Genomic DNA, 56,286 nt, shown 5'->3' with positions numbered 1-56,286 from the left:
AGCCAAGGATATCAGAATGTCTTTCTGATGGCCCCGAACTATCAGGCGGGCCAGGACAGTCTGGCGGGCTTCAAGCATTCCTACACCGGTGCCACTGCCGGCGAGGTGTTTACCGAACTGGGACAGCTCGACTTCTCGTCCGAACTGGCGCAGATTGCGGCGTTCCAGCCTGATGCGGTCTTTACCTTCATGCCGGGTGGCATGGGCGTGAACCTCGTCAAACAGTACAGCCAGGCAGGCCTCACCAGCATTCCGTTCCTGTCGGCCTTTACCGTCGACGAAACCACCTTGCCGGCGACCCAGGACGCGGCGGTTGGCATGCTGGGCGGCGCAAACTGGGCTCCCGACCTGGAAACCGAGGCAAACAAGGCCTTTGTCGACGGCTATATCGCCAAGTACAATGCCGTCCCCGGCACCTATGCGATGCAGGCCTATGACGCGGCACAGCTTATTGACAGCGCCGTGAAGAAACTGGGCGGTGACCTGACCGACCGCGACGCCCTGCGCGCGGCGATCCATGAGGCCGATTTCGACAGCCCGCGCGGCGACTTCAGCTTTGGCACCAACAACTTCCCCGTTCAGGATTTTTATCTGGTCGAGGCGGTAAAACGGGAGGACGGCATGTACGGCACCTCGGTCAAGGAGAAGATCTTTGACGACTACGTCGATAACTACGCAGCCCAGTGCAAGATGTGATCTGCTGACGGGCCAGGAGGGTCACGAACATGATGAACCTGTTTGTGCTGCAACTCTTGAACGGATTGCAGCTCGGCGTTCTGCTTTTTCTGATCGCGGCGGGTCTGACGCTGGTGTTCGGGATCATGGACGTGATCAACCTGGCCCACGGTGTCCTGTACATGGTGGGTGCCTATCTGATCGCAACATTTGCGGCCGCAACCGGAAGCTTTTGGTGGGGGCTGCTGTTGATGCTTCCGGCCGCCGTCATTGTCGGGCTGGTGGTGGAATTCGTGGTGATACGGCGATTATACGCCCGGTCCCATCTGGATCAGGTGCTGGCCACTTTCGGGCTGGTGATGATCGCCAACGAGGCGGTCAAGATGATCTGGGGCGCTTCACCGCTATCCGTGCCGATGCCAGATATCCTGTCCGGGTCGGTGCCGCTGATGGGGCCGCTGAAATACCCTGTATATCGTATTGCAATCATCGTGGCGGGCCTCGCCGTGGCGGCGGGACTCTTCGTTATGGTCAACTACACGCGCGTCGGCATGTTGCTGCGGGCGGGAGCGACAAACCGGTCTATCGTTTCGGCATTGGGGGTCGATATCAACCGGCTGTTTGCCATTGTCTTCACTCTGGGTGCGGTGCTGGCCTGTCTGGCCGGAGCCTTGGTCGCGCCGATCCTGTCGGTCGATACCGGCATGGGGGAAAGCGTGCTGATCCTGACGTTTGTTGTCGTGGTAATCGGCGGCATCGGTTCGATCAAGGGGGCGTTTCTGGGTGCCCTTCTGGTCGCCGTCGTCGATACCCTTGGCGGTGTCTTCGGGCCGATCCTGTTGCGCGAGGTGCTCGACCCGGCCGCCGCGGGCCAGATGGGGCGCGTGCTGGCACCGATGCTGGTCTACATCCTGATGGCGGTGATCCTCTTTGCCAAACCCGCCGGGTTGTTCGGGAGACCCGCATGACCGACGCGACTGCCGCCATCACACCCGTGCGCCGTCCGCTGGCAGGCCGCCTGAAGGCCGCGCTGGTCCTGTTTGCCGTCTTTGCGCTGATGCCGCCACTGGCATCCGCCCTGAATGATCCGTTCTATGTGCTGATCGGCACCCGCATCCTTGCCTATGCCATTGCCGCCATGGCACTGGATCTGATCCTTGGGTACGGTGCCATGGTCAGTTTCGGCCATGCCGCCTATCTGGGGTTCGGGGCCTATGCGGTTGCGATCCTGTCGCGCCACGGGGTGAACGATCTGATGCTGCAGATTCTGTTTGCGGCCGGCATCTCGGCGGTTTTTGCCTTTATCACGGGTGCGATTTCACTGCGCACAAAAGGTGTCTATTTTATCATGATTACCCTTGCCTTCGGGCAGATGGCCTTTTTCTTCTTCATCTCGCTTTCGGCGTATGGGGGCGATGACGGGGTGGGGCTTGCGCAGCGGTCGACTGTTTTTGGTATGGATCTGCTGAAATCGGATTTCGGACAATATTATGTCACGCTTGCGCTGCTGATCGCGCTGTTCTTCTTCTGCCACCGCGTTGTCGGATCGCGCTTTGGTCGGGTGTTGAGCGGCATTCGCGAAAACTCCACGCGGATGGAGGCCATCGGCTATTCGCCTTTTCGCTATCAACTGACGGCCTTCATCATCTCGGGCTGCATCACTTCTGTTGCCGGGGTGATCCTGGCAAACCAGGCGCAATTCGTGTCGCCCGCCTTTATGTCCTGGCACCGCTCGGGTGAGTTGATCGTGATGGTCGTCCTGGGCGGAGTCGGAACGCTGGCCGGCCCAATCGCCGGGGCCGTCGCTGCTCTGATGCTCGAGGAATGGCTCGGGGCCTTGTCCAAACACTGGAAACTGTTCTTTGGAATTTTCCTAGTGCTGATGGTCCTGTTTTCACCCCGCGGGATCACCGGCCTTCTGCAACAGCTCGGCATCGCGAGGAAGCAGGAATGACCTCTCTCACTGTCCGCAACCTGACCAAGTCTTTCGGGGCGCTGAAGGTCACGGATGATGTCTCGCTCGATTTCGCATCGGGTGAAATTCATGCCATTATCGGTCCCAACGGTGCGGGCAAGACCACGCTGATTTCACAGCTTTCCGGGCAACTCCGATCCGACAGCGGGGCGGTGGCGATCGGAGGGCGCGACGTGACCCGGCTGTCGATGCCGGACCGGGTGAAACTGGGTTTGGCGCGGTCGTTTCAGATCACATCGGTCCTGCCCGGTTTCACCACGCTGGAGAACGTGGCGCTGGCCGTTCAGGCGCGGCATGGATCATCGTTCCGGTTCTTCCGGACCGTCGCGAATGAGACTGCATTGAATGAGGCGGCGCTTGCGGCGTTGCGCGAGGCGGGGCTGGATCATCGCGCCGAAATCCGGGCCAAATCGCTGAGCCACGGAGAGCATCGACGGCTGGAGCTGGCCATCGCGCTGGCCACCGAACCCAAGATTCTATTGCTGGACGAGCCTCTGGCCGGGGTCGGTGGCGAAGATGCCGACACCTTTGTCGCGAACCTGCAAAAGCTCAAGGGTAAGTTCACCATCGTTCTGATCGAGCATGACATGGATGCAGTGTTTGCGCTCGCCGACCAGGTTTCGGTTCTGGTCTACGGCCGGATCATCGCAACTGGCAGTCCCGAGGCGGTCCGCTCGGACCCCGAAGTGCGGACGGCGTACCTCGGCGACGAAGTCGGAGAGGTTGCCTGATGCTGGACGTCAGCGGACTCGAGGCGGGTTACGGAGAGAGCCAGATCCTGTTCGGTATCGACCTGCATGTGCAAGCCGGCGAGGTCGTGACGCTTTTGGGGCGCAACGGCATGGGCAAGACGACGACGATCAAGTCGATCTTCGGCCTCGTCAAACCCCGGGCCGGACGCATCATGATCGGCGGCAAGGATCTGACCGGGGTCGAACCGCACCGAATTGCGATGGCCGGTCTGGGGTATGTCCCCGAAGGCCGCCAGATCTTTCCCACCCTGAATGTCGAAGAAAACCTGCGCGCCACCGCGCGGCCGGGCAAATGGACGATCGCGCGGATATATGACCTATTCCCGCGCCTTGAAGAGCGTCGCCGCAACATGGGCGATCAGTTGTCGGGTGGAGAACAGCAGATGCTCGCCATTGGTCGCGCCCTGATGATCAACCCGCAGCTTGTTGTGCTCGACGAAGCGACCGAAGGGCTGGCACCGCTGATCCGGGCCGACATCTGGGCCTGTCTAAAGCGGCTCAAGGACGAAGGGGAGGCAATCCTTGTCATCGACAAGAATGTCGATGCCCTGACAAGAATTGCCGATCATCACGTTGTCATCGAAAAGGGCTGCGTTGTCTGGTCGGGCACAACCAGGGAAATCCTCGCCACCCCCGAGGTCAAGGACCGTTTCCTGCATGTCTGAAGTCCAAGGAGAAAATCGATCATGATACCCGGCGTCACCAAATCCAATACCGGCATCGACGAAATCAGCTGGAACATCCTGGGCCAGACCTATGTGCCCAAGCAGAAATCCGAAGCGTCTATGGCCTGGCATGCGACCCTGCCCAAAGGCACCTTTGTTCCACCGCACATCCATCCGACTCAGGATGAATTTATCTATGTGCTCGAAGGGCGGTTCGACGTGCTGCTGAACGGCGTGGAAGCTTATGCAGAGCCGAGCGACCTGATCCGCCTGCCCAAGGGCATCCCGCATGGCATCTTCAACAAGACCGACCAGACCATCAAATGCCTGTTCTGGGTTGCGCCGACGCGAAAGCTCTATGATCTGTTCTGGGCCCTGCACAATCTCGGACCGGAGCCGAACCCGGCGGATGTGGTTGCGATCTCGGCCAAGCACGAAGTCGATTTCCTGCCGCCCGAGGTAGAATAGCCCATGACCGTCATCATCGCAGGCGCAGGCATCGGCGGGCTGACCACGGCCCTGATGCTGCAGGCGCGGGGCATTCCGGTTCAGCTCTACGAGGCGGCCCGCGAGGTGCGCGAGGTCGGCGTCGGCATCAACGTGCTGCCCCATGCCATCCGGGAACTGGCCAATCTCGGGCTGCTTGATGCGCTCGACAAGGTGGGTGTCCGAACACGCAAATTGACTTATCTGACGAAACAGGGGCAGGAAGTCTGGTCCGAACTGCGCGGCCTCCATGCAGGTCACGAGGTGCCCCAGTTTTCAATTCATCGCGGGCGGCTGCAAAAGGTGATCCACGACGCGGTGATCGAGCGGCTAGGCCCGGATGCGATCCGCACGGGTCGCCGTTTGGCGGGGTTCATCCAGGACGAGGCCGGGGTGACCGCACATTTCACCGACAGTGTTCAGGGCGATGCGGCCATGTCGCAGCGGGCAGAGGTGTTGATCTGTGCAGACGGAATCCATTCGGCCGGACGTCGCCATTTCTATCCGAACGAAGGCGCGCCATCATGGCAGGGTGTCGTGATGTGGCGGGGCGCCGCCGAGTGGCCCGTCTGGGAAGACGGCGAGAGCATGGCCATCGGTGGCGGTTTGGGCGGCAAGTTTGTACTCTACCCGATTGCTCCGGCGGTGAAGGGCAAACAGTTGATGAACTGGGTGGTCAACGTGCGGATAAAGGATCCGGCTGTTTCGACCCCACCTCCCGACAATTGGTCACGCCAGGCCCCATTGGCCGAGGTGCTGCCCCATGCGGTGCGATTCCACGTGCCGGGGATGGATATCGGCGGGCTGGTCAAGGCGTCACCTTCGATTTTCGAGTATCCGATGGCCGACCGGGACCCTCTGACTCGATGGACCTTTGGCTGGGTAACGCTGTTGGGCGATGCGGCACATCCGATGTACCCTGTCGGCTCCAACGGCGCGTCACAGGCGATCCTCGATGCGCGAAGCCTGGCCGATGCGCTTCAGTCGGCAGAACATCCCCGTGCCGCACTGTGGCAATATGAAAAGGATCGTCTGCCCAAGACCGCCGAAGTCGTGCGCACCAATCGCGTCGGGGGCCCGGAACGTGTGATCGACGAAGTAGAGAAGCTTGCGCCTGCGGGATTCAAGTCGGTCGACGAGGTACTGAGCTACGAGGATCGCAAGGCAATCGTCGGCGGATATGCCAATTTGGCTGGATTTTCTCGTGTGAGGGCATCGCGTAGCGTTTCCTGAGATTTCAAAGGGGGGTACTGCCCATCGATCTACCTCTGTCCGATGACAGCCATGAGGCCCTAAATCACTATCCCGGAGGCACAAACGCGTTGCCGAAAAACCGGGAAAGCTCCGAAAAATTGTCCAGCGGCAAGATTTGGGCCACATATTGATCCGGTCTGACGATGATCATGCCGCCATGGGTCCGATCGATCCCGCGCATATCGTAGATATCTGCGCCGAGCTTGTGGTCCACGCAGAACACCTTTTCAAAGTCCCGCAGACCAAATCGACCTTTGGCGGGTCGCAACAATGCAGGCATGTCTTCGAACTTCAACACTCTGAAATCCTGTTGGAAAATGGCGCGAACGTCGATCAACCTGTCGATGTCTTCATCTGCACGTGTGTATCGCCGGATTGCCGAAGCTGGATCGCATTCAAGGTGCGCGCATAGCCCTTGGATCGCGCCGCCCGTTGTACCCACGTCATCCTGCCCGGCAAACGCGTAGATCCGCCAACGTCCGTTAGCTTCTGCCACATGTCCCAACTGCATCGGTTTGGCATCCGCAATCCGCAGAACTGGCGCTGAATGAAACCGCTTTCCAATACTCAAACCCTTTGCCAGATGTTGGTGGGTGGCATTTGCGATCAGTACAGAGGGTTCGTATTGGACAGCAAGCCCGCCCGTAAATTCCAGATTCTCGATGAATTGCTTCTGAAATCGTGGCATCTCCGTACCGTCGAGCTCGGACTTGCCTGGAGGTGCGCTCATTATGCGCGCCCATTTGTGGTCCGTCTCGACGAGTCGCTTTGCTTCTTTCAGACGTTCTTCAGAGTAGGTGTGAAGGAGGCTCGGATCGGAGCGACCGGTCAAGACATGCGCGAGTTTCCAGCCCAGATTGAACGTATCACCCATCGACACGTTCATGCCCTGCCCTGCCTTGGGGCTGTGGGTGTGGCACGCATCGCCGGCGGTAAAGACACGCGGGTTTCGCGTCGAGTTTTCGCCCTGCGGCACATCATCGAACTTGTCGGTCAAACGGTGGCCGATTTCATATATCGACCACCAGACCACCTCTTTGACGTCGATCGAATACGGGCGCATGATCCGGTTCGCGGCGGCAATGATGTGGTCGGCGGTCAGGTTGCGGTTTGAGACACGCTCGTCCGCATTGAGCTTGTCGAGTTCCACGTACATCCGAAAGAGATAGCCGCCCTCACGCGGGATGATCAGGACATTGCCCTCTTTCGCGGATTGGATCAGGCATTTGCGCCGCAGATCGGGGAAATCCGAATTGGCGAGAATATCCATGACGCCCCAGGCCTGATGCGCGGCGTCGCCATGCAGCTTGCCTCCGATGGCCTTGCGGACGTTGCTCCGCGCGCCGTCGCATCCGACGACATAGTTGGCCCGAACCGTGACGATGTCTCCGGCACGTCCATCTTCGAGCACGCGTTCAAGCGTGACAGTGACGGGGTGCTCGTCCGTGCAAGTGTCGATGGACAGGTTGCTGACGCGAAACCCGTAGTGCGGCTCAAGTCTGTTCGGGGCGTTCTTCATCACGTCCAGAAAGAGCTGATGGATCCTTGCCTGATTGACGATGGTGTGCGGCATCTCGGACTGGTCGTCGGCAACATCCTGGGCGATTCCGACACGATGAATATCGTCGGGGTTTCGAGGATCAGGTTTCCAGAATGTGGTCTGGTTCACCCAATAGGCTTCCCGCTTCACCTTGTCGGCAAATCCGAAAGCCTGAAACATCTCCATGGAACGGACATTGATGCCGTCTGCCTGTCCTTTCTCCATCGGGCCCTGTTTCTGCTCCACGATCATCGTGGAGATGTCCGGACAACCCGCCAACTGCGCCGCGAGACAAAGCCCCGCCGGCCCGCACCCTGCGATCAGCACATCCACCTTCGTTGGGACATCAGAGTCCTGAACATGCGACCGACCGTGTGCCTCAGATTTGACATCGGGATCGCCCGGCCTGAATCCGTCAAGGTAGTACTGCATGGGGGCTCCCTAGATAATCAACTTCAAGGCAAGGTAATATCTATACTTACTATATTGCCTGAAAAATGATATGTATACAAATCGTTTCGCGAGACATAGTCTTTTGATAACGGGCACAACGAACAAGGAAGGTATGGACAGGTGGACGTGCAGGGAATGGCAGGGCACTTGATCCGTCGCCTCAACCAGATTTCGACGCATGTCTTCCTCAGACGCACTCAAGAGGCCGGCTTTGATCTGACCCCGGTGCAGTTTGCCGCCCTTGCCGCCATTCGGGCTCAACCCGGATTGGATCAGGCCGGCATTGCCGCAAAAATCGCCTTTGATCGAGCCACGATAGGCGGAGTTGTCGAGCGGCTGCTGAAAAAGGGTTATGTCAAACGAACGATCAGCAGGCACGATCGACGCGCCCGCGAAATCCGACTCACGAGCGAGGGGCGCTCTGTATATGATCAGATTCTGCCAATCGCAGCATCCTTGCAGGCAGAGATTCTTGCAGGTCTTGATCCAGACGAACGCAGAGAGTTCTTGCGCTTGGCCAGAAAGGCCATGCAGTCAACGGCCACGGCCGACGGAAAGATCGGCTGAGAGTGCCTCCAACGCTCGATGAAGTCTGTTCTGTGTCGCCTTCCTCTGACACTCGCCCAAGCACGGACCTTTGGAAGGCCAAAGAGCAGGCGATGGCCATACCATGCCGCGAGCCTCGAATTTGGCGGACGCCTTGCCGCCCCTGCCGTGCAGAGCAATTGCGTCGAGGAGGTGGTGGTGTCGTTCCCTGAAGGCTTGCTGCCAAACCGGCCCGAGATGAACGCGCCCCTCAAAAATGACGGGTGCGCTGCCAGTTACTTCTGATATTTGAAACACATGGATATCGTTCTGGTCACCACCATCATCGCTTCGCTTTTCCTCGTTATCGGCGCGGCAGAACCGCTCGCGGCCCGGCTGCGCCTGCCCTATAGCGTGATCCTCGCCGTGATAGGCGTCTTGATTGGCGCGGGTGCGATCTTTTTCCTGCGGACGGATCTGACCGATGCGCTGAACCCGGTGGCCGAGGCAATTCTCGGACTTCCTATTCGATCTAATGTCTTTCTCTATGTCTTTCTGCCGACGCTGCTCTTTCAGGCGACGCTGGGCATGAACCTCCGACGAATGCTCGACGACTGGGTTCCGATCCTGGTGCTGGCCGTGGTGGCGGTCGTGGTAGCCACGCTCAGTGTCGGATACGCCCTGTCCTGGGCAAGCACGCTCCCACTGGCAGCCTGCCTGCTGATCGGCGCCATCGTATCAACGACCGATCCTTCGGCAGTGGTCTCGATCTTCCGCTCCATATCCGCACCGCGTCGGCTCGCGCGGATCATTGAGGGCGAGAGCCTGTTGAATGACGCCGCCGCCATCGCGCTGTTCGGCCTGTTCATGGGATTCGTGATGCTGGGCGTACCGGATCCGAGCCTCGGCGACGCGTTGGGCCGCTTTCCGATGTTGATCGTGGGCGGTGCCTTCACGGGTTGGCTCGGGGCGAGGATCGCAGTCTGGATCATGGCCCTGTTCAGCCGACATGAGCTGGCGCAGACCTCCATCTCGGTCGCCTTGCCTTATCTCGTCTATATCGGGGCAGAGCAGAGCGTCGGGGCATCCGGCGTGATTGCCGTGGTCGCCGCCGGGCTGACGATGAACCTGACTGCGCCTGGCCGTCTGCCACCGCAGGCCTGGACAAACCTACGCGAACTCTGGGATGTGCTCGCGCATTGGGCTGGTGCGTTGATCTTTATCCTCGCCGCGCTGCTGATCCCACGACTTCTCGAAGAGGTGGTGATCGCGGATTTTCTCCTCGTCGGTGTGGTCATCATTGCGGCAATCGCCGCGCGGGCTTTGATCCTGTTCGGGCTGTTGCCGCTTCTGACGCGACTCAAACTGTCGCCGCCGGTTGATCGGCCGTATCGTGTCGCGATCCTATGGGGCGGGCTAAGGGGGGCGGTGACACTTGCTCTGGCGCTTGCCGTGACCGAGAGTTTCCGTGTGCCTGACGGTATCCAGCGCGTGGTCGGCATCCTCGCCACGGGCTTCACGCTGTTCACGCTCCTTGCACAGGGGACGACGCTTCGCTGGGTCATTGGTCGACTTGGCCTCGACCGGCTGTCGGCGATTGACGAAGCGCTGTCGCGACAGGTCGTCGCCGTGGCGCTTCAGACCGTGCGCGAAGATGTGGCAAGCACGACCGAAAACTACGAGCTGAACCACGACACCGTGCGATCCGAGGCCAAGAGCTTTGGGGAACGGCTGGAAACGGCCGTAAAGATGGCAGAGGAAAGCGCGGATATCCTCGACCGGGACCGGATCACGCTGGGTCTGATCGCGCTTGCCGGTCGTGAGCGCGACACCATCCTCTTTCGCGTCCGGGAACGGACGATTTCGGCGCGAATGGCCGAACGGGTGTTGTCGGATGCCGACCGAATGATCGAGGGCGCACGCACCCAGGGCCGCAGCGGATACCAGCGCGCGGCACGTCGAAGCACCGCCTATGGCAGGGCATTCCGCATCGCTGTCGTTCTGCACCGCAGGCTTGGGCTGTCTGCGCCCCTCGCCCGGATGACCGCCGACCGGTTCGAACTCTTGCTTTCGCAACATCTGATCCTGCGCGATCTCGGCGCCTTCATCGACGGTCGTATCCGCCGCATTCACGGGCGACGCGTGGCAGAGCTGTTGCACGAACTGCTGTCGCGCCGGATCGAGGCCGGTGAAACAGCGCTGGAGGGGTTGCGGCTGCAGTATCCCGGTTACGCCGAAAAACTGGAACGCCGCTTCATCCGGCGCACGGCGCTGAGGATTGAGGAGCGGGAATACACGGTGATGCGAGAGGACGGATTGATCGGCGCGGAGGTCTACATGTCACTGATGCAGGACCTCAACGCGCGCCGCGCTGCCGCAGAGACCAGACCGCGGCTTGATATCGCGCTTCAAAGGGTGGCTCTTGTCCGGCAATTTCCATTGTTTGCCGATATCGAGGGGCGCGCATTGAAGCGCCTCGGGCGGGTGCTCGAGACCCGATATGTCAATGTCGGTGAAATTGTTCTCCGCAAGGACGCCCCTGCCAAGAGCGTGTTCTTCATTGCTTCGGGCGCTGTCGAACTGGAGACCGCTGGTCAGACCTGGCGCTTGGGGCGGGGCGAGATGTTCGGACAGATGGCTGTGCTGATGCAAAAGTCACCCCGCGTCGAGGTCCGGGCCATCGCACCCACGACGCTATTGGTGTTGGGTGAAGACCGTTTCCGGCGTTTACTTGGGCGCAGCAAGGCTCTCCGCAAGGCGGTCCAAGCCAGCGCTGAAAAACGTGGCATCGAACCGTCGGGGCTCTTTCCCGTAGCCAAAGAACGCGGGTAGTTGCCCGAGGGCTCGCCGCTACCCGAATCGTGGCTCAACCAAGGCATCCGGATCGAGAAACCAGCGCCTGGAGCCGCCGTTTCGACTTTGCGACGGATGCCGCCGTGATTGGATCGACTGGCCTTATTATCGCTTTGGGCGGATCAAGGGGTCCGCCAACGAACTGCGCGGCAGCCCGCAGAACACGACTGTCGGGGTGACGATGCCTGGGTGTATGATCCCTCGGTTTGATGGTGCGATCCTTTCTCAGGAATGGAAAGGAAACCTTGAGCTATGCCACCTCTGGACCAATGGCCAGGTCGAACGACTGAAGCGAACGATCAACGAGGCGACTGCCGAACGCCTTCACTACGACAACCAGTTGCGAACACACGTCGCCGACTTCAAGGCAGCCTACAACCTCGCCCGCAGACTCAAGACCCCAAGAAGGGCTCAAGACGGGCTATCTGCTCGTCAGTCAACCAGAAAGGACCGTTCATATCACCGCTCCGTTTTGGGAGGCGTGAATCAGAGCCGAAATAAGTCAGTGGGACCTGACCCAGGGTCCGGTCAAATCCATTGACCGAAGCCTATTCCGATCTGAATTTGCTCGAGTACTGGATCGAAGACTACAATCACCAGCGTCCGCACTTCGCACTTGGCAGCAGGACGCCCGCCCCAGAAACCATCGTTCACATGGACCAGCTGCCGGTCATGCGCTAACACTCAAACTGGACCGCTCAGGCGGCGTTGATCAGTTGGATTACCCTGCTGCAAATTCAATTCGAAAGCCTCGCCTATGCGTGTTTTGATATTCTGTCTCATGACTCTGTTTCCCGCCACTTCGATGGCACAGACTGATCAGCCGACCGGAACCATCGAGATTGAAGACAGCGCCTCACAGGATGCGGCCATCGCGAATCGTATCCGCGACATTCTATCAGAGTTGGATGGTTTCGAAGACGTTACGGTGACCGTCACTTCGGGTATCGTCACCCTGCGCGGGCATACGATCGACAGCGACACGGCGCGTCGCCTCACCGCACTGATCAACAGGATCGAAGGTGTGGTGGCAATCGAGAACGAGGTCACGGAAACAACCGATGTTGTCGAGCGCCTGAATCCTGCAATTCTGCGCTTTCAAGAGCGGATGAAACAGGCGATCGCCTTCCTTCCCTTGCTGACAATTGCCGTCGCGGCTTTCGGGTTGGTGGTCTTGATTGGCCTATTCATCGCGCGTCTGCGTCAACCTTGGGACCGGCTTGCACCGAATGCCTTCATCGCCGATATCTATCGGCAGATTCTGCGGCTGGTCTTCGTCGTTGCAGGGATCGTTGTCGCATTGGATATCCTCGGCGCGACGGCCCTCTTGTCGACGATCATGGGGGCTGCAGGGATCGTCGGCCTCGCCATTGGTTTCGCAGTACGCGATACGGTTGAGAATTTTATCGCATCGATTCTTCTGTCTATCCGCCAGCCATTTCGCCCGAATGATACGATTGAGATAGGAGGCGACACAGGCAAGGTGATCCGCCTCACTAGCCGCGCCACGATCTTGCTGAGCTTTGATGGCAACCACATCCGAATTCCGAATTCCACGGTGTTCAAGAGTCGAATTGTGAACTTTACGCGCAACGACGAACGGCGGTTTCTCTTTGAGTTGGGGGTGGCACCGGACACTGACTTGGCTCATGCCCGTCAAATTGCGTTGGAGACCGTGCAGGCGCTGCCATTTGTTCTTGAGAGCCCTGTTGCATCGGTGTGGATTGAAGCCGTGGGTGACAGTACGATCACTCTGCAGATGGCCGCGTGGATCGCCCAACACGAAACGTCTGTGGTGCTCGCCCGGGGCGAAGCCATCCGCAACACCATATTGGCCTTTGAGGCCGCTGGAATAATGATGCCGGAACCGGGCCTGCGCGTGCTCCTGCCCGGAGCCAGCGGCGATTCGCGCAATGATGAAACACGCAATGTCGTTCCCCCTCCGCCCACCCATCCGCCACAGGATGTCGCGGCCACTGCAGACGACGAACTCGAGCAAATCGTTGCCGAGGAACGCCTTGCACAGCAAGGAGACGACCTGCTGACCCACGAAGCACCCGAAGAATAGGGCGCATTTTGGCAAATCGGGTCTTGCACCGCCTGCCATGGCGGCTTAATTAGCCGCTCACTGTTGGGGTGTAGCCAAGCGGTAAGGCATCGGTTTTTGGTACCGTGTATCGTAGGTTCGAATCCTACCACCCCAGCCAGTGAGCTTTCAGTCAACTAACCAAGAGTCCGGTGCCGTAAGGGTCCCGAAAATGCCCCTGTTTATGCCCCAGTCGAAGTCTCGCCACCCGTGGCACCCGGACACACCTATGACGGGTGCTTCGGGGGTGCCCCTCCCGAGTTGCGGGAGAGGCGGGTTAGTGACCCTGAAGCCGCGAAGTGAGCATGGCCACAGGTCGCTAGAGCAGGTTGAAGTCTACCCCGTTCGCTTGCCGGTCCCACTCATCGCGCAAGTTATCGGCCCGCGTTCCGATGACCAGATGCTCCGGGTTGACGCACCGCCGGTTATGGCAGCGATGACGGACGACTTGGTGGGGAGCGGTTGCAATTTCGGATAAACGATGACACAAGGGGCTTCCGAAGTGGCAGTTTATGAAAGCGAAACACAACTGATGCGATGATTTCTACGATTAGATTCTAGAGCAACGCACCCACTTCCCCACACTGATTCCATGTTTTTTTTGCTCGCAGCGCAACTGCGGGCGTTTTGGCGTTGGTGTGTTCTCCCCTTCTTGAAACCAAATCAGCACCCCCGTTTCGCGGGGGGCGATAACTCACTTGTAGAGAGAATATATGACAGAACAGATCCCTGACGTGCAGGTTTCGCAACCGCAAAACCCACAGCCAACGGAGAATTCAAACCTCCCGATAGTATTGGAGGATTATGACGTTGAGGCCCCAAAACCGAGCGGACTGTCTTCATTTCAAAGGTCCAAAATGCAAAACCAACCAACGGAAAGACAAGTAAGAAAAGCCCCAAGAAAGCTTGGCTTGCGACGCAATGGGCGCTCGATTGCCCATCACGAGAACCCGACACAGAAAACCGAAGTCAGCAATATGACTTCCACCGATCTTACGACCTTTCTTTCCAAGCAGGTCTCCACTTGGTTCGTCCGGTCCCAGAACCACTTTTTTGACGTGGATCGCATAAACTCGGGCTTGCCTCAACCGCACCTGCAAAAGATCTGTGTTCAGCGTATGGCTCGGAAATTTCCTGAACTGGAGGTCACGAATGAGGTTCTGAAAGCGGTGTTCCAACGCGTCATCATCGAAACCCATAACGATCCGGAACAGTCCATTCCTATCTGGGACGGAACCACCCGCTGCTGTCCAGGCCGCGAAGCCCGCGTCATTCGAGACGGTGAAATGGTATCGATCAACACTTGGCGGGTGCCGGAGTATCGCAAGTTAGGTCTTCGGGACGCCGACAGCACTTGGTTTGATGCCTTTATTGAGCGGGTATTCCCGCAAGCAATAGATCGCGCCGTGTTCAAGGACTGGCTGTCTTGGTGCCTTCAGAACGAGAACGACAAGCCGGGCTGGGCCCCGTTCCTGTACTCTCGCAAGAAGGGAACCGGCAAGAGCACACTGTGCCGGTTGGCCGAGGTGCTATTCGGTGCAGAAAACACAATAACGCAGAACAGCGTCTCCAAGCTGACAGGCCGCTTCAACAAGCCCTTGCTGGATAGCAAGCTGATCATATCGGAGGAACTGCAGTTGAAGCCGGACTCCAGTCAGGGCAACACGCTGAAGACCTACATTACCGAGAAGGTGACGACGTCGGAAGTGAAAGGCCGGGAAGTGGAGAAGGTGAAGCAGTTCTGCTGTTTCCTGTTCACCACCAATCACCTGCCGCTTTGGATCGAGGCGGACGAGCGGCGCTATTACGTGATAGAGGTTGATCACTCCGGGCACGCATCCGGGCCAGATGCTGAAGACTTTGGTGACGCCGTTGCAGAGTTCTGTACGATCATGGACGACCCGCAAGCGATCGCCCGGCTGTATAATGCTCTCATGCAGCACAAGCAGTCGAACAGCTTCAATTCTCGGTCGCTGAATCTGTCCGCAATTAATACCCCCGTCATGAAGCAGATCATGGGTGCATCCAAGGAGGTTCAATTGCAGCAGCTTGATGAACTGTTGGCCGAGAAAGGTGTCTTCGCAATTGGTCAGGGCGAACTGGCGCAGGTGTTCACAGAAGACCTGAAGATGAACGCCAATCGCATCAAGTATATGATGCCTGACTTGGGGTGGCGTTCCGAAACCGTAAAGTGGGGAGGCGTCGACTACGCGAGAGCGATCTGGGTGCATCGTGACTATCAAGTCGCTGGTGGCCGTGTGCATGGTCCCGATGGATATGATGTTGCGGTCAATCACGACTCCGGTGGCGTAGAAATCATTGAGCCCGTTACGACTGCGTTGACCCCGGACGAGACTGAGGCCGTGGATCAAGCAATACTGGAGGGCGACTATTGAGGGCCCCGAGATTGATCCGTTTCGTTGACCCGTCGACGGCATGGTACGAAGACATCCTCGCCAATCACGCGGAGGCTGCTCAGGCTTTGGTTGATGATGTCTTGGCGGACACTGAGCGGGACGGGAATGGCTGTCTTGTTACTGCTACTGTTGAACCCCGCAAGGTTCGGTTTCGCGGCAGCCAGGATCGTGCATATCGGTTCGTTCACTGTGTCACTGAGGGCCTCGCCGCAACTCCCCACCAAGTCGTCCGTCATCGCTGCCATAACCGGCGGTGCGTCAACCCGGAGCATCTGGTCATCGGAACGCGGGCCGATAACTTGCGCGATGAGTGGGACCGGCAAGCGAACGGGGTAGACTTCAACCTGCTCTAGCGACCTGTGGCCATGCTCACTTCGCGGCTTCAGGGTCACTAACCCGCCTCTCCCGCAACTCGGGAGGGGCACCCCCGAAGCACCCGCCTCGGGTGTGGGGCATTTCTAGGGGCATTTCCCGGGCCCCTTACGGCACCGGTCGCTTAGTTGAATCACTGAAAGTCGGCTGGCTGGGGTGGTAGGAGACCTTGTCGTTCCTTACAGACCATCGGCTTACCGTCGGCCAGTGACCAACTGGGGCATCCTTGGGGGCAGTTTGGGGCGTCGGGCAGGACGAGTGGCTCCTAAAGAGGGGTGATTGTTGGTGATGGGCCGGGGGCGATCAGATGTCGATGCCTTGTATCATAGCAGCCCCTGCGCCGGGGTCCGCCACCCAGCCCAACCAGAGCGCGAGGCTCTCCACCACCCACAGAACCGCTAGCCCGGCAGGTTCAAGGTAAGCCGTTATAAAAACCCACATTAGCCATAGTCCGCAGGCCACAAATGCGGCCCAGAGCGCGCCGAGCGTGGCGGCGGCCGCGCTACCGCCCAGTGTGGCCAGGTCGCCGGTATCTTGGTCTTCAATTCCGCGCGCGATCCAGATCTTGAAACGCTGCGGCACCCAGGTAAAGGCCGACAAAAAGACCAGCACCAGATGCACCAAAGTGGGCACCAGCGTGGAGAGCAAGGTCAGTGTGAGCCAAGTGTAGCCCACGCGCCCCTCTGGTGTCTTGAGGTCGTCAAAGATCGAGCGCAAGGCGACAAATTCCTGCCCGGCCAGAAGGTTGATCAGCGCGATGGTCCCGCTCAGGACAAGCCCCAGCCCGATCAACAACAGCACCGCGACCACCCCGTCAAAGACCCAGACCAGCCCGGTCAGCAGATTGCGCTGACCCCGTCCATAGCGGATCAGTCCCAGCGTGATGCCATAGGAGAGATAGTCGAATACCGCGTTGAGCAGAGGGAGCAATCCGAGGGCGAAGACGAAAGCCCGGCGGTCTGTTTCCAGAGCGTTGGCAGAAAGGCCGAAGGCAACGACAAGACTGGCCCACACCGCGACAACAAAGACTAAATAGGCCCGCCCGCCTTTTCCTTGGGAGCAGCCATAGCCGACTGCGACTGCGAGTGCGCCTGCGACTGCGACTGCGAGTGCGCCTGCGACTGCGAGTGCGACTGCGACTGCGAGTGCGCCTGCGCCTGCGAGTGCGCCTGCGAGTGCGCCTGCGCCTGCGACTGCGCCTGCGACTGCGCCTGCGACTGCGACTGCGACTGCGACTGCGCCTGCGAATGCGATTACGAATGCGCCTGCGAGTGCGAGTGCGCCTGCGACTGCGACTGCGCCTGCGACTGCGACTGCGCCTGCGAATGCGATTACGAATGCGCCTGCGAGTGCGAGTGCGAGTGCGAGTGCGACTGCGCCTGCGACTGCGAGATAAAACAGCCAGTCAGAAGCCTTTTCAAAGACACGCTTCTGACTGGCTGACGCCAGAATACTCGTGGCCATCAGCGCGACAACAGGGCATACCAGCGCGGCCCTCAGCCATGCACGCTCTTCCGCGACAAGGATCGCGACTGCGCCAATGCCCGTATCCTTCCCTTTAATCCCCCATTGGCAGAGGAGAAGCAGCAACGGATAGATCGCCGCGATCTTGAGCGCGGCATCCATCACCGGCCAAGAAAAGGTGCTGGCCTGCAGATGTTTCAAGTCATCCGGGTCTCGTGCCCGCGGACTCAATAACCAAACAAACTGCGCAATCCGACCTTTGACAGGTTTCGGGTCGTTTTCCGCATCTTTGGGCGACAGCATTCGTCGCAGACCGCCCAGCATCACGTCGACCAGCTTGGTATAGACCAGCGCATTGTCGCGCCGTTTCAAACCGTTCAGGATCGACACCCGGTCGCGGCGATGGTCGTAGTTCAACAGACCAAACAGGAAAACCCACAGCAGGCTCAACGCCCAAACCCATCCGGGAGGCTGGAGCACCCCGAGAACCGCAACCACGGACGCGATGATCGCGCCGACAAAACCCAGATGCACCGCTCTGCCTCTCTTACACCCGAAGCAGCATGAACAATGCGCCACAATCGTTCAAGCGAAAATCCGTCTTTCTCCGCCGCAGGATACAATCAAACGGATACTTCATCACGTTCTCACGGGTACGCCACAACGTCCCAACTCAACGATTTTGCAGCAAAGGTGAGCTGATGTAATTTCGGGTTAAGGGCTGCGTGGCCACTTTGGTCTGCTAGCGGTCGTAAGCATCATAGACCATGATAAGCCCGTCGGGCTTGTACAACCTGTACTTACTACGCCGAAGTCTTTCAGACTCTGAGCATGTAGCACCCTGACTGCCCCCCCGGAAACTGAGGAACCTCCTGTATCTAAATAAAGAAAAACACAGGAGTTAGACCAATGCGTTATCTTTCAGCCCTCGGCGTTATCGCCGGGGGTTTTCTTTTGACCCCACCTCCCAAGGCCGTCCTGACCACCGTGATCTGGGTCGTCGTCCGCTCTCACCCCCTCGTCTCGGCGCTGGTGGTCGTCGCCGTCGTGTCAGCGTGGAGGGTCGACCATGATTGAACCGGACCTTCAACCCGGTGTCACCGTCGTGATCCGGGCCTTTGACGATGTCCCTCAACATTGTTTTCGGGTCGATGAGGTCCATGAAGACTGCGTCACCGGGACTGCGACTACCGGACCACTGGCGGGTCACTACGGCGAACCGTCAATCGGGTTGATCCTCCGGGTCGTCGACCCTGCCTGACGGCTCCCTTCCAAACAACAAATCAAGAAAGGAGACAACAGCATGTCTGCTCAAATTCAGTACGCCTATCGCAAAGGCAACACGTGGCTGTTTCGCCGCAACTATCCCAAGGACATCGCGGCTGTCCTCGGCTCCGCCGCCCTGAAACAGTCGCTGAAGACCAGTGATGTCAGGACTGCGCGGGTTCGGGCTGCGGCAGTCAACGCCCGGTACGAGGCGCAGGTCCAACAGGTCGTCTCTGGTGCAGAGGCAATCGCTCTGGCGGCCTCTGAGCCAACTGCATGGGAGGGGGCATCCAGTCATGCTCTCGCTCGTCTCCGGGCCACTCTGGAGCACTCTCAACATGTGCCCTTCGAGCGGGTCGCACCGAAGCCGCCGGTTCGGGTTGCCGAAGTTGGCCGTCGCTACCTGCTGCGGCGTCAGTGCGAGTTACGTCCCGGTGGGTTCAAGAGCGTCCGGTACTCGGTCGAACTGTTCCTCAGCCGCTACGGTGACCGGGCAGTCACGGAGGTCAACCGGGAGGACGGGCGGGAGTTCCTTGGCCTGATCGCCCAACTGTCGCCTGTGATCGGAAAGTCAGAGGCGTCCAGGGGTCTTGGCTTGGACCAACTGGTTGCCTTCTCATCGACCAAGACCACCCGGATCACGGTCAGAACCCAGAAGCGTATCTGGTCTCAGGTGAACCATTTTCTCGATTGGGTGGTCTACGAGGGTCAACTGCCGACCAACCCGTTCAAGACGGTGCTGTTCGATCAGAAGGTCCGGCCTCAGCCGTATGCCGTCCCGACTGACGAGGAGGTCGCCCGGTTACTGGGGGCCAGAGATCGCCAGTTGCATCCTGTGCTTCTGACTTGTTTGCTGACGGGTATGCGAGCCGGAGAGGCGGTTGGCTTGCTGCGGGAAGACCTCGTCGCCAAGGGCAATCTTGGTTGCTTCGTTCATGTCCGACCTAATGACCTGCGGTTACTAAAGACCGATGCGGCGGAGCGGCTGGTTCCGGTTCATCGACGGCTATCGGACCTGTTCTCTGAGCTACCTGCGTCCGGCCCGCTGTTTCCTGATCTGACGGTCAACGAGGTCACCAAGGGGTTTGCTCGGTTGCGGTCGCGGCTGTCACTTGAGCGACCGGGGTTGGTGTTTCACTCAACACGGAAGTGGTTCATCACCCAGTGCGAACGAACCGGCGTCCCTGAGCACTGGACCGCGTCTCTGGTTGGCCATAAGTCCGCCCGGTCAGAGAACGGGATTACCTACGGGATATACTCGGCGGGTATCAGTGATCAACAGAAGCGGTCGATCGTTGATCAGATTCAACTGCCATGCTGATCCCTGATATCGATTGGTTCGAGGAACGGGCCGCGATCGCTGAGTTCGATGGCGGGTTGTCTCGTCAGGGGGCTGAAGACCTTGCTGCCCGTCAACAGGGCTTCGTCAACGCTGACGCCTACTGGCAGTGGCTGGCGGACTACGTCGTCCATCGCAGACCACCATAAAGCTACCCTCGGTGAACCCTTAGCGGGTTTGCCGGGGGTGTTCCGCTTTGTTTTTTTCATTGTGTTTCGTGTCGCGCAGACCTTCGCTGCAGAGCGTGCGGACGTCCGGGCAGCGGAGTTCTATTGCCGATGCCTAGATATTCTCGTTTTCCCGACCAATTTGCGCCTTTTTACCTGACTATTGGTTAACAATATAAGGTGTATCTAGGGAAACAGAACGGTGCTTGATTGGACTAAAACGAACGCTTCAAGGGATCGCAATTCCTACGCTCATCGCAACCACAACTTGAAGAAACAGTAACCGAACTGCGCTGTCCCGCGCCGAAGCACCCCCACAATAACAAGAAAAGAGGGCAATGTGTCATGCTAAATCAACCTGAGGACCAAAAATGAAGATAATACTGGTTGCAACTTTGGTGTTCGGGACCGCGACGGCAGTTCGCGCGGGTGAAGTCGAAAACACTGTGTCCGGTGAGGAGTGGAGCCCGAATCTTGACGCATGTGTCACTTCTGTGGACGACAGGCTATTCGAGTTATCTTACAATCCAGATGATGACGAGACCTTTCAAAACTCTTCACTACGGGAGATTCTAATCGCCGGGTGGGGTGCAATTACTTGCCCGGGCGAGATGACGCTTCGCTCCCTTGCTCCCGATCTTCTCCCCAATGAACGTGAGAACTACTGCTTGGTATATAGCAAGGAACGAAAGACTTATCTGGGTTATGCTCAGGGCCGGAAAGACACCTATTGGCGGTGCAAAGATTCTGTCGATTTTCAGAAAGCCGACATCGCACCACTTGCTTCCTTTGTATTTCCAGACAGCCAAACTGCTAGCAGCAACTCGATAGCCCGCTGTACGACGCTTGTTAGCGGTAAGAGCTACCGCCTAACTTATGATCTTGATGATGAGGAACTATTCAGCAACATGACGTTCCGCGACGCTCTGATCGGCGGAGATTGCCCTGGTCAAGCGGTTCTTTCTGCTTTGCTGCCGGAGTTGTCACCTTCGGAACGATCTGCGTTCTGTCTCGTGTACGACGACGAGGCGGAAGAATATGTGGGGTATGCTGAAGGTGAGAGAGACGCATATCTGAGGTGCAAAGAACCTTCCGTTCCTATCTGTGAACGCGTCAATGCAACCAAGGAAGAAGCACTGGCAATCGTCGGATTGGGGGCAGGAGCAACTGCCGGCGCCTCTGCTGCAGCAAGCGCGGCCGGCGTCGCGGCCGTGGGACACAGTTCCGGAGCAGTAATTCTCACGGGCAGTTCTGGTTACATTGCGGGGACTATTGGCACAGTTGGCACAAGCCTCTTAGCGATACTAACAGCACCCGCGACACTTACCGCTGCTGCTGTATCTGTGGTCGCCGTTGGTGGCGCAGTGTATGTCTGCCAATCTGACAGCGACGACCAAAAATGATCCCCCCCGCTTGGGCATCCTTCTTGGGTGTCTGGGCGGCGACTATTCCCCACTTCTTTTTTCTCAGCATCACCAACAATCACCCCTCTTTAGGAGCCACCCGCCCCGCCCGTCCTGCCCAACGCCCCCAACTGCCCCCAAGGATGCCCCAGTTCGTCACCCGCCGACGGTAAGCCGATGGACTGCAACGGTCGACAAGGTCTCCTACCACCCCAGCCAGTGAGCTTTCAGTCATTCAACTAAGCGACCGGTGCCGTAAGGGTCCCGAAAATGCCCCTGTTTATGCCCCAGTCGAAGTCTCGCCACCCGTGGCACCCGGACACACCTATGACGGGTGCTTCGGGGGTGCCCCTCCCGAGTTGCGGGAGAGGCGGGTTGGTGGCCCTGTAGCCGCGAAGTGAGCATGGCCACAGGTCGTCAGAGCAGGTTGAAGTCTACCCCGTTCGCTTGCCGGTCCCACTCATCGCGCAAGTTATCCTGCCGCGTTCCGATGACCAGATGCTCCGGGTTGACGCACCGCCGGTTATGGCAGCGATGACGGACGACTTGGTGGGGAGTCGCGGCGAGGCCCTCAGTGACACAGTGAACGAACCGATATGCACGATCCTGACCGCCGCGAAACCGAACCTTGCGGGGTTGGGTACCCTATCATGCCACATCTCAGGCAGTTGCTCTTTCTCGAGTTGACGCAGACGCGGTCCTGAAGCTAGACACAACACCGGCAACGTTGCCTGAATTGGATTCCCTAGCGAACGCAAAACTACTCGATCAGGCATTGGTGGCGGGAAGCCCGACGACTGGACCCAAGCCTAGTTCATGGACAAGGGAAGCAAGCCGGGATGTGGAGAGGGAGGCCTTCACGTACGCCTTCCGGTTCGGTTCATCCGACATTTGGAAGATTGGGCACACAGTTGATGTCAGCAAACGGCTCAAGCAGGTGAACTGCCACATTCCCACCGAGGTAATCCTTGAAGCTTGGAACGCTGAGTATCGGCAACGGTGGGAAAGCGAAACCGATGCCTACGCGATGGAACAAAGAGTTCTCAAGGCCCTTGATCACCTTCGAACAGAGGGCGAGAGGGTCAGGTGCTCCGAGGAGCAGCTATGGTCAGCTTGGCTGAATGGAATAGGGGCCTGATCTTCGAAACGATGGAGGGACCCTGCAAGCGGGCAATGACGATGACGCCAAATGACAACAGACCGAAATATCGACCTTTCAGGCACTGATTTCTGTACTTATTCGGTGTTTGAGACAAGCACTGTGCGATCTCACATCGCCTAAGTGCTTGATTTCAGTGGTGAGCCGTGCAGGATTCGAACCTGCGACCCACTGATTAAAAGTCAGTTGCTCTACCAACTGAGCTAACGGCCCACACTATTTTGGATCGAGTCCCGATCCGTGATGCTCTCTATGCCAATCCAGCCGACAGGATCAACCGCATATTTCGCAATTTTGCGCCCGGAACTGCGATTCCAGCGTTCGGGCACGGCGGCCTACCTAGAAAAACCGCAGTCTGCGGTCAAGCCCTGATAGGCAGTTTCGTATCGGTGCACTGGATTCTCTGTCATCGGGTGGATATATGCGGCCCATGCACGACTATCTGGACACCGGTTTTCCTTTCATGAAAATGCACGGGCTTGGCAACGACTTTGTCGTTGTGGATGCGCGTGCGCAGGATTGGCGGATCACCCCTGGCCTGGCAAAGGCCATTGCCGATCGCCATTTCGGCGTGGGATTTGACCAGCTTGCGCTGATTGGCAACGGAGACGGCGATGCGCACCTGACATTTTACAATGCGGATGGATCGACATCTGCGGCATGTGGCAACGCGACACGATGTATCGCCCGCTACCTGATGGAGGAAACCGGCAAGACAGGGCTTTGCCTCTCGACGGAACGGGGCGTGTTGCTGGCGCAGGATCTTGGCGCGGGACAAACCTCGGTCAACATGGGACAACCCCAGCTCGATTGGCAGGAAATACCGCTGGCCGAAGCGATGGATACGCTGGAGCTTCCGATCGAGGGAGGGCCGACTGCAACCGGAATGGGCAACCCGCACTGCACGTTCTTCGTAGCCGATGCGGCCGCGATTCCGTTGACCGAATTTGGCGCGCGCTATGAACATCATCCGCTTTATCCCGAGCGTACCAATGTTCAGGTTGCCCAGATCATTGGGACCGATCACATTCGGATGCGGGTTTGGGAACGTGGCGTGGGCGTGACGCTTGCGTCCGGGTCATCCTCTTGCGCAACGGCGGTCGCGGCGGCGCGGCGTGGTCTGACAGGCCGGTCGGTGCGGATTGATCTGGATGGCGGGAGCCTGTTGGTCGACTGGCGTGACGATGGTGTCTGGATGACCGGGACGACCATGCAAGTATTTTCGGGTAGGCTCACAACCGAGTTTCTGGACAGCATCCGATGAACGGCCCGAAATTTACCACATTGGGATGCCGTCTGAACGCCTATGAGACCGAGGCGATGAAGGACCTGTCCGCGCAAGCGGGGCTCGACAATGCGGTGGTCGTCAACACCTGTGCCGTGACCGCAGAGGCAGTGCGCAAGGCTCGCCAGGAGATCCGAAAACTAAGGCGTGAAAATCCGACTGCTCGGGTGATCGTGACGGGGTGCGCCGCGCAGATTGATCCCGAATCTTTTGCCAAGATGAACGAGGTCGACGCGGTCATCGGCAACAGCGAAAAGATGCAGGCCGACACCTGGGCCGGTCTTGCCGGGGATTTTGGCACCGAACCCGTGCAGGTCGACGATATCATGTCAGTGACCGAAACTGCGGGCCACCTGATCGACGGATTTGGGACCCGCTCGCGTGCTTATGTGCAGGTTCAGAATGGCTGCGATCATCGTTGTACGTTTTGCATCATCCCATATGGCCGGGGCAATTCGCGCAGCGTTCCGGCTGGCGTGGTTGTGGATCAGATCAAGCGGCTGGTGGATCGGGGTTACAACGAGGTCGTTCTGACCGGTGTCGATCTGACCAGTTGGGGTGCCGATCTGCCATCACAACCGCGGCTGGGTGATCTGGTGATGCGCATTCTGAAACTGGTGCCGGACTTGCCCCGGCTGCGGATCAGTTCCATCGACAGTATTGAAGTAGATGAAAACCTGATGTCTGCCATCGCGACCGAGACCCGTCTCATGCCGCACCTGCACCTGTCGCTGCAACATGGTGACGACCTGATCCTCAAGCGGATGAAACGCAGGCACCTGCGCGATGACGCTATCCGTTTTGCACAAGAGGCACGCGCATTGCGCCCCGACATGACGTTCGGAGCAGATATCATCGCCGGCTTCCCGACCGAAACCGAGGCGCATTTCGAGAACTCGCTGACGCTGGTGCAGGAGTGTGACCTGACGTGGCTTCATGTGTTCCCCTATTCCCGGCGCGAAGGCACCCCTGCCGCACGCATTCCGACCCAGGTGAATGGCAAGATCATCCGGGATCGTGCCGCGCGTCTGCGCGCCGCGGGGGATGGTCAGATCAGGCGTCACCTCGCGGCGCAGATCGGCAGGACACATCAGGTTCTGATGGAAAACGCCCAAATGGGACGCACGGAACAATTCACAGAGGTCCGCTTTGCCACGCCACAGTCCGAAGGGCAGATCGTAGTGGCGACGATCACCGGAAGCGAAAAGGGCCAGCTTGTGGCGTGATCAGCCGTCAGGGCCTGGTGCTGGCCGTTACGTAATTCACGCTGAGATCGCGTGCCGACAGGCTCCAGCCCCAGGTGACCGGATTGAAGACAAAACCCTTGCGATCCACCGGGGTCAGGCCCGCCCGACGCAGCAAGTCAAACAGCTCGTCCGGGGTGATGAATTTTGACCATTCGTGGGTGCCGCGCGGCAACCAGCGCATCACGACCTCGGCCCCGACGATCGCCACCATGTAGGACTTGGAATTCCGGTTGATTGTCGAGCAGATGTGCAGCCCGCCCGGTTTCAACAGCGACTTGCAGGCCGACAGATAGGCCAGCGGGTCGGCGACATGCTCGACCACTTCCATGTTCAGAACCGCGTCAAATTGCTCGCCCGCATCGGCGAGCGCTTCTGCCGTGGTGTGGCGGTAATCAATGTCCAACCCCGATTGGGACGCGTGCACCCGGGCCACTGGAATGTTGCCTTCCGCCGCATCCGCCCCGACGACATCCGCGCCAAGGCGGGCCATCGGCTCAGACAGCAAACCGCCGCCACATCCGATATCCAGTATGCGAAGCCCTTCAAATGGTCTGTCAGCGGTCAGATCACGGTCGAACTCCCCGGCGATCTGTGCGGTGATATAGTCAAGCCGGCAGGGATTCAGCATATGAAGCGGCTTGAATTTCCCTGCGGGATCCCACCATTCGGCCGCCATGGCCTCGAACTTGGCGACTTCCGCCGGGTCAACAGTATTTGGCGACGCTTGCATTCCTGTCTCCATGTGCTCTTTTATCTTCCACGCATTATATAGGGCATGCATGGACAAATACCCGGACCAAAAGCGCGCAGTGCAGTATCTCTATCCGCCGATAGACGCGTATGACCAGCGGATGCTGGAGACCGGCGATGGTCACACGATTTATGTCGAGCAATGTGGCAATCCCGCAGGAACGCCCGTGATCATTATGCATGGCGGGCCCGGAGGCGGCTGCAGCCCGGCCATGAGACGGTATTTCGACCCGAGTTTCTATCGCATTATCTTGTTTGATCAGCGGGGATGTGGGCGGTCGCGACCCCATGCGTCGGTCGTGAACAACACGACCTGGCATCTCGTGGCCGACGCGGAACTGATTCGCCAAACGCTCGACATTGAGTCGTGGCTGGTCTTTGGTGGCAGTTGGGGCGCGACATTGTCGCTGATCTATGCACAAACACACCCGGATCGGGTGCGCCATCTGATCCTGCGCGGCGTCTTTCTGATGACACAGGCCGAGCTTGACTGGTTCTATGGAGGCGGCGCGGGCAAGTTCTGGCCCGAAGCCTGGGCGCGCTTTTCTGCCCTGATCCCCGAAGACGAACGCGACGACATGATCGGCGCCTATCACCGGCGCCTCTTCTCCGGCGAACTGCCGATGGAAATCCGCTACGGACGCGCTTGGTCGGCATGGGAAAACTCTCTCGCCTCGATACACTCAAACGGTACGTCGGGTGAAGGACCGGGAGACTACGCGCGTGCCTTTGCGCGGCTCGAAAACCACTATTTCATCAACCACGGGTTCCTCGAAAGTGATGGACAGATCCTTGCCCAGGTTGATCGGATCGCCCATATTCCGGGTGTAATTGTGCAGGGGAGATATGACATGATCTGTCCACCGACATCCGCTTGGAACCTGGCCGAGGCCTGGCCGGCGGCAGAATTGAAACTGATCCGAAACGCGGGCCACGCCTTGTCAGAACCGGGTATCAGCGCTGAACTGGTGCGGGTGATGGACCGGATAGCCGAGGCAATGGCGTGACATGACGAGACTTGATCGCCGCGCCCTTTTCTCCTCCGGTGCTGCCGCAGCACTGCTCGCGGCAACGGGCGTCTCGCTTGAAGCTTCACCGCGCCAGGGTGGGCGCTTGCGAATTGCACTCCCGCGCAGCGACGACAATCTGGCGCGACTGGCCCACGGCGCTGCGTTCGATACTCTAACCGAGATTGCACCAAACGGAGGGCTCAAGGGTGAGCTTGCGACCGGATGGCGCGCCGAGGCGCTGGGCCGTATCTGGGTCATTGACCTGCGCGAGGGCGTCACGTTTCACGACGGAACGACGATGCGGGCCACAGATGTGGTCGAGTCCCTGACCGGGACACTTGATCTGGCGAGACGCATAGAGGCGACGGGCGAAATGCAGGTGCAAATCGAACTGGCAGAAGCGCGGCCCGACCTGCCCTTTGTCCTTGCTGCCCCCGATCTTGCGATTGCGCGCTCCGGGCAAGTCGGAACCGGCTGCTACCGGACCGAGCGCCTGGTGCCGGACCGGCAGTATCTGGGGCGAAAGGTTCAGGATCACTACAAATTCGGGCGCGCCGGGTGGGTGGATACGGTTGAAGCCGTGGTCATTCCCGATGCCACGGTTCGCGCCGAGGCCCTGCGCGACGGGTTCGTCGATATCGCTGCGGTCCCCGGGGGAGAAACCCTGCGTGGATACGCGGACCTGGTCTTTTATCCATCGTCCGATAACATGGCCCTGGCGATGCGCAAGAGCGTCGGAAGACCGCGCGAGATTGGCGCGGGCCTGCTGGATGACGGGCGATTGGCCGAGCGGTGGTGGCTCACCTGAAACGCCTTTAGGCAGCCGATGTCTTGCCGCGATACCTGTCGGGGGTTGCAGATTCGGAAAGCCGGGCGTATATGGCTTTTCAACAGCGGCGCGTCGGGCTCTGGACCCGAGGCTCCACCGGATAATTTGACGGGCCGCGGGCCCGTTTTTTTGTGCCCGCGCCCTGCATAGAAAGACACGATGAACGATCTGATTGCAAAAGCTGCGATTGACCGGCGACTGGCCGAAATCATCACCCCGGTTATCGAAGACCTGGGGTTCGAGCTTGTGCGCGTACGCCTGATGAGCGGCAAGCAGACGACGCTGCAGATCATGGTCGACCGTCCGGGCGGCGGGATCGAAGTGGACGATTGCGCCGAGGTTTCCAACGCGGTCAGCGCGACGCTGGATGTCGAAGACCCGATTCTGGATACCTATGCGCTTGAAGTATCGAGTCCCGGCATTGACCGCCCGCTGACGCGGCTGAAGGATTTTGACACCTACGAAGGCTATGAGGCCAAGATCGAAACCACCGAGTTGATCGATGGCCGCCGCCGCTTCAAGGGTGAACTGGCTGGCATCGAAGGCGATGAGGTATTGATCAACATTTCGGAGGGCACCATCGGGCTGCAATTCGATTGGCTGAGTGACGCCAAGCTGGTGCTGACCGACGACCTGATCAAGGAAATGCTGCGCCAACGCAAGGCGGCGGGCGCACTGAACGAAGACCATTTTGACGAGATTGAGACCGAAGAGTCTGCTCAGGAGGACAACTGATGGCCATTACATCCGCCAACCAGCTCGAGTTGCTGCAAACGGCCGAGGCCGTGGCGCGTGAAAAGATGATCGACCCCGGACTGGTGGTCGAAGCGATGGAAGAATCGCTCGCCCGCGCCGCCAAGAGCCGCTATGGCGCGGAAATGGACATTCGTGTGTCCATCGACCGCAAAACCGGCAAGGCGACGTTTACCCGCGTGCGCACGGTGGTCGAGGAAGAAGAGCTTGAGAACTATCAGGCTGAATTCACCATTGATCAGGCAAAACAGTACCTCGCAGAGCCCAAGGTCGGCGATATGTACGTCGAAGAGGTTCCGCCGGTCGAAATGGGCCGGATCGCAGCGCAGAGCGCAAAGCAGGTGATCCTTCAGCGTGTCCGCGAAGCCGAACGTGACCGCCAGTTCGAAGAATTCAAGGATCGTGCCGGCAGCATCATCAACGGTGTTGTCAAGCGCGAGGAATACGGCAACGTTGTGGTTGATGTAGGCACTGGCGAAGCCATCCTGCGCCGCAACGAAAAGATTGGCCGCGAAAGCTATCGCCCGAACGACCGCATCCGGTGCTACATCAAGGACGTGCGCCGCGAGCCCCGCGGCCCGCAGATATTCCTGAGCCGTACCGCGCCGGAATTCATGGCCGCGCTGTTCAAGATGGAAGTGCCGGAAATCTACGACGGTATCATCGAGATCAAGGCCGTTGCCCGTGATCCCGGAAGCCGCGCCAAGATTGCCGTAATTTCCTATGACAACAGCATCGACCCCGTCGGTGCCTGTGTCGGTATGCGCGGCAGCCGGGTGCAGGCCGTGGTGAACGAGCTTCAGGGCGAAAAGATCGACATCATTCCATGGAATGAAGATCAGCCGACCTTCCTTGTGAACGCTCTCCAGCCTGCCGAAGTGACCAAGGTGGTTCTGGACGAAGAAGCCGAGCGCATCGAAGTTGTCGTGCCGGAAGAACAGTTGAGCCTGGCCATCGGCCGTCGGGGTCAGAACGTGCGTCTGGCCAGCCAATTGACCGGTCTGGATATCGACATCATGACCGAGGAAGAGGAAAGCGCGCGTCGCCAGAAAGAGTTCGAAGTCCGCACCCAGCTGTTCATGGACGCGCTGGATCTCGACGAGTTCTTTGCCCAGTTGCTGGTCTCCGAAGGCTTTACCAATCTCGAAGAGGTTGCCTATGTCGAGCTCGATGAACTGCTGGTGATTGATGGAGTCGACGGAGACACCGCCAAGGAGCTGCAGACCCGTGCCCGCGAAAACCTCGAAGCACAGGCCAAAGCGGCGCTCGACAATGCCCGCGCGTTAGGTGTCGAGGATAGCCTGGTTGATTTTGAAGGCCTGACGCCACAGATGATCGAGGCTCTTGCCAAGGACGACGTCAAGACGCTGGAAGACTTTGCAACCTGCGCGGATTGGGAACTGGCCGGTGGCTGGACCACGAGCGATGGCGAGCGGGTCAAGGATGATGGTATCCTGGAGCCATTCGACATGTCGCTGGAAGAGGCGCAGAACCTCGTGATGACGGCGCGTATCCTGTTGGGCTGGGTTGACCCTGCCGATCTGGAAACCGAGGAAAAAGAGGAAGACGAGGACGCGGCACTACAGGATGGCGAAGAACAGACTTCGGAGGTCGGGGCCTGATCTCAGGCCCCGGTAGGGACAGCATGAGTCGCGGTGGCGTCGTCAAGGAACGGTCGGATGGGCCGGATCGCAAGTGCATAGCCACGGGCGAAGTGCAGCCCAAATTCGGGTTGATCCGGTTTGTTCTGGGCCCGGATGGGCAGGTGGTCCCGGATATTCTGGGCAAGTTGCCCGGGCGGGGCGTCTATGTTTCCGCGGATCGTGCGGCCTTGGACAAGGCAGTTGCCAAGAAACTGTTCGCCCGCAGTCTGAAGACACAGGTTCAGATCCCCGAGGGGCTGACCGACGAAGTGGAACGGCAACTGGCGCGCAGGGTTGTGGACCTGATCAGCCTGGCCCGCAAATCCGGCGCTGCTGTTGCCGGTTACGAAAAAGTAAAGGACTGGCTGTCCAAGGAAGAGGCATTGATTCTGCTTCAGGCCGTGGACGGTTCAGGACGTGGAAAATCGAAACTAAGCACACCCCATTTTGGCCACTACATCGGCTGGTTGACCGCCGATGAGCTAGGATTGGCCTTTGGGCGCGAAACTGTGATACATGCGGCGCTCGCCTCTGGCGGACTCGCCCAACGTGTTGTAGAGGAAGCGCAGCGGTTGCGCGGTGTACGCAAAACGGAAGGCGGCAAGGGCCGCCTGGAAGGATAAAGAGCTTTATGAGCGATACTGACGGCAAAAAGACTTTGGGCCTGCGTGGTGGTTCCCGTCCGGGGAACGTGAAACAGAGTTTCAGTCACGGTCGGACCAAGAATGTTGTGGTCGAAACCAAGCGCAAGCGCGTTGTGGTTCCCAAGCCGGGTGCAGGCAAGTCCGGTTCTCCAATGTCCACGCCAGCTGGTGACCCATCACGGCGTCCCGCTGGTATTACCGATGCTGAAATGGACCGACGTCTGAAGGCAGTTCAGGCAGCGAAATCGCGCGAAGTCGAAGAAGCGGCGGCCCGGAAGGCAGAAGAACGCGAACGTGCCGAAGACCGCGAACGTCGCCGTGCCGAAATCGAGGCCAAGGAGCGCGAAGAGCGCGAGCGCGAAGAAGCGCTGAAAGCCAAGGTCGCCGAGGAAGAGCGCCAGCGTCTGGAAGCGGAGCAAGCTGCGAAGCGTGCCGCTGCCCCGGCCGCGTCCGAGCCGGAAGCGGCTGCGGCGCCACGAACAGCGAACAAGCCGGCAGCCACGGCCCCCCGCAAGACGGACCGCGAGCGCGAACAGCGCAACACGCGCGGCAAAGGCCGAGAAGATGATGGACGCCGGTCCGGCAAGTTGACGCTAAACCAGGCGTTGCGCGGCGGCGAAGGCGGACGGCAACGGTCGATGGCCGCGATGAAGCGCAAGCAGGAACGTGCGCGCCAGAAGGCGATGGGCGGCAGCGTCGAGCGCGAAAAGGTTGTGCGCAACGTGAATCTGCCCGAAGCGATCGTGGTGTCCGAACTGGCGAACCGCATGGCGGAACGCGTGGGTGAGGTCGTCAAATCGCTGATGAACATGGGCATGATGGTCACGCAGAACCAGACCATCGATGCGGACACCGCGGAACTGATCATCGAGGAATTCGGCCATAAGGTGGTGCGTGTCTCTGACGCTGACGTCGAGGATGTCATCGCCCAGATCGACGATGATGAAGCAGATCTGGTGCCGCGTCCGCCGGTCGTTACCGTGATGGGCCATGTGGACCACGGCAAGACTTCTCTGCTCGATGCGATTCGAAAGGCGAAAGTGGTTTCGGGTGAAGCCGGCGGTATTACGCAGCATATCGGCGCCTATCAGGTCAAAACCGAAGACGGACAGCTGTTGTCCTTCCTCGACACGCCCGGACACGCGGCGTTTACCTCGATGCGGTCGCGTGGTGCACAGGTCACCGATATCGTTGTTCTGGTTGTTGCCGCGGACGATGCGGTGATGCCGCAGACCATCGAGGCGATCAACCATGCCAAGGCTGCCAAGGTTCCGATGATCGTGGCAATCAACAAGATCGACCGCCCCGATGCCAATCCCGACAAGGTGCGCACCGACCTGCTTCAGCACGAAGTTGTCGTTGAAAAGATGTCGGGCGACGTTCAGGACGTCGAAGTGTCGGCAATCAATGGCACGGGTCTGGACCAATTGCTCGAAGCAATCGCGCTTCAGGCAGAGATTCTTGAGCTGCACGCCAACCCGAACCGCGCGGCTCAGGGTGCCGTTATCGAAGCCAAGCTCGATGTGGGTCGTGGCCCGGTGGCGACGGTACTGGTGCAGAATGGTACATTGCGTCAGGGCGATATCTTTGTCGTCGGTGAACAATGGGGCAAGGTTCGCGCCATGGAGAACGACAAGGGTGAGCGGGTCAATGACGCCGGCCCGTCGGTTCCTGTCGAGGTTCTCGGCCTGAACGGCACACCCGAAGCGGGCGACGTGCTGAACGTTGTCGATACCGAAGCGCAAGCTCGCGAGATCGCGGATTACCGTGCCAACCTCGCCAAGGAAAAACGTGCCGCTGCCGGCGCCGCCACGACGCTCGAACAGTTGATGGCGAACGCCAAGGCGGACGAGAACGTCAGCGAGTTGCCCATTCTGGTCAAGGCCGATGTGCAGGGCTCTGCAGAAGCGATCGTTCAGGCGATGGAGAAGATCGGCAACGATGAAGTACGCGTGCGCGTCCTGCATTCGGGGGTTGGTGCCATCACCGAAACCGACGTCGGCCTGGCCGAGGCAAGCGGTGCGCCGATCATGGGCTTCAACGTTCGTGCCAATGCGAGTGCGCGGAACACGGCGAACCAGAAGAGTGTCGAGATCCGGTACTATTCGGTGATCTATGATCTCGTTGACGACGTCAAAGCCGCCGCGAGCGGACTTCTGAGCGCTGAAATTCGCGAAAAGTTCATCGGTTATGCCGAGATCAAGGAAGTGTTCAAGGTGACAGGCGTTGGCAAGGTTGCCGGTTGCCTGGTGACCGAGGGTATCGCCCGCCGCAGCGCTGGTGTACGCCTTCTGCGCGACAACGTGGTAATCCACGAAGGAACGCTGAAAACGCTCAAGCGGTTCAAGGACGAAGTTGCCGAGGTTCAATCGGGTCAGGAATGCGGGATGGCGTTCGAAAACTACGACGATATCCGTCCGGCAGATGTGATCGAGATCTTTGAGCGCGAAGAAGTGACGCGGACACTGGATTGACCGATAAAGCTGAACAGTGATTTTGAAGGGCGCGCTTGATCCGGGCGTGCCCTTTGTCTTTTTTGGGTCCAGAAGCGTTTCGCGTTATTCCTGTGTCACCTGACCCATGTCAAACGCGGTATGTTCCGGAACGGATCAGACGGACGGAGTGACGGGCTTGCCCATGAATTCGTTTGACCCGACGCGGACCGCAATGCGGCCATCCGGCAGGGCGCGAACAAAGGTACCCTGAATCAAAATACATGTTCCAATGAGAATAGTGCGAAGCATACCGTTCCTCCCAAAACAATGTTATTAACAGTATGCATAATTACGCAGCAAATCACCCAATTTTTTTTGATTAGTTCCCATCCGCAGAAAAACTGTTGCAAAAAGTTCGTAAAGCAGGCGAATTTGTCAAGAAACTTGCGCCAGACTCAATCTCTGATTTCAAGCTGCATTCGAAGATCTCGCAAAACGGGTAAAACAGCACGTACGTTTTCCGTCCCCAACTCGCCCACCACCTGATTGATCACCGGTGTCAGTGCCGAAATTGCTTGTTCGCGCGCCTGGCGTCCGGCGGGGCTGATCGCGACAAGTTTGCGACGGGCGTCATCCCAATCCGGGCGAATATGCACATAACCGGCGAGCTCCAGCTTGCCTAGGGTGTTTGTCATTGCACCACGGGTTACGTGAAACGTGTCGGCCAGCTGCGCAGGGGTTCGCTCGTTCCCGATGACCGCAAGATGATTGAGCACCGAAAAATGCGAGATCTCCATTCCCTTGGGCAATACCTTGCTCAACCGGTTTCTTAGCAGCTGATCCGCCGCAAGAATCTCGCTGAAAAGTGTCACCGCAAGGGCATTGGTATCATCGCTCATAAGTGCAGCATCGTCATGGGCCCTCGAACGGGCGGCTATGGGTGAGTGACGGCACCTTGCGACGCGCCTCTGCCACGGCTGATTGGTCCATATCGAAGATGAACACCCCCGTGTCCATACCCGCGTCGAGCAAGACCTCTCCCCACGGCGAAACAGCAAGGCTGTGCCCGAAGGTCCGCCGGGGCTTTCCGATATTGCTCGCATGTTCTCCGGTTTGTGCAGGAGCGAGAACGAAACATCCGGTTTCGATTGCACGAGCGCGCAACAGGCTATGCCAGTGCGCGGCGCCGGTGACATATGAAAACGCGGCGGGAATCGTCAGGATTTGTGCGCCCGCCTGCGCCAAGGCCCGATAGAGATGCGGAAAACGGATATCATAGCAGATACTCATCCCGATCCTTCCGAAGGGCGTATCAGCAACAACCGCACGGTTTCCCGGCCGATAGCCATCGGATTCACGATAGGTCTCTTCGGGCGTGACCTGCACATCGAACATGTGAATCTTGTCGTACCGCGCGCGGATCTCTCCATTCGGTGCAATCAGAAAGGACCGGTTGGCAAACCGTCCGTCCACATCCTGGGTCTTGAGCCCAAGCGAGCCGATCAAGAGCCATATGTTCTGTTCCGCTGCCCGCGCCCGCAGCGCGGCGAGGGTCGCATCCTCGGCCTCTTCCCTGAGGACATCGTTCTGATGACGTCGGCTTGTCGATACACAATTGGATACTTCCGGCGTCAGGACAAGACGTGCCCCTGCGCTGGCCGCTTCTACCACAAAACCTTGAATACGACCGAGATTGTCGTCCGGATCGTCGGAAGAATTGAGCTGCACCAGTGCGGTTTTCATGAGATTGCCAGCAGCCCATCGAGTTTGCCCGACCGCTCAAGTGCAAAAAGATCGTCACAACCACCAACATGCAGATCGCCCACAAAGATCTGCGGAACGGTTCGCCCACCCTGCGCACGCTGGATCATCTCCGGCTTGCGTTCGGGGTTGGCAAGAACGTCGATTTCAGAGAAATCCACGCCTTTCTGATCCAACAAGCGCTTGGCTGCGTGACAATAGCCACAAAGTGGCGATGTATAGATTTCGACCGGTTGCATTCGCTTACCTCTGATACGTGAGCATGTTGTCGGTGATCTAAGCATCCTTTGCAACTCGTGCCAGTGTCAGTACACGCACATCTTTCGCCCCATTCGCCCGGCAAGCCAAGGTACAGGCGCTCAACGTCGCGCCCGTGGTCATGACATCATCGATCAGCAACGCTGTGCGCCCCTGCAGTTTCTCCTTGCGATCTGGATTGACCTGGATTGCGCCCTCCAACGTGGCAAACCGCTGTTCCGGAGTCTTTCCCTCGAGCATTGCGGTGCGTTTTGTGCGTCGCAACAGGTCGGGGCAGACGTCGATGCGCAATTCCTGCGCCAGTGACTGCGCCAGCAAGGCCGATTGGTTGTAACGCCGTTTCAGAAAGCGCGACCAATGCAACGGCACAGGCACAACAACCGTTTCCGGCACCAGGATTGACCGCGCCGCATGCGCCATCCAGCGGCCCGCGGGACGGGCGATCTCGGGCCGATCCCCGTGTTTCAGCGCCAGAACCATCTGGCGCGCACGACCTTCATAAACAAGCGTTGCACGGCCATGAGACCAGGGATGCGGGTGCGCCATACAATCATCGCATTCAAGCCGGTGCCCGTCACCCGTGCCTGGCAATGGAACGCCGCAGGACTCGCATACGGTTCCGCCGACAAAGGCAGTTTCGCGCCAGCAGGTGCCACACAGGCCGAAGTCGCTCTCCACCATGTCCCCACAGCCCAGACAGCGCGGGGGATATAAAAGTGATACCGCCGTTTGAATCCTTGCCAGCATCCGCCTAGTTTCCGTCCATGACCCATGTACCCCGGATATTTGACCGCAATGCCCTGCTGCGCCACCGCAGCCGCGCCCGTGCCGACGATCTCTTCCTGCAGCAACTCGCTGTGGACGAGATCAAGGATCGCCTTTCGATGGTTAACAGGACCTTTAATTCCTTGGCCGTCGTGACCGCATTTCCTGATTTCTGGCAGGATCATTTCCCCGACGCCACTCTGGAATTGGACAATGATACGCTGGATCTGGAGGCGGGACGATATGATCTGGTGGTCCATGCAATGTGCCTGCATTGGTCAAACGATCCTGTTGGACAGATCATTCAATGCCGTCGTGCCCTGATTCCCGACGGCCTGTTTCTGGGGGTGTTGCTTGGTGGCCGTACGCTTCACGAATTGCGCAGCGCGCTGACCGATGCGGAAAGCCGCGCGTCAGGGGGGCTTTCTCCGCGGATTTCACCAATGGCGGAAATCCGAGAAGTCGGAGCGTTGCTTCAGCGCGCCGGGCTGAGCCTTCCCGTTGCGGACGGCCACGCGTCGATTGCCAGGTATCGCGATTTGGGCCACCTCATGCACGATCTGCGAGACATGGGCGAAACCAATGCCCTGACGTCACGCCTGCGTCGACCGACACGTCGGGCGGTGTTCGAGATGGCACAGGCCTTCTATCGCGAGAGATACGCCACGTCTGGCGGATACCTGCCCGCAACGTTCGAAATGATTTGCCTGACGGGCTGGTCGCCCGATGACAGCCAGCCAAAGCCACTGCGACCGGGTTCGGCACAGGCCCGTCTGGCAGATGCCCTCATGACCCGGGAAACCAAACTGTCCGATTGACCCGCCCGTAAAAGCGGTTATCTGCACTGAAACACCCTGAGATCAGGATACCCTATGCTCGACACATCCACCGCCGCGCCGCGCCCCACGCATGCTCCATCCGAGCACCCCGAGGTGCCCACCGAGAAAGTGGGTGTGTTGCTGGCCAATCTCGGGACACCCGACAACTACGACTACTGGTCCATGCGGCGGTATCTTGGCGAGTTCCTCTCGGACAAACGCGTCATCGATTACCCGTCATGGAAGTGGCAGCCATTGCTGCAACTGATCATCCTGTCAAAACGCCCGTTTTCAAGTGGCGCGGCATACAAGTCGATCTGGAACGAAGAGGCCGGGGAAAGCCCGCTCATGACCATCACCAAGGATCAGACCGCCAAGATCACCAAGGCGATGGCTGACCGTTATGGTGACCGGGTCATGGTTGATTTCTGCATGCGGTATGGCAACCCGTCCACCAAGTCACGGGTCCGCGCGATGGTTGGGGCAGGGTGCAGAAAGATCCTGTTCGTCCCGCTTTACCCTCAGTACGCGGGTGCCACCTCGGCGACGGCCAATGACGCGTTCTTTCGCGCGCTGATGGAGGAAAAGTGGCAACCTGCGGCGCGTACGGTCGCCCCCTATTTCGACCAGCCAACCTATATCGACGCCCTTGCCCAGTCTGTCGAGCGCGCCTACGCGGATCTGGATCGCCGGCCTGATGTTCTGGTCTGTTCCTATCATGGGGTTCCGGTACGCTATCTGACCGAAGGCGATCCGTATCACTGTCAGTGCCAGAAGACCACGCGGCTGCTGCGAGAGCGGCTGGGATGGGACGGTGACGACATCACGACCACCTTCCAGTCCCGCTTTGGCCCTGAGGAATGGCTTCAGCCCTATACCGTTGAAGAAGTCGCCCGACTGGCCGAAGGTGGAAAGAAGAACATAGCTATCTGCGCGCCGGCCTTTTCGGCGGATTGCATAGAGACGCTTGAAGAAATCAATGAAGAGATCAAAGAGAGCTTTATCGAGGCTGGCGGAGAAACGTTTACCTACATTCCCTGCCTGAACGATGACGATGCCCACATTGCCGCGCTCGCAACCGTGATCGAGCAAAACCTCAGCGGCTGGATTGACTGACTTTCAGACCGGTTCAGTCAATGAAAAAAGGCGATGGAAATCCACCGCCTTTTTCCCAGTTTAGTAGTAGTGATTAGCTTGATGCAACAGCAGCGCCAACCAGAACCAGCAGCAGCAACGGCAGCCAGATGCCGTTGGAAGAGCTGGTTGTTTCTTCAACGATAACCGGCGCTTCCACGACGGGCTCTGCCAAGTTGCCGGCAGTTGCGGTCGAAGCAGCAGCAGCCAGTGCAGCGGCGAGAACGAGTTTCTTCATATTAACCTCCAGAGTTAGCACGGTTCAGTCAAACGAACCGCGCACCATGACTTACCTCGTGTTTTTTTCTATGCAGCAATGTGCAGCGATTGCAAACTGTTGTTTGACGCATGCGCACCACGAACACGCCGATGTCGTCAAATTAGCAACACTTGCGTGCCCACCTTGGTCATCCCGAACAGTTCTTCGATGTGATTGTTATAGAGGCCAATACATCCGTTCGACGATTGGCGCCCGATTTTGCGCGTATCGTGTGTGCCGTGGATTCGGTAGTACTTCCATCCCAGGTACAAGGCGTGCGTTCCCAAGGGGTTGTCCGGTCCAGGGGGGATGTAGGCCGGCCATTCGGGGTTTCGCTTTAGCATCGATGGTGTCGGGCTCCAGCTTGGGCCGACAACTTTGCGGATCACGCTGGTTCGACCCCGGCGTGTCATCTCTTCGGTCAGCGGAACGCTGGACGGGAAGAGTTTGTAGGTCGTCTGGTCTTCTGACCAGAAATGCAGCGCCCGTGAACGGGTGTCGACAAGAATTGCCCCGTTCCGCAGCGAGCTGAAATGCGGCCGCCAGTCGATTGACCGAAAGCTCGAGATGTTATGCCGAACCGGCGCTTCGGGTTGCGGCGGTGGCCGCAGCGGGTCAACTGACACATCCTGAGCAAAAAGTGGCGCACCGGCAAAGGCAACGCCGCTGGCCAGAAAACTGCGGCGGGTCTGTTTCGAATTTGGCTTATGTTTCATCTTGATCACCTGCGTTTCGTCGGCGTACCGAATCGTACGAATCATATGGCCAGAATGCCGCAGTCGCAAATCAATCGGATGCGATGAGCCACAAGTGGGCAAGTGTCAGTTTGCGCATCGCCCCTCTTCGGGGTATTTGCTATCGGAACTCATACGTCGGGATATGCCATGATACGCATCATTTCTCTCTTGCTGACCGCCCTGTTTGTGCTTTCGGCATGTGGCGCGCCCACATCGGGTGGCATCGGCGCCGATGGCCAGCCCCTACCCAAGGTCTACAAGATACGAAACAGTCAAAAAGCCGACATCCAGTTTCGCGTTCTTGATTCGGTCAATTCCCTCCGCTCGGCTGCGGGTGCCGGGCCGGTCCAGTTGAACTCTGAGCTCAACGCCGCCGCCGCCACGCATTCGCGCGACATGTCGGTACAGAATCGGCCCTGGCATTTTGGCTCTGACGGATCATCGCCCATCGACCGCGCGCAACGCGCCGGGTATCAGGGCGCAATGCTCGGCGAGAACATTTCTGAGACCTACGAAACCGAACTGGAAACCCTGGCTGCATGGATGGATGCAACCGGTACGCGCGAAGTGATCATGGATCGGCGTGCCAGAGACATGGGTTTCTCGTGGTACCAGGATTCCAGCGGCAAGATCTGGTGGACAATGTTGATGGGAGGCTGAGATCTTTCCAGTCAACCCGCATCAACAGCAAGTCTCAGACGCAAGTCGTCGGGAGCCCCGCCCACAGCCTCATCATGATTGGCGATCAGCCCCTGCTGCGCCGCGTCCCCGTGCAATGCGCGGGTCAACCCATCGCTTTCCCCCAAAGCTCTTTGACGCGCGCATCGCGGCCACAGGCATCGCGATAGAATTTGTAAGCCGTGGCCTGTGACTTGGGCCCGGCCCGGGTCAGCACCAGCGATCGCCCCTTGTAGTAGTCCTGGTGATAATCCTCAGCGAGATAGAAGGGCGATGCGGGCAGGACCGGTGTCACGATCGTTTGACCCAAATCGGCCTGTGCATTGGCGACAGCCTTCTTGGCCAGGGCCTTTTCGCTTTGGTTGGAGACGAATATCGCAGTTCTGTAGCTGTTGCCGCGGTCGCAGAATTGTCCGCCGGAATCAGTGGGGTCGACCGATCGCAGGAACATCTTCAGCAGTGTCGCCCGGCTGACCACATCCGGGTCAAACATGATCTGAACAGCCTCGTAGTGGCCAGTTCCGCCGCGTGTCACCTGTTTATAGGTCGGGTTCTTGGTCGTTCCACCCGTATAGCCTGAAACGGCGCCAATGACGCCGTTCACCTTTTCGAAATCTGCTTCGACGCACCAGAAACAGCCACCCGCAACTGTCAGTGTTTCTGCCTCCGCGGCGCTGGCGTCGTGAGCCTTGATCCAGCATGCGGTCGCAATCAGGATTGTCAGAAAAATCGGCTTGAACGTGTTCAGTGTTTTCATTTTGCTCTCCATCAACGCACAGGTTGTCTTGTCGCCCGAGACCGGGCAAGACGATGACATGAAATGTCACGCCGAGGTGACGGCATGTGACCGGGACGTGCTGCGCGAGAATCGACGGGGAGAGGGCCATGACGGAAAAGATGTCGACACATCAGGCCGAAGAGGACGTCAGAAACGAAGGTATCCGCATTTATGTGGACGGCCGAGTCGTACCCAAGGCCGACGCGATGGTCAGCGTCTATGACAGTGGTTTCATGTTGGGTGACGGGGTTTGGGAGGGGCTGCGTCTCTACAACGGGGCATGGGCATTTTTGGACGAGCATATGGACCGGTTGTTCGAAGCGGCCAAGGCGATCGATCTGGACATCGGCATGGATCGGCCCAGCGTGATCGCGGCCCTGCGAGACACACAGGCGGCCAACGACATGCACACCGACGCCCACGCGCGGCTGATGGTGACACGCGGCGTCAAGATGCGGCCGTTTCAACATCCCTCCCTCAGCAAATCGGGACCAACCATGGTGATCATCATGGAGCATTCGCGGCCCCGACTGCCCCGGCCAATTCAACTGGCAACGGTTCCGCATTTGCGGGGGCTGCCGATGACACAGGACCCCAAGCTGAACAGCCACTCAAAGCTGAATTGCATCCTCGCCTGTATCGCGGCGGAAAAGGCGGGCGCGGACGAGGCGCTGATGCTGGATGTGAACGGCTTCGTGAACACCACCAACGCCTGCAATTTCTTTGTCGTGCGCAAGGGTGAGGTTTGGACCAGCACCGGGGACTACTGCATGAACGGGATCACGCGGCAAAAGGTGATCAACCTTTGCCGCGAAAATGACATCCCTGTGCACGAGCGCAACTATAGCCTCGTCGATACCTATGGTGCGGATGAGGCCTTTTTGACCGGCACGTTCGGCGCACAAACGCCGGTCGGGTCAATCGACGGGCGGCGCATTGGCAGCGGTGAGCTTGGTCCGATGACGGAACGCATTCGCGCGCTCTACAAGGACCTAATCGAAAGGGAATGCGCCTGATGCGGATTGCGATGTGGTCCGGGCCGAGAAACCTGTCGACGGCGATGATGTACTCGTTCGGTGCGCGCGGTGATTGCGCCGTGGTGGATGAACCGTTTTATGCCGCCTACCTTGCGGCAACCGGGTTGGATCACCCGATGCGCGACGCGATCCTCAAGGCACAATCGACCGATGCCGACGAAGTTGTGGCAAAGATTACCGGTGCGGTGCCGGGTGGGTTCGATCACTATTATCAGAAGCACATGACCCAGCACATGGTGCCGGGCGTGTCGCGGACCTGGATGCGGGACATGGTCAACGTATTCCTGATCCGCCACCCCGCGCGGGTGATTGCCAGCTACGCGGCCAAGCGCGAGGACCCGACACTGGAGGACATTGGGTTTGCCCAGCAAGCCGAACTGTTTGACGACGTGAACAGCTGGCAGGGCAGCCCGGTGGTAATCGACAGCACGGATATCCGCAAGGATCCCGACAAGATGCTGCGGCGCCTGTGCAAGGCGATCGGCCTTCCGTTCACCCCCAAGATGTTGTCCTGGCCGCGCGGAGGGCATCCCGAAGACGGCCCATGGGCTCCGCACTGGTACGGGTCTGTCTGGAAAAGCACCGGGTTTGCCGCTGCCGAGGGACCATTGCCACACGTGCCGGAACATCTGCAAGACGTGCATGACATCGCGATGAAGCACTATAACCGATTGAAAACCGTGGCGCTTTAGGCGCGAAGCTCCTTATCGGTCACTGCGCAACGTTCGCCGTTGTAAAAGGTCTCAAGCACCCCTGTGAACACGGCGGGTGCATCGGGAACAGCAGAAAACAAGGTCATGGACGACCGCAGTTTCTGCGCGTCCGTCGGCCCCAGGATCGTTTCCGCTTGCTTGCCCGAATGGCTCAGCAGGAGGCGGCAAACCTCGACGAGCCGTTCGCGCAAGACCGGGTCACTCAGATAGGCGCGCGCTTCGGCCAGATTGTGAATGCCGTATAGCTGGGCCATATGCGACTGGCCCAGCGACGCCAATTGTGGAAATACGAACCACATCCAGTGGCTCTGTTTCTTGCCCTCTGTCAGTTCCGAAATCACCGTCGCCCACACTGTATCCTGTGCTTCGACAAAAAGTTCGGCGTCGGTTTCATCAGTCATGTCAGGCGGCGGTTCCGCATTGCAATCAGCCGCAGGCGCAGCGCATTGAGCTTGATGAACCCGGCAGCGTCCTTTTGATCATAGGCCCCGGCGTCGTCCTCGAAGGTGACGTGCTCTTCGGAATAGAGCGACATGTCCGACCAACGGCCAACCGTACGCGCGAGGCCCTTGTAGAGTTTCAGGCGGACCGTGCCGGTGACGTGCTCCTGACTCTTGTCGATCAATGCCTGCAACATCTCACGTTCCGGGCTGAACCAGAAGCCGTTGTAGATCAACTCCGCATATTGCGGCATGATCTGATCCTTGAGATGCGCGGCCCCGCGGTCGAGCGTGATCTGTTCGATGCCGCGATGCGCCTCGATCAGGATGGTGCCGCCCGGCGTTTCATAGATGCCGCGTGATTTCATCCCGACAAAGCGTCCTTCGACAAGGTCCAGTCGGCCGATACCGTGCCTGCCGCCAAGCTCATTCAGCCGCGTCAGGACGGTGGCGGGGCTCATCGCCTCGCCATTGATGCTGACTGCGTCGCCTTTGTCGAACCCGATTTCGATGAATTCCGGCTCGTTCGGCGCATCTTCTGGGTGCACGGTACGCTGGTAGACGTAGTCGGGAGCCTCTTCGGCCGGATCCTCGAGCACCTTGCCCTCGGACGAGGTGTGCAGCAGATTTGCATCCACCGAAAACGGCGCTTCGCCGCGTTTGTCCTTGGCGATTGGAATCTGGTTCTTTTCCGCAAAGTCGATCAGCTTGGTCCGGCTCGACAGGTCCCACTCCCGCCAAGGCGCAATGACCTTGATATCCGGGTTCAGGGCATATGCGGCCAGCTCGAATCGAACCTGATCGTTGCCTTTGCCGGTTGCCCCATGGGCCACGGCGTCGGCACCGGTTTCGGCGGCAATCTCGACCAGACGCTTGGAAATCAGCGGGCGCGCGATGGAGGTGCCCAGCAGGTAGAGCCCTTCATAAAGGGCATTTGCGCGGAACATCGGAAACACGAAATCGCGCACGAATTCTTCGCGGAGATCTTCGATATAGATTTCCTTGGCACCCATCATTTCGGCTTTGCTGCGCGCGGGTTCAAGCTCTTCACCCTGACCGAGGTCGGCGGTAAAGGTAACCACCTCGCAGCCATATTCCGTTTGCAGCCATTTCAGAATGATCGACGTATCCAGACCGCCGGAATAGGCCAGCACGACTTTCTTGGGCGCAGACATTTGGAATTCCTCTTCACTTGGATCCGCAGCGGGTTACCGGGTTTTTTGCAGAGGGGCAAGCTGTGGTTGCGTGTGGCGGCAAGCTGGGTCAGAGAGAGATATGAGTGATTTCCAAGACAAGGCCCGGCTTGCTGAAATGGCAATGCGCGCGGTGTTCCCGCAAACTCCGTTGCAACGAAACATCCATTTGTCGGATCGGTTCGGCGCGGATATCTGGCTCAAGCGCGAGGACCTGAGCCCGGTACGGTCCTACAAGCTGCGCGGAGCGTTCAATGCCATGCGCAAATTGCCGGACCAGAAGCTGTTCGTGTGCGCGAGCGCGGGAAACCATGCGCAAGGCGTGGCCTTCATGTGCATGCATATGGGTGTCAGAGGCGTGATTTTCATGCCTGTCACCACGCCGCAGCAGAAAATTCAAAAGACCCGTATGTTTGGGGGCGGCCATGTCGAAATTCATCTGGTCGGGGATTATTTCGACGTCACGCTGGCAGAGGCGCAAAAGTGGTGCGAACGCGAGGGGGGCTATTTTCTGTCGCCGTTTGACGATGCAGATGTGATCGAGGGGCAGGCTTCGGTTGCCGTTGAAATCGCGGATCAACTGGGACAGGCACCAGACATTATCCTTTTGCCGGTGGGTGGCGGCGGCATGTCATCGGGCGTCTCGACCTATTTTGGCAAGGATGCACGCGCGATCTTTGTTGAGCCGACAGGCGGCGCCTGCCTGAAGGCCGCGTTGGCGGCGGGACACCCGGTGACCTTGCCGCATGTCGACACGTTCGTGGACGGCGCGGCGGTGGGGCGGATCGGAAAAAAGACGTTTGAATTGTTGCAAAACGTTCCCTTGTCGGATGTGATCGTTCTGAACGAGGACCGGATCTGTGCCACGATGATCGAAATGCTGAACGTCGAAGGCATCGTTCTGGAGCCCGCCGGAGCCCTGTCGGTTGAAGCGCTTGGCGATGTGCAGACCGAGATTCGCGGCAAGACGGTTGTTTGTGTCACGTCGGGCGGCAATTTCGATTTTGAACGTCTGCCCGAAGTGAAAGAACGCGCGCTTCGGTATTCAGGCGTCAAGAAATACCTGATCTTGCGCTTGCCACAGCGCCCCGGCGCGTTGCGCGATTTCCTCGAAATACTGGGGCCAGACGATGACATTGCACGCTTTGAATACCTAAAGAAATCGGCACGGAATTTCGGCTCGGTTCTGATCGGGATTGAAACCAAGCATTCAGACAGCTTTGTCAGGCTATTTGCGCATCTCGACGAGGCCGGGTTCTCCTATCGCGATATCACGAATGACGACACCTTGGCGCAGTTTCTGATCTGATGCATGCAAAAAGACACTGACATTCGCCCGTTGGACTCGCGGTTGCGCGCGTTGGATCAGTTTGCGGTTTGCCTGCATTGATTGCCATCACGCGGCAACCCGCTCTGGTAACTCGGCAATAAACGCAGCCTTGGATCGCTCGAATTCGGCGACGATTTCCGCGAGGTTCACCGAGTCTGCCTGACCATCTGCAGAGACCCGCTCTCCATCCTGGCAGAGGTTGGAAAACGTGGTGAACCCCAGGCTCAATGCGCTGCCTTTGAGGAAATGCAAATCCTGTTCAAGTTGCAACGGGTCTGGTGCCGTGCGCAGTCTGGCGATGACCTCTTCGACTTCTTCCAGAAAGAGTTCGACAACCTCGTCAAAGTCTTCGGACCCAACTTCATCGCACAGTTCATTTACCCGAGACCAGTCAATCATGCCTCATCCATCGTTATGCCCTTTAGGTGATATTAGGCGATCATGCCGCGTTAACGCCGGGTTAATGGATATGGGTCTTTCACAGACAATTTTAGCCTTCATTCGGGATTAAGATGTGCCGCGCAAGATGATGCGAGATTAGGTAACAAAGCGCGGATCCACCATGTCTACTGCCGTTCCGGCAAGCCGGATACAAATCGCGGGCCAGGCCGATTTCAGATCGATTCGTCAGGTTCTTCTGGTCGATGACAGCCGCCTGCAGCGGCGCATCATCGCATCATCGCTCAAGAAATGGGGATTTGAGGTCATCGAAGCCGAAAGTGGTGATACGGCGATTGAGCTGTGCCGCAATTTTCGTCCGGACCTTGTTCTAAGCGATTGGATGATGCCGGGGATGTCGGGTTTGGAATTCTGCCGGAACTTTCGGGACATGTCGGGCGCTGACTATGCCTATTTCATCTTGCTTACGTCCAAGAGCGAAAAGAACGAGGTCGCGCAGGGTCTGGATGCCGGGGCGGACGATTTTCTGACCAAACCAGTCAATGCCGACGAGTTGCGCGCGCGCATCTCGGCGGGCGGGCGAATTCTTGATATGCAGCGCGAATTGTCGGACAAGAACAAATTGATATCCGACACGCTGGACCAGCTTCGCGTTGCTTATGATACCATCGACAAGGATTTGATTCAGGCCAAGAAAATCCAGCAGTCCCTCGTGCCCGAGTTCTCCCGTAGTTTTGGCGAATCGCAGGTCAGCTTGCTTTTGAAGCCCTGTGGTCATATCGGCGGGGATTTGGTGGGCATGTTCTCGCCAAACGATGATGAGGTTGCCTTCTACTCGATTGATGTTTCCGGTCACGGCATCACATCCGCGATGATGACCGCAAAATTGGGAGGTTTGCTGAGCAGTGCCTATCCGGATCAGAACCTTGGCATGGAGCGGCAAGCCAACGGAAGCTATACCCTTCGCGAGCCCGCAACGGTTGCCGAGATGCTGAACGAACGGCTACTGGCGGATTCCGGGATCGAAGAATATTTCACGATGATTTACGCCGTGGCGGACCTGAAGACCGGCGTTCTGAAGCTGGTGCAATCGGGGCATCCCTATCCATTGGTTCTGCATGCGGATGGGCGTTCGGAGTTTGTAGGCGAAGGCGGCGTGCCGATAGGGTTGCTGCCGAAAATTCGATGCTCGCAGTTCAAGGTCGAACTGACGCCGGGCGATCGTTTGCTGCTGTATTCCGATGGCTTTACGGAAAGCCGACTGACCAGCGGCGAAATGTTGGAGGAACAGGGATTGGTGGACCTGATTGGTGGGTGCCAGGCCAAGCGCGCGGGAAAGGAATTTCTTGACGATCTGTTCTGGGGATTGACCCAGAAAATGTCTGCGGAATTTGGAATGGAAGACGATGTGTCCGCCACTCTATTTGAATTCAAGGCGTTATGAAGGCGCGGGCCAGCATCTCCGCAAAATGCCTGTCGCCGGCGTTTCCCAGCAGTTTGGCCGCGACAGAAGGCTCGGTCCAGATCGCCTGATGCAGGGGTTCCGTGGGGAGACCGATCCGCAACGTTGGTTTGGCAACATAGATCAGGCAGATCTTTTCCGCCCAGAGATCGTACTCGGGCAGGTAGGCAAAGCGGCGAAAGGCACCAATGCGCCGCGGGTTCGCGACATGCCATCCGGTTTCCTCATATACTTCACGATGCAATGCAGCGACAGGGGATTCGCCGGGATCCACACCGCCGCCGGGCAGTTGGAGATCGGGGTCGGGGTCGGACTGACAGGTCAGAAGCAAGTGACGTCCCCTGGGCAGGAGCGCATAGGCCCCGACCCGGCGCACATAGGTCTCGCCCCTTACAGGCGGAGCGCCAAAGCGTCGTATCATCGGTCTTTTGCCCTTACATCGCGGGTTGCGGCCCCTATATAGCCCCGGTATGCCAATCTGCGGCGCGTAAGGAAACCCCATGACTATCGGATCAAAACTCGCGTGGGACGACACGGTTCTGCCTTTTCAACTGGACGCATCGGACATGCGTGGCCGGGTCGCCCGGCTGGATGGTGTTCTGGGCGGCATCCTTGGACAGCATGATTATCCCCCTGAAGTCGAGGCATTGGTCGCGGAGATGGCCTTGCTGACCGCGCTGATCGGCCAGACGGTCAAGCTGCGCTGGAAGCTGTCGTTGCAGGTCCAGTCAAAGGGTGCGGTGCGGATGATCGCGACTGATTACTATGCCCCCACGACCGAAGGGGAGCCGGCACGTATTCGCGCCTATGCGAGCTTTGACGCGGATCGGTTGACCAATGAGGCACCGTTTTCGCAAGTTGGCGAAGGCTATTTCGCGATCCTGATAGACCAGGGCAAAGGCGCGGCACCGTATCAGGGTATCACGCCCTTGTCCGGCGAGTCGCTGAGTGCCTGTGCAGAAGCATATTTTGCTCAATCGGAGCAACTGCCGACTCGTTTCTCGCTGAGTTTTGGAAAATCCTTCGAACCCGGCATTGCCGAACATTGGCGAGCGGGGGGGATCATGTTGCAACATATGCCCAAAGCCTCGCCTTTCGTCGCGAGCGAACAGGGCAGCGGCGAGGTATTGAGTGCGACTGATCTCGTTGAAGGTGAAGAGGGTGAAAACTGGAACCGTGTGAATGTCCTCTTGAACACGGTCGAGGACATGGAACTGATTGGCCCTGTCGTGCCGCCCACCGACTTGCTGGTTCGTCTGTTTCACGAGGAACGGCCCCGGGTCTTTGATGCGCAGGCGGTCCGGTTCGGATGCACCTGTTCAGAGGACCGGGTGCGGCAGAGCCTATCGATTTATTCCGCCCGGGACATCGAAACGATGACCACGGAAGATGGGCTGGTCACCGCAGATTGCCAGTTCTGCAGCGCGCATTACGAGCTGGACCCTGCGACAGTCGGCTTTGATGCCAAGGATGCAGATGGCACCTGACACGGTTTCTCGGCTGAAGGCCGCGCTGGAACGATCGGGGCCTGCTTCGTCCGATTTTGATCTGAACCCGGGAACGGTTCTCCCGCCGGGGCGAAAGCTGCGCCCGGCGGGCGTGCTGGTGGCGATTTCGCTGGCGCAGGCGGAACCGCGCGTGATCCTGACCAAGCGATCATCGTTTCTTAAGCACCATCCGGGGCAGATCGCGTTTCCGGGTGGCAAGCAGGACCAGGGCGACGCGGACGTGACCGCCGCCGCTCTGCGCGAGGCGCGCGAGGAAATCGGCCTGCCTGACGGGCTGGCCGAGGTTCTGGGGCATATGCCGGAACATGAAACGGTCACGTCGTTCAGGGTGACGCCGGTAATTGCCATACTGCGGCAGGATTTTCCCATCGTGCCCGAACCCGGCGAAGTCGACGAAGTGTTTTCCGTACCGCTTGACCATCTGATGCGACCGGAAAACTACCTGATCGAGTCTCGGCGCTGGCGTCGGCAGCGTAGGTATTACTTTACGGTTCCCTACGGTCCTTATTACATCTGGGGGGCCACCGCGCGCATGCTGCGGGCATTGGCCGACCGGATGCAAAAATGACGAGACTCACTGCCGACTGGATTTCAAACGCGTCCACCCGCGTCGTCTGTGACGCTTTGGGCCGCGATGGCGCGCAGGTTCTGTTTGTCGGTGGTTGCGTTCGCAATACGCTGTTGTATGTCGATGTCAGCGATATCGACATTGCCACCGATGCAACGCCGGATCAGGTCATGGCCCTTGCCAAGGCGGCCGGGATCAAGGTCGTGCCGACGGGTATCGATCATGGCACCCTAACGCTGCTGAAGGATGGTCTGCCACACGAGGTGACGACCTTTCGCCGTGATGTCTCGACTGATGGTCGGCGTGCAACCGTGGCGTTTTCGACCGATGTGGCCGAGGATGCCGCGCGACGGGATTTCACGATGAACGCGATCTATGCGCGTTCGGACGGCACGGTGGTTGACCCGTTGCACGGACTGCCGGATCTGCGCGCGCGACGGGTCAGGTTCATCGGCAATGCAGAAGAGCGAATTCGCGAAGACTACCTTCGCTCGCTCCGGTACTTCCGTTTTCACGCCTGGTATGGCGATCAGAATGCGGGGTTTGACTCCGATGCGCTGGCTGCGATCGCCGCCAATCTGGAGGGTCTTGGCCGCCTGTCCCGCGAGCGTATTGGGTCCGAGATGCAAAAGCTCCTGGCTGCACCAGACCCGGCGCCTTCGGTCGCGGCAATGCGGACGACCGGTGCGCTCGCATGGTTTGTTCCGGGCGCTGACGACAGGGCGCTGGCACCGCTGGCGCATGTTGAATCTTTGGCCGGTGCGCGCCCCAATGCAATTCGCCGGTTGGCGGTCCTGGGCGGTACCGAAACGGCAGATGCGTTGCGTCTCAGCCGCGCGGGGTCGGCGTCACTCGACCGGTTGCGCAATGCGGCGTTCGCGACGACAGATGCCGCTGAACTTGGGTATCGCCTTGGTGCAAGTGACGCGCGGGATGCACTTCTGATCCGCTGTGCGGTCCTTGAACAACCGTGGGTCGCGGAGTTGGAGGATCAGGTCACTCAGGGGGCCGTGGCGCAATTTCCGGTGCGTGCCAAGGACCTGATGCCACGCTTTCAAGGGCCGGAACTGGGCGCAGAACTGGCCCGGTTGGAGGCGCTCTGGATCGGCTCTGGCTTCGATCTGGACCGAGATGTGCTGCTCACCCTTTGACTTTTGGCGTGACAAGTTGTCGATCATCGCCTATCCAATGAACTGAAACATTCGGAGGGTACGAAATGTATTACGGGATTTGGTTCAGCTTACGCTGATACGCCACCCGTTCTGGTGGCTGAGAGACGTCACCCCCTGCATTTCATATTCGGCTCGTCAGGAGCGCCCGCCATGTTTCGTTACTTTGAGAATCTCGTTGATCCCTATTGCGACTACCCGGAAGTAGATCGACCACCCACCCGGTTATGGCCATTCATGATGGCCTATGCCCAGCCGTTCAAGAGGGTGTTCTGGTGGACAGGGCTGTTGTCTATCGTGGTTGCCGCGGTGGAAGTCTGGCTGATCTACTACATGGGCCGGATCGTCGACATGCTGGGCGGAGAACCGGGGCAGGTGCTGTCCGAGCACGGCTTTGAATTGGCGCTGGTCGCGGTTGGCATCGTTTTTTTGCGGCCAATTCTGCATATGTTTGACGTCGCGATGCTGAACAATGCGATCCTGCCGAATTTTGGCACGCTGATCCGCTGGCGCGCTCACAAACATGTCCTGCGCCAGTCGGTCGGCTGGTTCGAGAACGACTTTGCCGGACGCATCGCCAGTCGCATCGTACAGACCCCGCCCGCCGCAGGTGAGGTCGTGTTCCAGGTCTTTGACGCGATCTCGTTTTCGCTCGCCTACATGATCGGTGCGGCGGTGCTGTTGATGGCGGCGGACAGCCGGTTGATCATTCCGTTGCTGATCTGGTTTGTCCTCTACGGCGCACTGATCCGATGGACAGTGACCCGTGTCGGCCCGGCGTCGCAGGCCGCATCGGATGCACGGTCCACGGTCACGGGGCGTGTGGTTGACAGCTATACCAATATTCATTCGGTCAAGATGTTCGCCCATCACGACCACGAACTGTCCTATGCCAAGGAAGCGATCGAAAATACGCGCCGCACGTTTCAGGTCGAGATGCGGATATTTACCATCATGGACATGACGTTGGTGGCGCTGAATGGCTTGTTGATTGTCGGGGTTGTCGGCTGGGCGATCTACCTCTGGGCGGTTGGCGAGTCGAGCGTGGGTGTCGTAGCCGCGGCAACAGCGCTGACGCTGCGGTTGAACGCGATGACCGGCTGGATCATGTGGGCCCTGACCAGCTTTTTCCGCGAGCTGGGCGTTGTGTCCGAAGGGATGCAGACCATCGCACAGCCGATCGACCTGGTCGATGCGAAGGACGCAAGGCCGCTGAACCTGCGCCAAGGCAAGATCGAGATTCGCGACCTGTCGCACCATTACGGGCGTGAAACCGGCGGACTGGACAATATCAGCCTGACCATCCAGCCCGGAGAGAAGGTCGGTCTGATCGGGCGTTCCGGTGCGGGCAAATCGACTTTGGTCAAGCTGTTGTTGCGGTTCTACGACGTCGAGACGGGGCAGATTCTGATCGACGGGCAGAACATTGCGGCGGTGTCGCAGGACAGTCTGCGCAGCAATATCGGCATGGTGCAGCAGGACAGTGCATTGTTGCACCGCTCTGTCAGGGACAACATCCTGTATGGACGGCCCGATGCGAGCGAGGCGGATATGATCGCGGCCGCGAAACAGGCCGAAGCGCACGACTTCATTCTTGATCTGGCCGACATGGAGGGACGTACCGGATATGATGCGCAGGTTGGTGAGCGAGGTGTCAAGTTGTCGGGTGGACAGCGCCAGCGGGTGACGCTGGCGCGGGTGATCCTCAAGAACGCGCCGATCCTGTTGCTTGACGAAGCGACGAGCGCGCTGGATTCCGAGGTCGAGGCAGCGATTCAGGATACGCTCTATGGCATGATGCAGGGCAAGACAGTGATTGCCATTGCGCACAGGCTTTCTACCATTGCACAGATGGATCGCATTCTTGTCATGGATCAGGGCCGTATTGTCGAACAAGGCAGCCATTCCGAGCTCCTGGACCTGCAAGGGCAATACGCCGGATTCTGGGCGCATCAGTCTGGCGGCTTTCTGACTACCGAGGCTGCTGAATGAAACTTGCCAACCTGATCGAGCCCTTTCGCCGAATTGATACGCCTCCTCCACAAATGCTGGGGGCGTTCATCCGCTGGTGCCTGACCGGGGCCTGGCCAATGCTATTTGTAGCGGCGGCTTTTTCCGGCTTGGCCGGTGCGATGGAGGCGGGGACGGCCTGGATGCTTGGCATTGTGATCGACACGGCGGTGTCCGGCGGGCCCGAGGGTGTGTTTGACGGGTCAAACATGCTGCGGATCCTCGCGGCGGTCGGGTTTTTCATGTTGATCCGCCCCGTGCTGTTTGGCCTGTCCTCGGTGGCCAACAACTATATCGTCATGCCCAATATCACGCCATTGGTCCTGTCGCGGCTCAACCGCTGGACGCTGGGCCAATCGGTGACGTTCTTTGACGATGATTTCGCCGGGCGCATTGCGCAGAAACAGATGCAGACCGCAAATGCGCTGACGTCCATCGTGTCCGAGGTGATCAGCGCAATCGTCTTTGCATTGGCGTCGATGTTTGGCTCTCTGTTGTTGCTGGGGTCTATTCATCCCGGTGTGATGTTGCCGTTTGCGGCATGGCTGGTGGTCTATTTCCTGTTGATCCGCTGGTATCTACCGCGCATCCGCGAACGCTCTGCGGCACGCGCCGGGGCGCGGGCAATGGTTACTGGGCAGGTTGTGGATACGATTACCAATATCAAGACGGTCAAGTTGTTTGCGCATGCGGCGCATGAAGACGACGCCGCGCGCGGGGCAATGGCGGTGCTGCGGGATCGGTCGTTGGAGTTCGGCTGGCTCTCGGCCAGCTTCCGCTTCTTCCTGATGACATTGGCCGGTGTTCTGCCGGTCATGTTGATCGGCGCGACCTTGATGCTGTGGCGCACGGGTGGCGCGTCGGCGGGCGATATCGTGGCGGCCGGTGCGATCTCGATCCGCATCGCACAGATGACAGGTTGGGTCAGCTTCACGCTGATGGGAATCTATGCGCATGTGGGTGAGGTCGAAAATGGCATGCAAACGCTGGCCACCCGCAACCGGGTCGAAGACGGCCCGAATGCCGACGAGCTTGTCGTTGATCGCGGTGAAATCGTATTTGACGGGGTCGAGTTTGCCTATGGGCGGGATATTGGTGGTATTCAGCGGGTCGACCTGACGGTGCGTCCAGGCGAAAAGTTGGGGATTGTGGGCGCATCAGGTGCCGGGAAATCGACACTCGTATCGCTCTTGCTGCGGCTCTACGACGCCGAAGGCGGTACGATCCGGATTGATGATCAGGACATCGCGGCGGTGACGCAGGACAGCCTGCGGCGGCAGATTGGCATGGTCACGCAGGAAACGGCGATGTTCAATCGCTCGGCACGCGACAACATCTTGTACGGACGCCCGGATGCGACGGAGGCAGACGTCATCGCCGCCGCAGAGCACGCAGAGGCAGACGAGTTCATCGGCGATCTTCAGGACTCGCGGAATCGCAGCGGGTATGACGCGCATCTGGGCGAGCGTGGGGTCAAGCTCTCGGGCGGGCAACGCCAGCGGATCGCCCTGGCCCGCGCAATCCTCAAGGATGCACCGATCCTGGTCCTGGATGAGGCGACGAGCGCGCTTGATTCCGAGGTCGAGGCGTCGATTCAGGAGGCCCTGCACCGCGTGATGGAGGGCAAGACCGTGCTGGCGATCGCACACCGGCTGTCTACCCTGTCGGAAATGGACCGCATCATCGTCATGGATGCCGGTTGCATCGTGGAATCCGGCACTCATGCCGATCTGCTGGCCCGGGGCGGGCTGTATGCCCAGTTCTGGAACCGGCAGTCCGGCGGGTTTATCCACACCGAAGCCGCCGAATAAGGGCTTTTGTGCAGGCACTCCGCCGGGTATCAGGCGGCATGGTCACACAACATGAAATCCTGCGCCTTGGGCATCAGGGCGATGGCGTCGCAACGGGGCCGGTCTATGCACCCGCCACATTGCCCGGTGAAACAGTCAGCGGAACCCTGAACGGGACACAGTTGACGGAGGTTCGGATTGAAACCCCGTCGCCCGAACGGGTGCGGCCGCCTTGCCGACATGCAAGAACCTGCGGTGGTTGCCAGTTGCAACATGCGTCAGATGCGTTCGCGGCGACCTGGAAACAAGAGATCGTTGCAGCCGCCCTTGAGGGGCAGGGGCTCGCAGCCCCGATGCGCGGCGTCGTCACGTCGCCCGCCCGGACGCGCCGGCGTGCGGTTGTGTCGGCTCGGCGGACGAAAAAAGGGGCCATGGCGGGCTTTCACGCGCGTGGCTCTGATGTGATCATCCAGATACCGGACTGTCAGTTGGTTGATCCCAAACTGCTGAAGGGACTGCCAGTTGCCGAGGCGCTTGCGGTGGTGGGTGGCAGTCGCAAGGGCGAATTGTCAGTTACCCTGACCGTGACCGAAAACGGGCTGGATGTTGCGGCGAGAGGCGGGAAGCCCACCGACGGACCGCTGGAAATCGCGCTGGCACAGGTTGCGGAACGGTTCGATTTGGCGCGGCTTGCGTGGGATGATGAGGTTATCGCCATGCGGCAGCAACCCGTTCAGAGATTCGGCGCGGCGCAGGTGGTGCCGCCACCCGGTGCGTTCCTGCAGGCAACGCCAGAAGGTGAAGCGACATTGCTTGCCGGCGTTCGCGAAATCGTGGGTGATGCTGCGCAGGTTGTCGATCTCTTTGCCGGATGCGGCACGTTCAGCCTGCCGCTCGCGGCTTCTGCCGAAGTCTTCGCGGTGGAGGGTGACGCCGAAATGGTTCGGGCGCTGGACCAGGGCTGGCGACAGGCGCAGGGCCTGAAAAAGATCACCGGCACCGCACGCGATCTTTTTCGCAGGCCGCTAGTGCCGGACGAATTCAAGACTTTCGAGGCGGCTGTCATCGACCCGCCGCGTGCAGGCGCCGAAGCGCAGGTTGCAGCGATTGCGGAATCCCGGCTGGACCGGGTTGCCTATGTGTCCTGCAACCCGGTGACCTTTGCACGGGATGCGCGGGTTCTTGTATCGTCCGGCTATCATCTGGCATGGGTTCAGGTGGTTGATCAGTTTCGCTGGTCTTCGCATATTGAACTTGTGGCCGCCTTTTCACGCTAAGAACCTCAAGAATCCGGTCATTCCCCATAAAAGTGATTTTGCGTTTGTCGCAACAAACGCTATTCGATGGATTGAGGCAGAAAACAAAGAGAGCAGCAAATGAAGCGGCGTATTTTCGGGTTCGGGGCCTTGGCGTCCCTGGCGGTGGCAGGATGTTCGACCAGGTCCAAGTTTCTGACGTATAACGGCCCCGAAGTGACATCGGTTGTCGTGAACAAGGGTCAGCGGCGTTTGTATCTGCTGAACAACGAGGAGATTTTGAAAGCCTACGATTTTGACCTCGGATTCACGCCGACCGGGCACAAACAGTTCGAAGGTGACGGAAAGACCCCGGAAGGCACCTATCTGATCGACCGGCGCAACCCCCGCAGCAAGTATCATCTGTCGGTTGGGATCTCCTATCCGAATTCCAAGGATATCGCGACCGCGATTGCGGCGGGCAGAAGGCCCGGTGGTGAAATCTTTATTCATGGTCAGCCAAACACCAAAAAAGCCAAGGGCCGCGACTGGACCGCTGGATGTATCGCCGTCAAGAATGACGAAATCGAAGAGATCTACGCGATGGTCAAGGACGGCACCGTGATAACGCTGCGACCATAGGGCAGGCAATGACCCCAGGGTGTTCAGTTCGCCAGTTCCCGCGCATTGACGCGCCACAGATCGACGACGGAATGTGGCCCCTAGCCAAGGGTTTCCAGCCGCCACTTGATGACGTTCCGTAGGCAGGCCACCAGATCTACGTATCGGCGCATCTG

56 protein-coding genes, 2 tRNA genes and 2 pseudogenes (1 of these 60 cut by a window edge) are annotated in these 56,286 nt (G+C 58.9%); 43 read left to right on the top strand and 17 right to left on the bottom strand.

Annotated features, from left to right (window positions below; genetic code table 11):
• The 7 genes in view from QO231_RS10585 to QO231_RS10555 are tightly spaced (at most 29 nt apart) and all read left to right on the top strand, a layout consistent with a single transcriptional unit that may run on beyond the window.
• A protein-coding gene (locus tag QO231_RS10585; protein WP_316775893.1) for an ABC transporter substrate-binding protein crosses the window boundary here: on the top strand, nt 1-696 show its 3' portion. 492 nt of this gene lie to the left of the window's left edge; 696 of the gene's 1,188 nt are visible here — the last part of the coding sequence; its start codon lies off the left edge, out of view; its stop codon occupies nt 694-696.
• 29 nt (nt 697-725) lie between these two features.
• Nucleotides 726-1,643, top strand: coding sequence for a branched-chain amino acid ABC transporter permease (locus QO231_RS10580; protein WP_316775891.1), 918 nt, complete (start codon nt 726-728; stop codon nt 1,641-1,643).
• A complete protein-coding gene (locus QO231_RS10575) occupies nt 1,640-2,629 on the top strand; it encodes a branched-chain amino acid ABC transporter permease (protein WP_316775889.1) in 990 nt (329 codons plus the stop codon). Before QO231_RS10580 ends, QO231_RS10575 begins: the two co-directional genes overlap by 4 nt.
• On the top strand, nt 2,626-3,381 hold the full coding sequence (locus tag QO231_RS10570; protein WP_316775886.1) for an ABC transporter ATP-binding protein: 756 nt from the start codon (nt 2,626-2,628) through the stop codon (nt 3,379-3,381). The genes QO231_RS10575 and QO231_RS10570 overlap by 4 nt, the downstream gene beginning before the upstream one ends.
• Nucleotides 3,381-4,067, top strand: a complete 687-nt coding sequence (locus QO231_RS10565) for an ABC transporter ATP-binding protein (protein ID WP_316775885.1) — start codon at nt 3,381-3,383, stop codon at nt 4,065-4,067. Before QO231_RS10570 ends, QO231_RS10565 begins: the two co-directional genes overlap by 1 nt.
• A 21-nt stretch (nt 4,068-4,088) precedes the next feature.
• Nucleotides 4,089-4,535, top strand: coding sequence for a cupin domain-containing protein (locus QO231_RS10560; protein WP_316775883.1), 447 nt, complete (start codon nt 4,089-4,091; stop codon nt 4,533-4,535).
• A gap of 3 nt (nt 4,536-4,538) precedes the next feature.
• Nucleotides 4,539-5,786: a flavin-dependent oxidoreductase gene (locus tag QO231_RS10555; RefSeq protein WP_316775881.1), complete on the top strand. Its 1,248-nt coding sequence runs from the start codon at nt 4,539-4,541 to the stop codon at nt 5,784-5,786.
• Nucleotides 5,787-5,853: 67 nt separating this feature from the next.
• On the opposite strand, the gene QO231_RS10550 is transcribed toward QO231_RS10555, so the two are convergent.
• Entirely contained in the window at nt 5,854-7,779 is a 1,926-nt protein-coding gene (locus QO231_RS10550; protein WP_316775880.1) for an FAD-binding monooxygenase, read from the bottom strand.
• Between the two features lie 156 nt (nt 7,780-7,935).
• Between QO231_RS10550 and QO231_RS10545 the strand changes: the two genes are divergently transcribed.
• The 6 genes and pseudogenes from QO231_RS10545 (at nt 7,936) to QO231_RS10520 (ending at nt 13,385) form a co-directional block, all read left to right on the top strand.
• Nucleotides 7,936-8,367 carry a MarR family winged helix-turn-helix transcriptional regulator gene (locus QO231_RS10545; RefSeq protein ID WP_316775879.1) on the top strand — a complete coding sequence of 144 codons (432 nt, stop codon included), beginning with the start codon at nt 7,936-7,938 and terminating at the stop codon, nt 8,365-8,367.
• A gap of 276 nt (nt 8,368-8,643) precedes the next feature.
• Nucleotides 8,644-11,157: a cation:proton antiporter gene (locus QO231_RS10540; protein WP_316775877.1), complete on the top strand. Its 2,514-nt coding sequence runs from the start codon at nt 8,644-8,646 to the stop codon at nt 11,155-11,157.
• Between the two features lie 277 nt (nt 11,158-11,434).
• Nucleotides 11,435-11,584, top strand: a pseudogene (locus QO231_RS10535) (IS481 family transposase); the annotation flags it as partial.
• A 131-nt stretch (nt 11,585-11,715) separates the two neighbouring features.
• Complete coding sequence (locus tag QO231_RS10530) at nt 11,716-11,859, top strand: integrase core domain-containing protein (protein WP_316775875.1); 144 nt, start codon at nt 11,716-11,718, stop codon at nt 11,857-11,859.
• 100 nt (nt 11,860-11,959) lie between these two features.
• The gene (locus QO231_RS10525; RefSeq protein ID WP_316775873.1) at nt 11,960-13,246 is read left to right on the top strand and encodes a mechanosensitive ion channel family protein; all 1,287 of its coding nucleotides are present in this window, start codon (nt 11,960-11,962) and stop codon (nt 13,244-13,246) included.
• 64 nt (nt 13,247-13,310) lie between these two features.
• Nucleotides 13,311-13,385, top strand: a tRNA-Gln gene (locus tag QO231_RS10520).
• 198 nt (nt 13,386-13,583) lie between these two features.
• On the opposite strand, the gene QO231_RS26120 is transcribed toward QO231_RS10520, so the two are convergent.
• Nucleotides 13,584-13,793, bottom strand: coding sequence for an HNH endonuclease (locus QO231_RS26120; RefSeq protein ID WP_394356591.1), 210 nt, complete (start codon nt 13,791-13,793; stop codon nt 13,584-13,586).
• Between the two features lie 184 nt (nt 13,794-13,977).
• Between QO231_RS26120 and QO231_RS10515 the strand changes: the two genes are divergently transcribed.
• Together QO231_RS10515 and QO231_RS10510 are read left to right on the top strand one after the other, a co-directional pair.
• On the top strand, nt 13,978-15,660 hold the full coding sequence (locus QO231_RS10515) for a DUF5906 domain-containing protein (protein ID WP_316775872.1): 1,683 nt from the start codon (nt 13,978-13,980) through the stop codon (nt 15,658-15,660).
• Between the two features lie 11 nt (nt 15,661-15,671).
• Nucleotides 15,672-16,034, top strand: coding sequence for an HNH endonuclease (locus QO231_RS10510; protein ID WP_316775870.1), 363 nt, complete (start codon nt 15,672-15,674; stop codon nt 16,032-16,034).
• 322 nt (nt 16,035-16,356) lie between these two features.
• Here the strand turns inward: QO231_RS10510 and QO231_RS10505 are convergent, their stop codons facing one another.
• Nucleotides 16,357-18,051: a hypothetical protein gene (locus QO231_RS10505; RefSeq protein ID WP_316775868.1), complete on the bottom strand. Its 1,695-nt coding sequence runs from the start codon at nt 18,049-18,051 to the stop codon at nt 16,357-16,359.
• Between the two features lie 375 nt (nt 18,052-18,426).
• On the opposite strand from QO231_RS10505, the gene QO231_RS10500 reads away from it, so the two are divergent.
• The 5 genes from QO231_RS10500 (at nt 18,427) to QO231_RS10480 (ending at nt 21,692) form a co-directional block, all read left to right on the top strand.
• Nucleotides 18,427-18,594: a hypothetical protein gene (locus QO231_RS10500; protein WP_316775866.1), complete on the top strand. Its 168-nt coding sequence runs from the start codon at nt 18,427-18,429 to the stop codon at nt 18,592-18,594.
• Entirely contained in the window at nt 18,587-18,778 is a 192-nt protein-coding gene (locus QO231_RS10495) for a hypothetical protein (RefSeq protein ID WP_316775864.1), read from the top strand. Before QO231_RS10500 ends, QO231_RS10495 begins: the two co-directional genes overlap by 8 nt.
• A 42-nt stretch (nt 18,779-18,820) precedes the next feature.
• Entirely contained in the window at nt 18,821-20,104 is a 1,284-nt protein-coding gene (locus QO231_RS10490) for a DUF6538 domain-containing protein (protein WP_316775863.1), read from the top strand.
• Nucleotides 20,098-20,271, top strand: coding sequence for a hypothetical protein (locus QO231_RS10485; RefSeq protein WP_316775861.1), 174 nt, complete (start codon nt 20,098-20,100; stop codon nt 20,269-20,271). Before QO231_RS10490 ends, QO231_RS10485 begins: the two co-directional genes overlap by 7 nt.
• 389 nt (nt 20,272-20,660) lie before the next feature.
• A complete protein-coding gene (locus QO231_RS10480; RefSeq protein ID WP_316775859.1) occupies nt 20,661-21,692 on the top strand; it encodes a hypothetical protein in 1,032 nt (343 codons plus the stop codon).
• A 417-nt stretch (nt 21,693-22,109) separates the two neighbouring features.
• Here the strand turns inward: QO231_RS10480 and QO231_RS26115 are convergent.
• Nucleotides 22,110-22,232: pseudogene (locus tag QO231_RS26115) on the bottom strand (HNH endonuclease); the annotation flags it as partial.
• Between the two features lie 238 nt (nt 22,233-22,470).
• Here QO231_RS26115 and QO231_RS26110 point away from each other — a divergent pair.
• Nucleotides 22,471-22,830: a GIY-YIG nuclease family protein gene (locus QO231_RS26110; RefSeq protein ID WP_394356592.1), complete on the top strand. Its 360-nt coding sequence runs from the start codon at nt 22,471-22,473 to the stop codon at nt 22,828-22,830.
• Between the two features lie 158 nt (nt 22,831-22,988).
• Here QO231_RS26110 and QO231_RS10475 read toward each other — a convergent pair.
• Nucleotides 22,989-23,064, bottom strand: a tRNA-Lys gene (locus QO231_RS10475).
• A 217-nt stretch (nt 23,065-23,281) separates the two neighbouring features.
• Here QO231_RS10475 and dapF point away from each other — a divergent pair.
• Both dapF and mtaB read left to right on the top strand, forming a co-directional pair.
• Nucleotides 23,282-24,115: a diaminopimelate epimerase gene (gene dapF / locus QO231_RS10470; protein ID WP_316775857.1), complete on the top strand. Its 834-nt coding sequence runs from the start codon at nt 23,282-23,284 to the stop codon at nt 24,113-24,115.
• Entirely contained in the window at nt 24,112-25,362 is a 1,251-nt protein-coding gene (gene mtaB, locus QO231_RS10465) for a tRNA (N(6)-L-threonylcarbamoyladenosine(37)-C(2))-methylthiotransferase MtaB (RefSeq protein ID WP_316775855.1), read from the top strand. The genes dapF and mtaB overlap by 4 nt, the downstream gene beginning before the upstream one ends.
• Before the next feature lie 7 nt (nt 25,363-25,369).
• On the opposite strand, the gene ubiG is transcribed toward mtaB, so the two are convergent.
• Nucleotides 25,370-26,113 carry a bifunctional 2-polyprenyl-6-hydroxyphenol methylase/3-demethylubiquinol 3-O-methyltransferase UbiG gene (gene ubiG / locus QO231_RS10460; protein WP_316775853.1) on the bottom strand — a complete coding sequence of 248 codons (744 nt, stop codon included), beginning with the start codon at nt 26,111-26,113 and terminating at the stop codon, nt 25,370-25,372.
• A gap of 49 nt (nt 26,114-26,162) precedes the next feature.
• On the opposite strand from ubiG, the gene pip reads away from it, so the two are divergent.
• The 6 genes from pip (at nt 26,163) to infB (ending at nt 33,486) form a co-directional block, all read left to right on the top strand.
• Nucleotides 26,163-27,140: a prolyl aminopeptidase gene (gene pip / locus QO231_RS10455; RefSeq protein WP_316775851.1), complete on the top strand. Its 978-nt coding sequence runs from the start codon at nt 26,163-26,165 to the stop codon at nt 27,138-27,140.
• A 1-nt stretch (nt 27,141) separates the two neighbouring features.
• Nucleotides 27,142-27,951: an ABC transporter substrate-binding protein gene (locus tag QO231_RS10450; protein WP_316775850.1), complete on the top strand. Its 810-nt coding sequence runs from the start codon at nt 27,142-27,144 to the stop codon at nt 27,949-27,951.
• 180 nt (nt 27,952-28,131) lie between these two features.
• The gene (rimP, locus tag QO231_RS10445; protein ID WP_316775849.1) at nt 28,132-28,707 is read left to right on the top strand and encodes a ribosome maturation factor RimP; all 576 of its coding nucleotides are present in this window, start codon (nt 28,132-28,134) and stop codon (nt 28,705-28,707) included.
• The gene (nusA, locus tag QO231_RS10440; protein ID WP_316775848.1) at nt 28,707-30,347 is read left to right on the top strand and encodes a transcription termination factor NusA; all 1,641 of its coding nucleotides are present in this window, start codon (nt 28,707-28,709) and stop codon (nt 30,345-30,347) included. Before rimP ends, nusA begins: the two co-directional genes overlap by 1 nt.
• A gap of 23 nt (nt 30,348-30,370) precedes the next feature.
• Nucleotides 30,371-30,991 (top strand): RNA-binding protein, encoded by a 621-nt coding sequence (locus QO231_RS10435; RefSeq protein WP_316775847.1) that lies wholly within the window; start codon nt 30,371-30,373, stop codon nt 30,989-30,991.
• A gap of 8 nt (nt 30,992-30,999) precedes the next feature.
• Entirely contained in the window at nt 31,000-33,486 is a 2,487-nt protein-coding gene (infB, locus tag QO231_RS10430; protein ID WP_316775846.1) for a translation initiation factor IF-2, read from the top strand.
• Between the two features lie 416 nt (nt 33,487-33,902).
• On the opposite strand, the gene QO231_RS10425 is transcribed toward infB, so the two are convergent.
• The 4 genes from QO231_RS10425 to QO231_RS10410 are packed head-to-tail and all read right to left on the bottom strand — an operon-like array spanning nt 33,903 to nt 36,213.
• Nucleotides 33,903-34,346 carry a MarR family winged helix-turn-helix transcriptional regulator gene (locus QO231_RS10425; RefSeq protein WP_316775845.1) on the bottom strand — a complete coding sequence of 148 codons (444 nt, stop codon included), beginning with the start codon at nt 34,344-34,346 and terminating at the stop codon, nt 33,903-33,905.
• A gap of 13 nt (nt 34,347-34,359) precedes the next feature.
• Nucleotides 34,360-35,190, bottom strand: a complete 831-nt coding sequence (locus tag QO231_RS10420) for a carbon-nitrogen hydrolase family protein (RefSeq protein WP_316775843.1) — start codon at nt 35,188-35,190, stop codon at nt 34,360-34,362.
• On the bottom strand, nt 35,187-35,447 hold the full coding sequence (gene grxC / locus QO231_RS10415; RefSeq protein WP_316775841.1) for a glutaredoxin 3: 261 nt from the start codon (nt 35,445-35,447) through the stop codon (nt 35,187-35,189). The genes QO231_RS10420 and grxC overlap by 4 nt, the downstream gene beginning before the upstream one ends.
• 37 nt (nt 35,448-35,484) lie before the next feature.
• Nucleotides 35,485-36,213, bottom strand: a complete 729-nt coding sequence (locus QO231_RS10410) for a ComF family protein (RefSeq protein WP_316775839.1) — start codon at nt 36,211-36,213, stop codon at nt 35,485-35,487.
• Between the two features lie 17 nt (nt 36,214-36,230).
• On the opposite strand from QO231_RS10410, the gene QO231_RS10405 reads away from it, so the two are divergent.
• Both QO231_RS10405 and hemH read left to right on the top strand, forming a co-directional pair.
• Entirely contained in the window at nt 36,231-37,049 is an 819-nt protein-coding gene (locus QO231_RS10405) for a methyltransferase domain-containing protein (protein WP_316775837.1), read from the top strand.
• Between the two features lie 54 nt (nt 37,050-37,103).
• Entirely contained in the window at nt 37,104-38,165 is a 1,062-nt protein-coding gene (gene hemH / locus QO231_RS10400) for a ferrochelatase (RefSeq protein WP_316775835.1), read from the top strand.
• 73 nt (nt 38,166-38,238) lie between these two features.
• Here hemH and QO231_RS10395 read toward each other — a convergent pair whose 3' ends face one another.
• Together QO231_RS10395 and QO231_RS10390 are read right to left on the bottom strand one after the other, a co-directional pair.
• On the bottom strand, nt 38,239-38,421 hold the full coding sequence (locus QO231_RS10395) for a hypothetical protein (protein WP_316775834.1): 183 nt from the start codon (nt 38,419-38,421) through the stop codon (nt 38,239-38,241).
• A gap of 137 nt (nt 38,422-38,558) precedes the next feature.
• Nucleotides 38,559-39,158, bottom strand: a complete 600-nt coding sequence (locus tag QO231_RS10390) for a L,D-transpeptidase (RefSeq protein WP_316775832.1) — start codon at nt 39,156-39,158, stop codon at nt 38,559-38,561.
• Nucleotides 39,159-39,326: 168 nt separating this feature from the next.
• Between QO231_RS10390 and QO231_RS10385 the strand changes: the two genes are divergently transcribed.
• Nucleotides 39,327-39,839, top strand: a complete 513-nt coding sequence (locus QO231_RS10385) for a CAP domain-containing protein (RefSeq protein ID WP_316775829.1) — start codon at nt 39,327-39,329, stop codon at nt 39,837-39,839.
• A 124-nt stretch (nt 39,840-39,963) separates the two neighbouring features.
• Here the strand turns inward: QO231_RS10385 and msrA are convergent, their stop codons facing one another.
• A complete protein-coding gene (gene msrA, locus QO231_RS10380; protein WP_316775828.1) occupies nt 39,964-40,614 on the bottom strand; it encodes a peptide-methionine (S)-S-oxide reductase MsrA in 651 nt (216 codons plus the stop codon).
• 128 nt (nt 40,615-40,742) lie between these two features.
• Between msrA and QO231_RS10375 the strand changes: the two genes are divergently transcribed.
• Nucleotides 40,743-41,651, top strand: coding sequence for a D-amino acid aminotransferase (locus QO231_RS10375; RefSeq protein WP_316775827.1), 909 nt, complete (start codon nt 40,743-40,745; stop codon nt 41,649-41,651).
• Nucleotides 41,651-42,364 carry a sulfotransferase-like domain-containing protein gene (locus QO231_RS10370; protein WP_316775825.1) on the top strand — a complete coding sequence of 238 codons (714 nt, stop codon included), beginning with the start codon at nt 41,651-41,653 and terminating at the stop codon, nt 42,362-42,364. The genes QO231_RS10375 and QO231_RS10370 overlap by 1 nt, the downstream gene beginning before the upstream one ends.
• Here QO231_RS10370 and QO231_RS10365 read toward each other — a convergent pair.
• Complete coding sequence (locus QO231_RS10365; protein WP_316775824.1) at nt 42,361-42,786, bottom strand: DUF1810 domain-containing protein; 426 nt, start codon at nt 42,784-42,786, stop codon at nt 42,361-42,363. The genes QO231_RS10370 and QO231_RS10365 overlap by 4 nt on opposite strands.
• Nucleotides 42,783-44,000, bottom strand: coding sequence for an argininosuccinate synthase (locus QO231_RS10360; RefSeq protein ID WP_316775822.1), 1,218 nt, complete (start codon nt 43,998-44,000; stop codon nt 42,783-42,785). Before QO231_RS10360 ends, QO231_RS10365 begins: the two co-directional genes overlap by 4 nt.
• A 100-nt stretch (nt 44,001-44,100) precedes the next feature.
• Here QO231_RS10360 and ilvA point away from each other — a divergent pair, with 100 nt between their 5' ends.
• Nucleotides 44,101-45,327 carry a threonine ammonia-lyase IlvA gene (ilvA, locus tag QO231_RS10355; protein ID WP_316775821.1) on the top strand — a complete coding sequence of 409 codons (1,227 nt, stop codon included), beginning with the start codon at nt 44,101-44,103 and terminating at the stop codon, nt 45,325-45,327.
• Between the two features lie 87 nt (nt 45,328-45,414).
• Here the strand turns inward: ilvA and QO231_RS10350 are convergent, their stop codons facing one another.
• Nucleotides 45,415-45,747 (bottom strand): Hpt domain-containing protein, encoded by a 333-nt coding sequence (locus tag QO231_RS10350; RefSeq protein WP_316775819.1) that lies wholly within the window; start codon nt 45,745-45,747, stop codon nt 45,415-45,417.
• Between the two features lie 163 nt (nt 45,748-45,910).
• On the opposite strand from QO231_RS10350, the gene QO231_RS10345 reads away from it, so the two are divergent.
• Nucleotides 45,911-47,191 carry a PP2C family protein-serine/threonine phosphatase gene (locus tag QO231_RS10345; protein ID WP_316775817.1) on the top strand — a complete coding sequence of 427 codons (1,281 nt, stop codon included), beginning with the start codon at nt 45,911-45,913 and terminating at the stop codon, nt 47,189-47,191.
• Here QO231_RS10345 and QO231_RS10340 read toward each other — a convergent pair.
• Nucleotides 47,178-47,630 carry an NUDIX hydrolase gene (locus QO231_RS10340; protein WP_316775814.1) on the bottom strand — a complete coding sequence of 151 codons (453 nt, stop codon included), beginning with the start codon at nt 47,628-47,630 and terminating at the stop codon, nt 47,178-47,180. The two genes, QO231_RS10345 and QO231_RS10340, sit on opposite strands and share 14 nt — an antisense overlap.
• A 79-nt stretch (nt 47,631-47,709) precedes the next feature.
• On the opposite strand from QO231_RS10340, the gene hslO reads away from it, so the two are divergent.
• The 7 genes from hslO to QO231_RS10305 all read left to right on the top strand — a co-directional run bounded on the left by hslO (nt 47,710) and on the right by QO231_RS10305 (nt 56,131).
• Entirely contained in the window at nt 47,710-48,696 is a 987-nt protein-coding gene (gene hslO / locus QO231_RS10335) for an Hsp33 family molecular chaperone HslO (protein WP_316775812.1), read from the top strand.
• Nucleotides 48,686-49,285: a CoA pyrophosphatase gene (locus QO231_RS10330; protein ID WP_316775810.1), complete on the top strand. Its 600-nt coding sequence runs from the start codon at nt 48,686-48,688 to the stop codon at nt 49,283-49,285. The genes hslO and QO231_RS10330 overlap by 11 nt, the downstream gene beginning before the upstream one ends.
• Nucleotides 49,282-50,436: a CCA tRNA nucleotidyltransferase gene (locus tag QO231_RS10325; protein ID WP_316775808.1), complete on the top strand. Its 1,155-nt coding sequence runs from the start codon at nt 49,282-49,284 to the stop codon at nt 50,434-50,436. The genes QO231_RS10330 and QO231_RS10325 overlap by 4 nt, the downstream gene beginning before the upstream one ends.
• 171 nt (nt 50,437-50,607) lie before the next feature.
• A complete protein-coding gene (locus tag QO231_RS10320; RefSeq protein WP_316775806.1) occupies nt 50,608-52,446 on the top strand; it encodes an ABC transporter ATP-binding protein in 1,839 nt (612 codons plus the stop codon).
• A complete protein-coding gene (locus QO231_RS10315) occupies nt 52,443-54,275 on the top strand; it encodes an ABC transporter ATP-binding protein (protein ID WP_316775804.1) in 1,833 nt (610 codons plus the stop codon). Before QO231_RS10320 ends, QO231_RS10315 begins: the two co-directional genes overlap by 4 nt.
• A gap of 38 nt (nt 54,276-54,313) precedes the next feature.
• Entirely contained in the window at nt 54,314-55,531 is a 1,218-nt protein-coding gene (locus tag QO231_RS10310) for a class I SAM-dependent RNA methyltransferase (RefSeq protein WP_316775803.1), read from the top strand.
• Nucleotides 55,532-55,630: 99 nt separating this feature from the next.
• The gene (locus QO231_RS10305) at nt 55,631-56,131 is read left to right on the top strand and encodes a L,D-transpeptidase family protein (protein WP_316775800.1); all 501 of its coding nucleotides are present in this window, start codon (nt 55,631-55,633) and stop codon (nt 56,129-56,131) included.
• Nucleotides 56,132-56,286 lie beyond the last annotated feature (155 nt).

This window comes from Sedimentitalea todarodis (genome assembly GCF_032595355.1).
Taxonomy (GTDB): domain Bacteria; phylum Pseudomonadota; class Alphaproteobacteria; order Rhodobacterales; family Rhodobacteraceae; genus Sedimentitalea; species Sedimentitalea todarodis.
Note: the sequence above shows the minus strand (reverse complement) of the source record. Positions and strands in the feature narration are given on the sequence as shown.

Bases quoted from the DNA above. Each gene is read 5' to 3' on its own strand.
- QO231_RS10580 (WP_316775891.1), top strand. From the start codon at position 726: ATGATGAACCTGTTTGTGCTGCAACTCTTGAACGGATTGCAGCTCGGC.
- QO231_RS10575 (WP_316775889.1), top strand. From the start codon at position 1,640: ATGACCGACGCGACTGCCGCCATCACACCCGTGCGCCGTCCGCTGGCA.
- QO231_RS10570 (WP_316775886.1), top strand. From the start codon at position 2,626: ATGACCTCTCTCACTGTCCGCAACCTGACCAAGTCTTTCGGGGCGCTG.
- QO231_RS10565 (WP_316775885.1), top strand. From the start codon at position 3,381: ATGCTGGACGTCAGCGGACTCGAGGCGGGTTACGGAGAGAGCCAGATC.
- QO231_RS10560 (WP_316775883.1), top strand. From the start codon at position 4,089: ATGATACCCGGCGTCACCAAATCCAATACCGGCATCGACGAAATCAGC.
- QO231_RS10555 (WP_316775881.1), top strand. From the start codon at position 4,539: ATGACCGTCATCATCGCAGGCGCAGGCATCGGCGGGCTGACCACGGCC.
- QO231_RS10550 (WP_316775880.1), bottom strand. From the start codon at position 7,779: ATGCAGTACTACCTTGACGGATTCAGGCCGGGCGATCCCGATGTCAAA.
- QO231_RS10545 (WP_316775879.1), top strand. From the start codon at position 7,936: ATGGCAGGGCACTTGATCCGTCGCCTCAACCAGATTTCGACGCATGTC.
- QO231_RS10540 (WP_316775877.1), top strand. From the start codon at position 8,644: ATGGATATCGTTCTGGTCACCACCATCATCGCTTCGCTTTTCCTCGTT.
- QO231_RS10525 (WP_316775873.1), top strand. From the start codon at position 11,960: ATGACTCTGTTTCCCGCCACTTCGATGGCACAGACTGATCAGCCGACC.
- QO231_RS10515 (WP_316775872.1), top strand. From the start codon at position 13,978: ATGACAGAACAGATCCCTGACGTGCAGGTTTCGCAACCGCAAAACCCA.
- QO231_RS10500 (WP_316775866.1), top strand. From the start codon at position 18,427: ATGCGTTATCTTTCAGCCCTCGGCGTTATCGCCGGGGGTTTTCTTTTG.
- QO231_RS10495 (WP_316775864.1), top strand. From the start codon at position 18,587: ATGATTGAACCGGACCTTCAACCCGGTGTCACCGTCGTGATCCGGGCC.
- QO231_RS10490 (WP_316775863.1), top strand. From the start codon at position 18,821: ATGTCTGCTCAAATTCAGTACGCCTATCGCAAAGGCAACACGTGGCTG.
- QO231_RS10485 (WP_316775861.1), top strand. From the start codon at position 20,098: ATGCTGATCCCTGATATCGATTGGTTCGAGGAACGGGCCGCGATCGCT.
- QO231_RS10480 (WP_316775859.1), top strand. From the start codon at position 20,661: ATGAAGATAATACTGGTTGCAACTTTGGTGTTCGGGACCGCGACGGCA.
- dapF (WP_316775857.1), top strand. From the start codon at position 23,282: ATGCACGACTATCTGGACACCGGTTTTCCTTTCATGAAAATGCACGGG.
- mtaB (WP_316775855.1), top strand. From the start codon at position 24,112: ATGAACGGCCCGAAATTTACCACATTGGGATGCCGTCTGAACGCCTAT.
- ubiG (WP_316775853.1), bottom strand. From the start codon at position 26,113: ATGCAAGCGTCGCCAAATACTGTTGACCCGGCGGAAGTCGCCAAGTTC.
- pip (WP_316775851.1), top strand. From the start codon at position 26,163: ATGGACAAATACCCGGACCAAAAGCGCGCAGTGCAGTATCTCTATCCG.
- QO231_RS10450 (WP_316775850.1), top strand. From the start codon at position 27,142: ATGACGAGACTTGATCGCCGCGCCCTTTTCTCCTCCGGTGCTGCCGCA.
- rimP (WP_316775849.1), top strand. From the start codon at position 28,132: ATGAACGATCTGATTGCAAAAGCTGCGATTGACCGGCGACTGGCCGAA.
- nusA (WP_316775848.1), top strand. From the start codon at position 28,707: ATGGCCATTACATCCGCCAACCAGCTCGAGTTGCTGCAAACGGCCGAG.
- QO231_RS10435 (WP_316775847.1), top strand. From the start codon at position 30,371: ATGAGTCGCGGTGGCGTCGTCAAGGAACGGTCGGATGGGCCGGATCGC.
- infB (WP_316775846.1), top strand. From the start codon at position 31,000: ATGAGCGATACTGACGGCAAAAAGACTTTGGGCCTGCGTGGTGGTTCC.
- QO231_RS10425 (WP_316775845.1), bottom strand. From the start codon at position 34,346: ATGAGCGATGATACCAATGCCCTTGCGGTGACACTTTTCAGCGAGATT.
- QO231_RS10420 (WP_316775843.1), bottom strand. From the start codon at position 35,190: ATGAAAACCGCACTGGTGCAGCTCAATTCTTCCGACGATCCGGACGAC.
- grxC (WP_316775841.1), bottom strand. From the start codon at position 35,447: ATGCAACCGGTCGAAATCTATACATCGCCACTTTGTGGCTATTGTCAC.
- QO231_RS10410 (WP_316775839.1), bottom strand. From the start codon at position 36,213: ATGCTGGCAAGGATTCAAACGGCGGTATCACTTTTATATCCCCCGCGC.
- QO231_RS10405 (WP_316775837.1), top strand. From the start codon at position 36,231: ATGACCCATGTACCCCGGATATTTGACCGCAATGCCCTGCTGCGCCAC.
- hemH (WP_316775835.1), top strand. From the start codon at position 37,104: ATGCTCGACACATCCACCGCCGCGCCGCGCCCCACGCATGCTCCATCC.
- QO231_RS10395 (WP_316775834.1), bottom strand. From the start codon at position 38,421: ATGAAGAAACTCGTTCTCGCCGCTGCACTGGCTGCTGCTGCTTCGACC.
- QO231_RS10390 (WP_316775832.1), bottom strand. From the start codon at position 39,158: ATGAAACATAAGCCAAATTCGAAACAGACCCGCCGCAGTTTTCTGGCC.
- QO231_RS10385 (WP_316775829.1), top strand. From the start codon at position 39,327: ATGATACGCATCATTTCTCTCTTGCTGACCGCCCTGTTTGTGCTTTCG.
- msrA (WP_316775828.1), bottom strand. From the start codon at position 40,614: ATGAAAACACTGAACACGTTCAAGCCGATTTTTCTGACAATCCTGATT.
- QO231_RS10375 (WP_316775827.1), top strand. From the start codon at position 40,743: ATGACGGAAAAGATGTCGACACATCAGGCCGAAGAGGACGTCAGAAAC.
- QO231_RS10370 (WP_316775825.1), top strand. From the start codon at position 41,651: ATGCGGATTGCGATGTGGTCCGGGCCGAGAAACCTGTCGACGGCGATG.
- QO231_RS10365 (WP_316775824.1), bottom strand. From the start codon at position 42,786: ATGACTGATGAAACCGACGCCGAACTTTTTGTCGAAGCACAGGATACA.
- QO231_RS10360 (WP_316775822.1), bottom strand. From the start codon at position 44,000: ATGTCTGCGCCCAAGAAAGTCGTGCTGGCCTATTCCGGCGGTCTGGAT.
- ilvA (WP_316775821.1), top strand. From the start codon at position 44,101: ATGAGTGATTTCCAAGACAAGGCCCGGCTTGCTGAAATGGCAATGCGC.
- QO231_RS10350 (WP_316775819.1), bottom strand. From the start codon at position 45,747: ATGATTGACTGGTCTCGGGTAAATGAACTGTGCGATGAAGTTGGGTCC.
- QO231_RS10345 (WP_316775817.1), top strand. From the start codon at position 45,911: ATGTCTACTGCCGTTCCGGCAAGCCGGATACAAATCGCGGGCCAGGCC.
- QO231_RS10340 (WP_316775814.1), bottom strand. From the start codon at position 47,630: ATGATACGACGCTTTGGCGCTCCGCCTGTAAGGGGCGAGACCTATGTG.
- hslO (WP_316775812.1), top strand. From the start codon at position 47,710: ATGACTATCGGATCAAAACTCGCGTGGGACGACACGGTTCTGCCTTTT.
- QO231_RS10330 (WP_316775810.1), top strand. From the start codon at position 48,686: ATGGCACCTGACACGGTTTCTCGGCTGAAGGCCGCGCTGGAACGATCG.
- QO231_RS10325 (WP_316775808.1), top strand. From the start codon at position 49,282: ATGACGAGACTCACTGCCGACTGGATTTCAAACGCGTCCACCCGCGTC.
- QO231_RS10320 (WP_316775806.1), top strand. From the start codon at position 50,608: ATGTTTCGTTACTTTGAGAATCTCGTTGATCCCTATTGCGACTACCCG.
- QO231_RS10315 (WP_316775804.1), top strand. From the start codon at position 52,443: ATGAAACTTGCCAACCTGATCGAGCCCTTTCGCCGAATTGATACGCCT.
- QO231_RS10310 (WP_316775803.1), top strand. From the start codon at position 54,314: ATGGTCACACAACATGAAATCCTGCGCCTTGGGCATCAGGGCGATGGC.
- QO231_RS10305 (WP_316775800.1), top strand. From the start codon at position 55,631: ATGAAGCGGCGTATTTTCGGGTTCGGGGCCTTGGCGTCCCTGGCGGTG.